Below are 57,671 nucleotides of genomic sequence, written 5' to 3' on the forward strand. Positions count from 1 at the left end.
GCTTCCGCCTACTCCATTCTCCCCAGCATAGCTGGGGGATTAGGCTTTTCATTTACAGCTTGATACAAATATTCAGGTACAGCATCCGCATATTTATCTTCAGGACATCGCAAAGCTTGCCTGCAGCAACGCAAAAGTCCTGAACCGTCTCCGTGTTCTTCCTGTTGCCAGCCTGGATCACATGAAATCCGGTCAGTATGTCATGTCCGCCATGGATCTGATCGATATGATCCAGAAAAAAGAACCTGATCTCAGCATTTCTCATATAGGAGAACCCGATTTCATTCTTACCTACCGCAAAAGCTCTGCATCCGGCACTGTATTTCGCTGGTTCAAAATCTTTTTCGTCTGCCTTGCCACTTTTTTCGGAGCTGCTTTTTCCATCATGACCTTTAATACAGATGTGGATGTTGGCAGGTTATTTCAGCAGGTTTATTTTCAGGTGACGGGAGAAATCTCCAGCGGTTTTACTGTCCTGGAGATTTCCTACTCTATCGGCCTTGCCATCGGAGTTCTGTTCTTCTTTAATCATTTCAGCCGTCTGAATTTTTCGGCCGATCCTACTCCAATGCAGGTACAGATGCGTAAATACGAGGACGATGTCAACGCAACCATCCTCGAGGATCTCAACAGGAAAAATCTCTGCAAAAATCCAAATGAGAAGAAGGCTTCCTGATCTCTCCCTCAACAACAAAGGACAGAACACGGTCTCCCGTTTCTGTCCTCTGTCTGCCGAATGATTTCTTTCCCTGACTGTAAATGATCAGTCCTCAAAACAACTGATCATGTAGCCGTCATTTTCGATGACTACATCTGAAACATTATCTCTGTCCCAGATTGCATCACTGATGATAGATCGTAAGCTCTCATCCATCTGAATATTGAAATTTTCTTCAATAATCTGAAATGGAACATTCTCATGTTCCTGTGCATACTCCATGATGAAATCAAGAATCTTCTCTTCCATGTCTATAAATCTGCCTTTCTATAATTAACATCTGTACCATCTTACCTCAACTTTTGAAATATGTCCATGGAAATTTGTGATTTTATTTTAGTACTTATCTTTTTCGTTTCATCCACTTACAGGATCCTTTTTGTCTTGCATTTCTGTCTCTCCTGTGCTATACTCTCTACCGTCAAAGCCCATAAAAACAAGGTCTTACAGGGTTTGACCGGCGGTCACCGCCGTAAAATGTGCTGAGTGTTCGTGACCTTCCACTCATAAAACAAAACTAAAGGAGAATTGAATAATGAAAAACAAAAACACTATGTTCCTTGTACAGGCAGCTGCCATCGGTGCTATCTATGTAGTTCTGACTCTGCTGTTTGCTCCATTAAGCTATGGTGAAGTTCAGGTCCGCTTCTCTGAGGCACTGACTATTCTGCCATACTTTACACCGGCTGCAATCCCGGGATTATTTGTAGGATGTATTCTTTCCAATCTTCTTGGCGGTGCGATTCCTGTAGATATCATTTTCGGAAGTATTGCAACACTGATCGGTGCAATTTTTACTTACAAGCTGCGCGGTGCCAGCAAATGGCTTGCTCCATTGCCGCCAATCGCCGCCAACACAGTGATCGTACCTTTCGTTCTTTACTACGGATATGGTGTAAATCTTCCGATCCCGCTGATGATGCTGACCGTCGGTGCCGGCGAAGTCATTTCCTGCGGAATCTTCGGAATGATCGTTCTTACCGCACTTTCCAAAGTAAAGGGATCTGTTTTTGGAAAAACAAGTTACAGTAAATAGTGATTTTTTAGGTAGCTGCTGTTTTTTTCAGCAGCTACACTTCTTATAAGACTTATTGTTTATTTCATCCCTTATGCGAATTTCTCAGCTTCTCCAATATCCTCTTCTCCATCCTCGACACCTGTACCTGTGATATTCCCAGAACTTCAGCCACCTGCGTCTGGGTCATATCCCGGAAGTATCTCATATAGATCAGCCTTCGTTCTTCGCTCTTAAGTTCCCCCAGAAGTTCTTCCAGAAATATCCGGTTCAGCAGATTCTCCTGCTCATCTTTTTTCTCTGGGATTTTATCGATCAGTGAAATATCTGTTCCCTCTCCCTGATAAACCGTTTTGTAAATAGATTCTACATTTACAGCGGACTCCAGAGCCATGGCAACTTCTTCCGCCGCAATTCCAAGTGTTTCCGAAAGTTCCTGGATCGTCGGCTCCCGCCCGGATTCTCTCTCAATTTTCTCCCGTGCCTGATAGACTCTGTGTCTACATTCCTTTATAGCCCGGCTTACCTTTATCATCCCGTCATCCCGGAAGAAGCGTTTCATCTCTCCAATGATCATTGGAATCGCATACGTTGAAAACTTTACATCAAATGCCGGATCAAATTTATCCACGGCTTTGAGAAGGCCGATACTGCCAATCTGAAATAAATCTTCCATCTCCACGCCCCTTCCAAGAAATCGCCTGGCAGCACTGTAGATCAGTCCTGTATTTTCTTTAAATAAAGTATCTCTTGCCTCTTTATCTCCCTGGTGTGCACGCCCGATCAGGGCAAGAGTATGCTCCATATCCCCTCCCTATCGACCGATAATTTTTTTCATGCGAACACGTGTTCCTTCTCCAACCTGTGATTCCACCTTAAGGTCGTCCATAAACGCCTCCATAAAAGTGAACCCCATGCCCGAGCGGTCTTTGTCTGCCTTTGTAGTGTACATAGGCTCCATCGCTTTCTCTACATCTTCAATCCCCTTTCCATGGTCCGTGATCTCTACATAGATTTCTTGGCCGGTAAGCAGAAGTTTCATTTCTATCTTATGTACTTCTCCTTCGTACCCATGGATAATGCTGTTAGTCACCGCTTCTGATACTGCGGTTTTCAGATCCGCCACTTCCTCCAGCGTCGGATTCAGCTGTGTGCAGAAGGATGCAGCTGTGATCCTCGCCAATGCTTCATTCACCGGCAGACTGTCAAAAATAAGTGTTATTTCATTCGTCCTTTCCATAATGTCCTCCCTCTTCGATTTTTTTCTGAATTTCCATGTATCTGTGAACTCCTGACAGGTGAAGCAGTTTATCCATATACCTGTCCACATTGACAGCTGCTATACATTTCTGTCCCATCCCAAGGGCACGGTATCTTCCCATGATCAGACCAATACCGGAGCTGTCCATAAATTCTGTATTCTCAAAATCAAATATTATTTTTTTGATATAGGCTCTGCTCATGATCCTGTCGGTTTCTTTTCGGATCCTGTCCGACTGCGGATGATCCAGTTCCTGCGGAAGATGAATAGTCAGAACCGCTTCTTTGAATTCAAATATTTCGCTCATTTTGTCCCCCTTCTCAGATATGTCGAAAGAAAAAAGGAGATGTACTCTATGTACATCCCCTTCTCCGAGGTTTTTCTTATATCGTTTCGCTTATTTCTGTCTTACAGTTATTCATAACTGTTCAGTCCCCTCGCGGGATACTGCCTCCTGAATAGTTACTATTATTGTAACTGTTCAGTATCCTCACAGTTACGAGTCAAAATGCATTCCAAATCACCTTCGGTGATGGCATTTTGCCTTGTATGTCTCGGGATTTTGGCAAAAAACATGCCAAAACGCCTCGCGGGATACTGCCTCCTGAATAGTTACTATTATTCATAATATTCCGAATCGTCGTATTCTCCGCTGTCATCGCTTCCATCATCTGATGATCCGGTGTTTCCGGAATTTACAGCCTGACTGATCGTATTATAGATTGTTTTCTGTGAGTCGGAAAGGACATCCTGCTGCACATTCTGCAGTTCCAGGGCCGCATCATCAAAGCTCTTCTGCTGATAAGCCGCATATGCCTGGAGCAGTGCCTGATAGCTTTTGCTCTTTGTCTGCTCTGATGTAAGCTGCTGGCTTACCTCATCCGCGGATTCTGTAGCTTCTTTTGCATCACTCTGTGCTTTGGTAAGCTCAGCTGCCTGGCTCGCAAGCGACTCACTGTACTGAACAATCTGCTGATTCGCTTCCTTGTAAATGCCCTGGCGGATCGCCGGTGCTGCAAGAAGCCAGAACGCTCCTACCCCTGCTGCAATTCCTGCCATCAGGATAAAAAAGGCTGAGAGTCCTGAACGTTCCTTATAAACCGGCTGCTGCATAACCTGCTCCGATGCAAAAATATCCGTATCCTGTTTCGAAGCCTTATTGGAATGAAAAAGTCCTTTTTTGCTTTTTTCCAGATTGGTCGTTACACCGGTCTGCTCATCCACCTCTCGCAGGAAGCGAAGCGTTGTCGTATTTGTCTTGTCAATGCGTGCAGCTTTTTTGAGGGTTCTTCTCGCCTTGTTCCATTCGTGATTCTTCATCTGGATCAATGCCAGAAGATGATATCCCTTGATCAGTTTCGGATTCTGAGACAGAATCCTGCGAAGCTTGATCGCCGCCATATCTTCATGTCCTTCACGACACAGCATCAGCGCGTTGTTGTATTTCCTGATTGTTTCATTGATCGCATTCAGACGGTTTCTGTTGGCCTGAAGCTTATTGATATATTCTGTTGCAAGATTTCTGGCTGGCTGCAGATTCTTACTGATGACCCATTCACTGAGTGCGGAAACCACTTCTCCCGTCTCAAAATACACAAGTCCAAGAAGGTTTCTCGCTTTGATGTTTCTTTTATCATAGATCAGACTCTGTTTCAGACATGCAATTGCACCGGAAAGATCACGAATACTTGCTTTTTCCAGCCCCTGATTATAAAAACTCTTTGACAGGTAATCCACTTTTTTCTGAATCAGAACATTGTATCCGCAGTTCGGACAGTAGTCCAGATCCATGTCTGTAAGAAATGCCCCACAGTTCACACAATTCATTCAATGTTTCTCCCTTTGTGTATTGATTTGTCTTATTTTACACGTCTATTGCTTTTTGCTTCTCTCAAGACCTCCTGAAGGACATCCAGAATGTCTGTCAGTTCTCTGTCATAAATTGCACCCTCTGCGTCTGTAACATCCAGACAGGGTTCAAATTTCTTCAGTTCCTCTTCATAATCGATCATAATAATTTCTCCTTATTTCCCGATTCCCTTAAGAATGGCGGTTTTAATCTCACCCACCAGATAAAGGGAACCTACACAAAACAGCAGTCCATCGTGTCCTTTTTCCGAGAGTGCTTTCCTGAATGCTTCTTCTGCATCTTCACAGACCTCTGCCGAAGTACATCCATTCTCCTTAAAAATCTCCGCCAGCTGTTCAGCCGGTACTTTACGATAGCCGCCTACCTGAGTGACCACTACATGTCTGAACTGGATCTTGTCCAGGATGGTGCGAATCATATCCGTATAATCCTTATCATCCACAGCAGAAAACAGCAGAGTAAGCGGATAGTCCTTCTGAAAATGTGCTGCCGTTTCTACGAATCGTGCAACTCCATCCTCATTATGGGCACCGTCTACAATGACTCCCGGCAATACGGTTTCCATTCTTCCCTGCCAGCGTGTCTCAATAAGTCCTTTCTTCACAGCTTCTGCCGATACCGGAATCTCCTCCTTAAGAATCTCCATTGTCTTGAGTGCGAGAGAACTGTTCATCACCTGATACAGTGCAATGAACGGAATGGAAAACACTGTGTTACCATAATACTCATTCTTAAATGAAAAATCAATGCCGGAACAGGTATTTCGTATAATTTCCGTATCTTCCCTCGTAACTTCATAGCATGGACTGTTCAGCTCCTGTGCCCGTTCTCTGATGACCTTTGCCGCCTTTTGATCGTTTCCGTCATAGATCACAGGTACGCCTGGAACAATGATCCCTGCTTTCTCTCCCGCAATTTCTTCGATCGTATTGCCGAGATACTGCATATGATCAAAGCTGATCGAAGTGATCACACAGGCTACAGGATTTTCTACCGCTGTTGTTGCATCAAGTCTTCCGCCAAGTCCTGTCTCCAGTACTACATAGTCCACGCCTGCATCTGCAAAGATCACCATTCCCATCAGGAATAAAAACTCAAAATAGGTAGGATGATAGTTTCCTTCCTTTACCAGTTCATCTGCCAGTTCTTTCACCTTGCAGAATGCATCCAGAAACACTTCATCACTGATATTCTTCTCATTGATCTGGAAACGTTCATTGATCACAACCAGATGCGGCGAGGTAAAAAGTCCGCAGGAGTATCCTGCTTCTCTCAAAATGGAAGTCAGGAATGCACAGGTACTTCCCTTACCATTCGTACCGGCCACATGGATCACACGGAATTTATCCTGTGGATTTCCAAGGCGTTTCAGACATTCCTTTGTGTGTTCCATTTTATTTTTGGTCGTAAATTTCGGAGTTTCTTCAATATAAGCAACTGCTTCTTCGTAATTCATAAAAAAATTCACCACTTATCCTATAATGTATTCGCAGCAGCAGGAAAAAATTCCCCTGCTACTACGATATCCATTATATATGAGTGGTGAAAGATGTCCAGTACCAATCGTAATCTTTTATTCGTCAGAATTATGAATCTTCTGACGGAATTTTCCATTTATTCTCATTATACAGCATATAGGCAGAACGGTCATAGCTCTTGCTCAGTGCTTTTCTGGTAGAACTGTTGCTTCTCTGAACAACGGAAAGACGGTCAAAATCGTTGATCTCTGTTCCGGAGATTATCAGCGTCGTCGGATTTACATATACTGTATCATACCAGTCTCCATTCAGTTTAACCTGACTGGATGGCGTAAAGTTTGTTCCTTTGAGGCGATAGGTGTAATCTGCCGTCGAAACCATCTCCATTGAATCCAGTGTCACGTCATAAAGTCCCATACGCATCTTGGTCCTCTGAAACGGATTCTCACCATCATAAGAATATTGTTTTCCGTAAAGCACATCATACTGAAGGGTTTCCAGATCCACCTGATAATTTCTTGTGTTTCTTCTTGCCTGATGATAACGAAAAACAGTACCCTCATGGATTCCTGCACGGTCCATAACCTCTGCCGCCATCTGATATGCTGCCAGGTTCTCGTCCTTTTTCTTAAGCCCAAAATTGTCCCACATAACATACTGTGTCTGGAAAAGATATTTGTTCTTAAGATCTTCTACGGTGAGTCCCATAGTCGGAAGATGATCTCCATACATAACAAGAATCACATCTTCCGGATAGTCAGCAAGCGCATCTGTCAGTTCCTTGACAAACTGGTCCATCTCATGAATCTCATTGCAGTAGTATTCCCACTGGTTATTCTGGTTTTCGGTAGCTGCACCTGTAACGGTGATCTCCGGATCATCCAGCACGGATTCTTCCGGATAACCGCCGTGCCCCTGCACCGAAATTGTATATACATAATCCGGTTCTTCTGTGGAGTCCAGGCATTTGATGATCTCATCTGTCAGAACCTCATCCTTTGTCCAGCCAAGTGGATTTTTGTCCTCTTCCTCCGGCATATATTCCGCAGAGGTAAAGGTGTCAAATCCGAGATTCGGGAAGATACTTCTTCTTCCATAGAAGTTTGCCTCATTGTTATGTACTGCGTGAGTCACATATCCCAGATTCTTAAGTACATATGGTGCACTCTCGCAGGTGGTTTCCTTGAGGATACTCTTGTAAGGATACTCTCCCGGTCCGAAATAGTGAAGGCTCATCCCTGTGATGGACTCAAATTCTGTGTTGGCAGTTCCTGCTCCTACAGAAGGCACCTTATAATATCCTGAACTGTATTCTTTCATCAATTTACGGAAGTTCGGGATTGGATCCTCTGAAATATTAAGATAGTTTACCAGTGTCGGATCAAAAAACGACTCCAACTGCAGAAAGAGAATATTCGGTTTGCTGTCTTCCTTTGTGGCAGGAAGATTATCTTCTGTCTTCTCGATCCGTGTAATCTCCTGTTCTGAGTAATCTCTCGGACAACTGATTCCTGTATCAAAGATCGTAACCGCCAGACAGTATGGGTAGCCATAGTCCTCGTATGCGAATGCAATGTTTCCAAAGTAGTTGGACAATACTCTTTTTTCCAGTGCCAGCTGCGTGGCTCCGGCAAAAAGTGCTGCTCCGACAACGACAAGCAGAAGGTCATAACGAAACTTCACCTTTCGTTTATAGCTCGGTGCTTTAATCAGAAGTACGAGAAGAAGAAGTACAAAAAATCCCAGTATGATCAGTGCCACTACAACTCCCCAGGACGGAAGATATTTATTCAACACTGCCATTCCATCTGTCAGAAGATGAAGGTCCGGTCCGGTAAACGGAGTAACCCTGTTTAACAGAATCACTCCATTGACAATGCCCAGCAAAAGCCACAGAATTGCTATCAGCACACGCCAGAAACATCTCTTGCGAAAAAGATACACCAGCAATGACGTTGTAAAGATCAGTGCGGCATTATATGCAAAGATAAGTGGTTTTGTGGTCATGTATGTCCATGCCGCCGAAAATGAATGACGGCTGATCGCCTCGATCAGAAAATATCCTGCCGTACTGCACAGTGCATGAAGCAGCAGTGAGATCCGGTTACACACTTTATACCATTTCATCCGAATACTCCTTTATTAATTCTCCATCTGTTTAAGCTGTACGTTTACCTTTTCCATCATTTCTTCGTATTTCTGAAGCTTTTCTTTTTCGGCATTTACCTTTGCTTCCGGTGCTTTGTTGACAAAGTTCGGATTATTCAGCATGCCCTGGCATCTTGCGATTTCCTTTGTGAGACGTTCCTGTTCTTTCTTGAGACGTTCCATCTCTTTTTCTCTGTCTACAAGATCTTCCAGAGGCATATATACAACTGCATCAGATACAACAACGGATACTGCATCTTCACCGATTCCGTCTTTGTTCTCCTGTACATGGATTTCTTTTGCAAATGCAAGGTTTACAAAAGATTTCTTGCATGCTTCGTATCTTGCACAGGTTTCTGCATCCTTGCCAACAACGTAGAGATGAGTCTTACGGTTCATCGGTACGTTCATCTCTGTACGTGTATTACGGATTCCGCGGATTGCTTCCTTGAAGCTCTCAACTGCTTTTTCTGCCTCCGGGAATACCCATGCCTCCTGATATACCGGCCAGTCAGAAATCATGATGGACTCTTCTTCCGGAAGAAGTGTACAGTAGATTTCTTCTGTAATAAACGGCATATATGGGTGAAGCAGTTTCAGGCCTTCTGTCAGTGCTGTGCGCAGTGTCCAGAGTGCATCGTTTGCAGCTTTCGGATCCTCATCTGCCTTCCAGAGACGTACTTTTGCCATTTCGATGTACCAGTCACAGAGTTCATCCCACAGGAAATCATAAACCTTCTGAACAGCGATTCCCAGCTCGTATTTGTCCATGTTGTCAGTTACATCACGGATCACTGCATTCAGCTTAGAAAGGATCCATTTGTCCTCAAAGCAGAGCTCGTTCAGATTTTCTGGTTCTGTTACTGTTTTGCCTTCCAGGTTCATCATAATGAAACGGGATGCATTCCAGATCTTGTTTGCAAAGTTACGGCTGGACTCTACACGCTCCCAGTAAAAACGCATGTCGTTTCCAGGTGCATTTCCTGTGATCAGTGTCAGACGAAGTGCGTCTGCACCATATTTATCAATAACCTCCAGTGGATCGATACCATTTCCAAGAGATTTACTCATCTTACGTCCCTGAGAGTCACGTACCAGACCATGGATCAGTACATGATGGAACGGTACTTCTCCTGTCTGCTCCAGAGCAGAGAATACCATACGGATAACCCAGAAAAAGATGATATCATATCCTGTTACAAGAACGTCTGTCGGATAGAAGTATTCCAGCTCCGGTGTTTTGTCCGGCCATCCAAGTGTGGAGAACGGCCACAGGGCTGAGCTGAACCAGGTATCCAGAGTATCCTCATCCTGATGGAAATGTGTACATCCGCATTTCGGGCATTTTTCCGGCATTTCTCTTGCCACGACCACTTCACCACACTCATCACAGTAGTACGCCGGGATTCTGTGTCCCCACCAGAGCTGACGGGAAATACACCAGTCACGGATATTTTCCAGCCAGTGCAGATATGTCTTTCCGAAGCTTGCCGGAACAAATTCCAGTTCTCCTGGTTTCAGAGCATTGATTGCAGCCTTTGCCATTTCATCCATGCGTACAAACCACTGTGGTTTGATCATCGGCTCTACGGTTGTGCCGCAACGGTCATGTGTGCCGACACTGTGGCTGTGCGGAACAACCTTAACGAGAAGTCCCTGTGCCTCAAGGTCTGCTACCATTGCCTTACGTGCCTCGTAGCGGTCCATGCCTGCATATTTACCGCCAAGAGAATTGATGGTTGCATCGTCATTCATGATATTGATTTCTTCAAGGTTGTGGCGCTTGCCTACCTCGAAGTCATTCGGGTCATGTGCCGGTGTGATCTTAACGCATCCTGTTCCGAATTCCTTGTCAACATATTCATCTGCGATAACCGGGATCTCACGGTCAGTCAGCGGCAGTTTCAGCATCTTGCCGATCAGGTCTTTGTATCTTTCATCCTCCGGGTTTACTGCAACTGCAGTATCTCCAAGAAGTGTTTCCGGACGGGTAGTTGCAATCTCTACAAATCTTCCCTCTTCTCCCACGATCGGGTAATTGATGTGCCAGAAAAATCCGTCCTGATCCTCATGCTCTACTTCTGCATCTGAAATAGAAGTCTGGCATACCGGACACCAGTTAATGATTCTGGAACCCTTGTAAATATATCCTTTTTCGTATAAGCGGATGAACACTTCCTGTACAGCCTTTGAACAGCCCTCATCCATGGTAAAGCGTTCTCTTTCCCAGTCAGCGGATGCTCCAAGCTTCTTAAGCTGGTTGATGATCTTTCCGCCATATTCTTCTTTCCATGCCCATGCATGTTTAAGAAATTCCTCACGTCCGATGTCGTGCTTGTCGATGCCTTCTTTTTTGAGCTTGTCGATAACCTTGACCTCAGTTGCGATTGCCGCATGGTCGGTTCCCGGCTGCCACAGTGCTTCATATCCCTGCATTCTCTTGAAACGGATCAGGATATCCTGCATGGTCTCATCGAGTGCATGTCCCATGTGGAGCTGTCCGGTTACGTTCGGCGGCGGCATAACGATTGTAAATGGTTTTTTATCTGGATTTACCTTTGCATGGAAGTATCCGTTATCCATCCATTTCTGATAAAGACGTTCTTCCAGCCCTTTCGGGTCATAAGTCTTTGCAAGTTCTTTGCTCATAATATCCTCCTGATTATATTTATTGAAAAAACAGCCCCTCACACTGCTTGTGTGAAGGGCAGTTTGCCTGACTCTGAAAACTACTATAATTGCATTTTGGAACCTTGTCAAGAAGGATTGATGAAATTTCACAGATATTCTCTTCCATTTTTGACCTCAGATTCCAGGATCTGTCCTATTCTACAGATTTCAGAGATTCTACCATATTTATCTTTTTGAGTTTTTTGTGCATGAACAGATTCACTATAGCTGAGAAAACACAGGTGAGCAGTGCGCAGTATACGAAGCTCACCGGCCGGATATTTCTTCCAAACATAACTGCATCCACTTCAACTGTCACAATGATATACCTATGCAGACCAATACCGAAGACCGCTCCGAAAAGAATCCCGACTGCAGTAAGGATAATGTTTTCTCTCAGCACATACTGCGAAACCTCTTTGTCAAAAAATCCCAGTACTTTAAGCGTTGCCAGTTCCCTCTGCCTCTCTGTGATATTGATATTATTGAGGTTATACAGCACGACAAACGCCAGCATTCCAGCTGATACGATCAGGACCACAACAACGATTCCCAGAGTGCTGAGCATACGGTTTACCATCTCCATTGTGCTGGCTGTATAACTGATACTCAGTACAGCTGGAGACTCCATGATCTTCTGACCGATTTCTTCCGTCTGATCTTTATACTCATCCCTGACCAAGAATACAATATCTTCATAATCGGGTTCTTCTCCAAAGACATCTTCATATACCTTCGGTGTCATATAAACATAATGACCGGCATAGTTCTCTGTGATCACGGCTATTTTTGTCCTATATTCCCTGTCGTCTTTTTTGAGAATCAGTTCGTCTCCTGCCTTAAGATCCAGAAGTGCTGCTGTTTTTTCGCTGACTGCCGCCCCCTCATCTGTCAGTTCGTACTGTTCCTTTGTTATGCGGTTTCGAAGGGTAACATCCTTTTGGAAATTCTTAAGATTCTCCGGAACATAGACATATACACTTAAATTTGCCTTTCCATTCGGTGCAGTGAGCTTGGAAAGCTGGATTTTGGTATAATGATCCAGTTTTGAATTCTGATCCAGTTCCTTTATAAGTGCCTTCTTATCCGTCTCAGCCGCGTCATCATCAGCAATGATCGTTCCATCATAATGCTGCAGATTTTTGTACTGCAGATTCACAATATCTGAGATGGAATCCTGGATCCCATAACCGACCAGCATCAGTGCCATGCTGCCTGCAATGCCGAAAACTGTCATAAAAAGTCGTTTCTTGTAGCGGAAAAGATTTCGAAGCGATGACTTCCAGGTAAAGTTCAGATGCTTCCACAAAATCGGAATGCGTTCCAGAAAAATTCGCTTTCCCTCTTTCGGTGCCGGCGGACGCATCAGAGCCGCCGGTGTTTCTGCCAATGCCTGCCGGCAGGAAATAATGGTTGCTCCCACCGTACAGATCAATGCTGCTATCGAAGCGGTCAGTGCATATTTCCACTCGTAATGAATCTGAAGATTATTGGAAACATTGTGGTACATCATTCCATATGCCTTGATGACTATATATGGAAGCATTTTTTCGCCAATCAGAATTCCTACCACGCTTCCTCCGGCTGTTGCCAGGAATGCATAATTCAGATATTTGGAGGCGATATCCATCTTTTTATATCCGAGTGCCTTCATCGTTCCGATCTGGGTCCTCTGCTCTTCTACCATTCTTGTCATGGTTGTGAGACTGATCAGTGCCGCTACCAGGAAAAAAATGACAGGAAAAACCTCACCAATGCTCTTGATACGGTCTGCATTATCACCATAGTCCGAATATTCCGGAAGGCTGTTCCTGTCTGTAATGATCCATTCAGGCTCTTTGATGTCGTTCAGTTCTTCCTTCGCATCGTTGATCTTCTGTTCTCCGTCACGGATCTCATCCTCTGCTTCTTTCTTGCCATCCTGATACTCTTTCTTTCCATCTTCTAATTCTTTCTCTGCATCCTTAAGTTTCTTCTCAGAATCCTTGAGCTTCTGCTCATTTTCCCGGATCTCTTTTTCACCATCACTAAGCTTCTTCTCATTTGCAGCGATTTCTGCCTCACCGGAAGAAAGTTTCTGTTCATTTGCTGCAATTTCCGCCTGTGCCGCCTCAAGTCTTGCCCGGTTTGCGTCCAGCTCAGCCTGACCGCTCTGAAGCTTTTGAAGGCTTGCATCCAGTTTCTTCCGACTCGCCGTCAGAGTTTTTTCGTTTGACGCAAGTTCCCTCTCTCCTGCTGCAAGCTTTGCCGATTCGCTGTCCAGCTGTATGCGGCTCTGGTCAATGGTACTCTGTCCGGCCTTCAGGCTCTCCAGTGCAGCTGCCAGTTCTGTTTTACTGGACTGAGCCTGTGAAAGCCCACCCTGAGCCGCACTCAGATTGTTCTCAAGCTCTGCCTTCTGGCTGACTGCCTGCTGACAGGCATCCACAGCTGCCTGCGCCTCGTTTAAGGCACTGTCCGCCGCTGACAGTTGTCCCTGTGCCTCATTCAAAGCCTGCTCATAGACTGCAAGTTCTTCTTCCGAAAGTTCTCCTGCTTCAGCTTTTTGCTGTGCTTCGTCATAGGCTGTCTGCGCACTGTTTACATTTTCCTGTGCTGCCTGAACTGCCCCGAAAGCCTGTTCCGTCGCCGCCTGTGCCGCTCCCAACTGTTCTTCGACCCCTGCAAGCTGTTCAAGCCCCGCCTGAATCTGTGCGATCTGCCCTTCCAGCTGTGTGATCTGTGCATCCACCGCTGCCTGCCCGGATGTCACCTGTGCAATTCCATCGGTCAGTTCTTTTTGCTTCTGCTCAAGCCCGGCACGTCCATCTGCGATTTTTTGTTTTCCTGCTTCTATCTGTTGTTTTGCCTTGTCAAATTCAGCCTTGCCTTCCTCATATTGTTTCTTTCCGGCATTGTACTGTAACCATCCGTCATCCAGTTTCTCCTGGGCTGTTTCTAGCTGTGCCTGTCCGTTGGCAGCCTGTTCTCTGGCTGAAGAGATCTGGGTTCTCCCGTCAGCCAGCTGGGCTCTAGCATCCTCCAGCTGTTTTTTGCCATCGGCAAGTTCTTCTTTTGCATCGGCAAGTTTCTTCCTGCCATCTTCTAATTCTTTCTTTCCGTCACGGATTTCTTTCTCACCGTCGGAAAGCTTTTTGCTGGCATCGGCAAGCTCTTTATCTGCTTCCTTTCTTCCATCGGCAAGTTCTTTTTCTGCATCGGCTATCTTATCCTGTGCTTCTGACATTATTTCATTATAACGAAGTTGACAGCGTTCTTTCTCAATTCCTTCAACCCGCTTCTGAAGTCTCTCGACCAGATTATCATAGGCATCCGTGTAACTGATCACCTTATCCGTCCCATGTGACCGGATATAGATCTGGGTAAAAACCTCCTGATCAAAATCTTCCGGAAGAACATATGCAAAGCCATTTACCTCCCCGGAGCCAACCGTTGTATTTCCCCTGTTGAAGGAAATATACAGAGGACTTTTGCCCAGCCCGACGACCGTATAGGTCTCTGTATTCAGAAGCCTGCTGTCTTTATCCTGACGCATCTTTATCGTGCTCCCGATCTCATATCCCTGCCCTGATGCAAAAGCCGAATCCAGAAAACATTCTCCACTCTTTTGAGGAAGCCGTCCCTCTGTCACAGTAAGCTGGTTCACATTCTGATTCACAGATTCTATATGAAGAACCTTCTGCCTTTCCTCGCCGCAGATCACATCTGTACAATAAGCACCTTCTGCACTCTCTACACCGTCAACTGCCCGGACTGCTTCTATATCATCCTCCGTCAGCCCAAGAGTTCCCACGATCTTGAGATCCATAAGCTGTACTTCATTATAATAATCATCTCCTGATAATCTCATATCCGGCGATGATGCCTGGATCCCGGAAAAAAATGCAACTCCCAGTGCCACGATACAGAATATCGAAATAAAACGTGCCCTGCTCTTTCGGATCTCCTGCCAGAAATCTTTGTGCAATGCTTTTTTTCTGCGTTTTCCTACCATTCAATCTCCTCCACCGGTGTCGGATGATCATTCTGTTCCATCGAAGAAACCGTTCCGTTCTTGATATGGATCACCCGGTCTGCCATAGGGGTCAGTGCCGAATTGTGCGTGATGACGATCACTGTCATATTCTTCTCCCTGCACATATCCTGAAGAAGCTTCAGAATCGCCTTACCCGTCTGATAATCCAGTGCACCTGTCGGCTCATCACAGAGAAGAAGCTTCGGATTCTTTGCAAGTGCTCTCGCTATGGAGACGCGCTGCTGTTCCCCACCGGAAAGCTGTGCCGGGAAATTTCCCATCCTCTTCTCAAGTCCGACCTCTCGCAGGACCTCCTTTGCATCCAACGGATTTTTGCAGATCTGCATGGCAAGTTCTACGTTTTCCAGGGCAGTCAGATTTGGCACCAGATTATAAAACTGAAACACAAAACCGATATCATCTCTTCTATATGCGGTAAGCTGTCTGCTGTTGTAGGCTGTGATATTTCTTCCATCCACCTGAACAAGACCTCTGGATGCGGTATCCATACCGCCAAGAATATTGAGGACAGTTGTCTTTCCGGCACCACTCGGTCCTACAATGACCACAAATTCGCCTTTGGCAATTTCAAAGCTGATCTCATCAACTGCACGGATCTCAACCTCACCCATCTTATATATTTTGGAAACTTTATCTAATTTCACATATCCTTCTTTCCTGTTCATTCACATCTCCCTGTCGTTTTCTCTGTTTTTACAGTTTCTTCATATTACAGACAAACCCTTTTATTTCTTAGTATACCACAAAAAGCACTGACCGGAACAGTGTCCGTTCAATGCTTTTGTGAATTTTCTGACTTAGTTTCCAGATACAATATTATTATTTTTTACGTCCCGTCATCAGTCCGCCGATCCTGCCGGTTTCCTTTGCAGAAAGACTTTTCCACCCATTCTCAAGAACTTTGTCGAGAATTCCGAGTTCTTCTGCGATCTCGTACTTGATCCTTTCTTCTTCCGGAAGTTCGCCTCTAAGATAGGCTTCTACCTCTTTCTCCTTATTCATGTCCGTTCACTCCTTTATTATGACTGTCAGTTACGTCTTTTGGAAAGTATGGACAGTTTTGAAGAAATTTATTCATCTGGTATCAGTCTTTTGGGATTACAATTGCCGCAATGATATATGCCCAGATTCCTGCTCCTCCAAAGCAGGTAAAGATGATCCACGCCAGACGTACCAGTGTCGGGTCAATATTAAAATATTCTGCGATGCCTCCACACACACCACACAGCATATAATTTACAGAGGATTTGTAAAGTCGTTTGTTATTCATAGAAATCTGCCTTCTTTCTTAAAATCTTAACTGTTCAGTACCCTCACAGTTGCGAGTCAAAATGCATTCCGAATCACCTCGCGGGATACTACCTTCTGAATAGTTACCTCTTATTCTGTAAATGTAACCGTGATGTTACCCACACCGCAGTTCAGTTCCATATCACCCTTTGCATTCGGGTTTGTAATTTCTTTACTGTGTCCGATACCGCTGTAGGAACTGCCGCCGATCTCTACCTCACCGGCCGCACAGGAAATCTCATAATTATAATCTGTTTCTCTGCCTGAAATATTCAGTTCGATATTTCCCACTCCACAGTCAGCCTCCAGTTCCTTTGTATCCAGTTCTGACAGTTCTACGTTTCCTGCTCCAACTTCAATACTCACTTCTCTGGCTGTAAGCCTGCCTGTATTGGTAAATTCTCCGGCTGCCACGGAAACATCCAGCTCACCGGTGTTAAATCCATCCTTCAGAGTGACAGTTCCTGCGGCGATCTCTATGGATGTCTCATCAAATGTATAACCCTGAGGATAAGATACCAGGATCTTTCTGTCCTGTGTTCTTCCGGTTGTCTCAAGGACCAGACTACCCTCATCCTTACCAACCCTTACCTTATCCTTCTTCGCACCGGATACTTCTATACGGATCCTGTCTCCGTCATAAGGCTGAAAACTGAGTTCTCCTGCACTTAAAGAGAATTCCAGATCAGCAGACGAATCTGTCTCAAAAACTTCTTTGTCCTTATCTGTTTCTGTCGGTTCAAGGCGGGATATTTCATCCCAGTCCTCATCCCAGACATCACTGCCCGTTGTCCAGGCTGACTTTGCAACCTTCTTAATGGTCGTATTAACTCCGTACCTTGAAAGATCAAAGCCTGTGATCGTAGCTCCCATAGCTACACCTCCTATACAAAGACCTATACCGGCAACTCCCAGACCCAACGCTGTTTTTAAAAGAACTCTGGAAATTTTTCTCATAATCCCGCCTCCTTTTTCATATTTCTGTTAACAAGCCGACTACAAAAATCTACAAACTTCCGAAGCAGCATCGGCAGAACCCTGGTAGCCGTCCAAATCAGAAATACCAGACCTACCAGTGCCACTGCAAGAACTATGCAGCCGATTCCGGCTCCCAGAATGCCAAATCCTACGCTGCCGGAAAAGCATGCTCCGATACCGGCACCAAAAGCTGCGATTCCGACTGCAAAAAGCACCAGTACCGCTGCACCGATTCCAAACACAATCAGAAACGGAAGAAGTGCCAGGGTGACAATAACTCCAAGAATTCCGCCAACCGCTCCCTTGATAAGCGGAGAAACAAACACCAGAAGGATCAGTGCCAGGATCACACCTGCATTGCCTCCTTTACGTTCAGCGTGATAGCCACGCTCTGCACGGCCGCCTCTCTTCTGCATCATCTCCGGCTCCGGTCTGACACGCTCATCCTCAAACCCCTTCTCTGTGTATTCTCCGTAATCCTGCGAGCTGTCCTTAAGATCAGCCTTGATGATCGCGGCCACCTTACCCGGACTTCCCAGTTCCCTGATCACATTTGCTTCCTGGTCTTCCCCGGCGTCATCAAAATAACTCTCATAATAGTCAAGAGCCTCCTGGCGTTCCTCCTCCGAGATATCAGAAAGCAGTTTCTTCAGTTGCTCCATAAACTGCGCTCTGTTCATAACTCTATGCCTCCCTCAAACAATTTCGAAATCTTCGTTGAATAATTCTTCCACTCAACTCTGTAAAGATTCAGCTGTGCTGTTCCCTTCTCTGTGATCTTATAGTATCTGCGATTCCTGCCCGCATATGCCATATCATATGTCTCCAGACATTCATCCTTCTGAAGTCTGCGAAGAACCGGATATAGTGTGGACTCAGATACCTCCAGCACGCTCCGCACATCCTGGGTGATCTTGTAACCGTAGGTTCCTTCCTCCTCCTTGGAAACTACCGCCAGTACGATTGCATCCAGAAGTGCTGCACCTGTATTAAATACCATGTTCTCACTTCCTGTTCATATATTCTATAATATTATTGTTATGTATAATATTATTTTGTTACTAATACTATATAATATATAATATAGTTTTGTCAATAGTATTTTCTATTTGGCCGGCCTGATTTATACTTTTATCGTAGTTTGATAGCTATTCAGAAGGTAGTATCCCGCGAGGTGTTTTGACATGTTTAGCTGTAAACAGTTACAATTGTTCCACAGGATACAATCCTTCCGATACTTTAATAAAACAGGAGATTTTTATGTCAGAACAGAATATTACAGAACTTCTTCATCCTGCCTTTCTTGCACGAATGAGAGAAATGCTCGGCGATGAATACGATTCTTTTATCAGAAGCTATGATTTACCAAGAACCTACGGTCTTCGCGTCAACACTTCCAAGATCAGCTGCGAGGAATTTGAAAAACTCGTTCCGTTCCCGGTAACGCCGATTCCCTGGATTCCAAACGGTTATTTTTATCCGGAGGATGTGCACCCGTCTTACTGTCCGTTTTATCAGGCAGGGCTTTATTATCTTCAGGAACCCAGCGCCATGACTCCTGCATCCTGCCTGCCGGTCCTCCCCGGCGAAAATGTGCTGGATCTCTGTGCCGCCCCGGGTGGTAAAACAACAGAGCTTGGCGCACGGCAAAACGGCGAAGGACTTCTGGTCGCCAATGACATCAGTGCTTCTCGTACCCGTGCCCTGCTTCGCAATGTAGAACTTTTTGGCTTCACCAACACCTTTGTCGCCAACGAGACACCTGCCCGCCTCAGGGAACGCTTCCCGGAATTTTTCCATAAAATCCTTCTGGATGCCCCCTGCTCCGGCGAAGGAATGTTCCGCAAGGAAGAAGCTCTTGCCAGAGACTGGTCTCCTGAGAAATCCAGGGAGCTTGCCGGTATACAGCGGGAACTGATCCTTCAGGCTGCCGATATGCTCCGTCCCGGTGGACAGCTTCTTTATTCCACCTGTACCTTCGCGCCGGAGGAGGATGAGGGCGTTGTCTCCTGGCTTCTTGAAAATCGCCCGGAAATGGAACTGATCGAACTCCCATCCCATGAAGGATTCACTCCAGGCGTTCCGGACTGGGGCAACAAAGATCCTCGTCTCAGCCGCTGTGTACACCTTTTTCCACACAAAACGCAGGGAGAGGGACACTTCATGGCACTGTTTCAAAAGGAAGGCCGCACAGATCTGATCGCCTCCCCGTCCTTAGCAAAGCCAAATCCGGAAACTCGGAAATGGCTGGAACTTTTCCTGAAAGAAATCGGCCTTAAGATGCTCGGCGGAAAGCCTTTTGACTGGAACCGGGTGGAGACGCGAAAGGACAAGGTGTATTATCTTCCGCCGCTCACCGGCGATTTCCGCGGACTGACCTTTCTTCGAAACGGACTTTATCTCGGTGATCTCAAGAAGAACCGCTTCGAGCCGTCAGAACCTTTTGCACTGGCTCTGCATAAAGGTGATGCCGAAGCAGTCATTTCCCTCTCCGTGTCGGATGAGCGTCTGACACGTTATCTGAAAGGCGAAACCCTGAATATCGAACCGGAAGAAGCAGCCCATGCAAAGGGGTGGCATCTTCTCTGTGCAGACGGCTATCCCATCGGATTCGGCAAGCTGGTCGGCCAGACCCTCAAAAACAAATATCCCGCAGGCTGGAGAGTTTGATACTCTCCAGACGCGGGATATTTCCATCTCATGCCTTACAGCAGTAATTCCTTACGAAGTGCAAAGGAATAAATATATTTCTGTTTTACTTTTTTGTGGAGCATCCGTTCCAGTGCCGAGGCATAATCCTCCAGCTGTGTCTTATATCGTTCGATCAGCTTATTTTCTTCTCCCCGGGCAATCCGGTCAGTCTTATAGTCCACCAGCACAATGTCCTCACCTTCCAAGAAATACGCATCTATGATTCCCTGTACAAGAACCGTCTCATCGCCGCTCCAGGAAGCGTCCAGTTCCTTCCTGTCTACTTTCATCACAAACGGCTGCTCCCGGTAAAGTTTCTTATCCTGTGCCGCCCGCTTCATTCTCTGTCCCAGTTCTGACTCTGCAAAACCAAGGATATCTCTTCTGTAGATGCATTCGCCCTCCTGCGGTGACATCTTGTGCTCTTCCACCAGGGTTCTGATCTGTCTGTCAATCTCCCGGATTCCATCCAGACGAGTATAATCCAGACATTCCATCACCCGGTGATAGGCTGTTCCACGAGCTGCTCCCTGCGTCACTTCTCTCTCGCCGGAAATAAATCCCGGTACGATCTGAACCATCTCCGACTCCGGATAAAGAGCAGATTCTTTTTCTTCCTCGTCTGCATATTTTCGTTTTTTCAGTTCTGAAACACTTACCTTCACCGGCAGTTCTCTGAGGTATGCATACGGATAACTGAAGTCAAATTTCTCTTTCAGCACCTGCCGGATGTTTTCATCGTAAATTTTTTCACTGTCCCATTCCCTGAAAAACGCTTCCCGAAGCTGTGCATCTGTCTGATCCAGTATCTCTCCCTGTACCAGTTCTCCAAGTGTCACCTTGCTAATCAGAAAATCTGCATTTTCTTCACAGATTTTTTCCGGCTTCCCAAAAATCCCGTACTCCGCCAGAAGTTCTTTCATTGCCGGATGACGGACCAGTGCCGGAAGGATATAGGACCAGTAGCTTCTGGCTTCCGAACGCACGCCCAGTGGAAGCAGGGTTTCTTCACTGTGCATATAACGGGACACGCTTCTTAATGCAGCCTCTATATTCCCCATCGAACCGGTGATAATAAGTTTTTCTTTTGCTCTGGTCAGTGCCACATAGAGAACTCTCAGCTCCTCTCCCAGGCTCTCTCTTTTCAGTTCCCTTCTGATGATCTGCTTCTGCATTGCCGATACGATCAGTCTCTTTTCCGGAAAGATCGCATCCACCCCAAAGCCAAGCTCCGGATGAATCAGAAATTTCGCATTGATGTCCTGGAAATTAAACTGTTTTCCCATCCCTGCCGCAAACACGACCGGGAACTCCAGTCCCTTGCTTTTGTGGATTGTCATGATCTGCACAGCACCGCTGCCTGCATCTGCCAGATTGACTTCACCGAAATCCACCTCATATTTCTGAAGCTTTTCAATATAACGGATAAAGTTAAACAGTCCCCTGTAACTGGTTTTTTCATAATCCATTGCCTTTTCGACCAGCATATGCAGATTTGCCCCTCTCTGTGCACCTCCCGGAATTGCCCTTGCATATCTGCCATATCCCGTGTCTTTGAGAATGTACAGGATAAGCTCATGGATCGGTGTATAAGCCGCCATATCACGAAATTTTGTGAGCTGGCTCAAAAACAGTTTCAACTTCTGCACAAGTCGGAGTTTTTCCACGTTTTCTTCGGATATTTCCTCTGCCTTTTCCACGTAAGCGCAGATACTGTCATATACTCTTCCATCCGGACATTCACTTCGAAGCATCGCAAGCTCCTGTGCCGTACAGCCTACAATCGGAGAATGCAGTACGCCTGTCAGCGGAATATCCTGCAGCGGATTGTCACAGACTCTCAGATAGTTAAGAAGTGTTACCACCTCCTGTGCAGAAAAATATCCTGTTCTCGACGCAGAGTACACCGGAATCCCTCTTGAACTTAAAACCTGGCTGAAGGTTTCTGACCAACCCGTGGCACTTCGCAGAAGAATCACAATATCTCCATACCTTATCTCGCGATATTCTCCAGTTTCTTTATCCAGGATCCTGTCCTTTCCGATCATCCTGTGGATGCGCTGTGCGATTGCCAGGGCTTCCATCTCTCTCGCATTTTTCTGCTCCTGCTCATCCTGTGCTTCCTCGCCGTCTTTTTCTACAATGAGAACCTCTGTGCGGACAAACTCCGGATCTTCTCCTTCCAGAAAGGATGCTCCCGGATACAGAGCATTATCGTCATCATAAGTGATTCCTCCAAGATCCTCTCCCATGATCTGACGGAATATATAGTTGACAGAATTCAGTACCTCTGCACGGCTTCGGAAATTTTTGTGCAGGTCGATTCTCTGTTCCTCGCTGTCTTCCAGAGAATAACTATGATATTTCTCCATAAAAAGCTCCGGCCTTGCCAGACGAAAACGGTAGATGCTCTGCTTGACATCACCTACCATAAAAATATTTTTGCGCTTTGACACCCAGCCGGATACCATCGTTGTGATAAGCTCCTGCACAAAGTTACTGTCCTGATATTCATCCACCATGACCTCTTCATACTTTTCGGATAATTCACGGGCCGCCTGTGTGGGTATCAGTTCTTCATCCACTTTTTCGACAAGTATCCGAAGTGCAAAGTGCTCCATATCCGTAAAATCCAAAAGATTTTTTTCTCTTTTCTTCCTGGAAAAAGCCTCCTTAAACTGACGTGTAAGCTCTGTCAGTCCTTCCAGCGGCTCTCTTGCACAGGCGATCAGTTCCAGAAGGATTTCTTCCTTCTGATTAAAAAACTTCGTCGAAAGCTCTTTACAGATTTCTTTTTCTTCATCCCGAAGTTCCTTCGCCTGCTCTTTTTTGAACGGATCTATGGAACTGTCCCTCTTTGCTGAAAGTTTCGCAAACGTATGACCTGCGAGAGTCTCTGCCACCTTGTCATAATCTCTGGTATCCTTAAGCCGTCTTATCTCTCTCCAGAAATTCAGATCGTCTGCCAGTGCTTCCTCATAGATATAGGGACCGTCCGGCTCTTCACACAGTCTTCTGGCACTCTCTGCCAGTGCTTCTGCCTGTATGACCTTTTCATCCAGCGTTTCCCAGAGAAGACGGATCCAGTTTGTTTTGCGGAGATCTTCTATGTTTTCCACCTGATAGACATTCAGACATTCTTCCAGCCACTCTTCCGGAAAAGGATGACTCATCGCCGCATTATAAAGCTTATAAACCATCTCTCTGATCTCATCATCGGATTTTCCTGATGCATAGCACTCAACCAGACTCAGAAATTTCGGATCTGCTTTCTCATATGCCTCTTCCAGAAGATCCTTCATGACATCTTCCTTGAGAAGCTTCAGTTCTCCCTCTTCTGCAGTACGATATCCCGGATCAAGATCCACCATATGAAAGTAATTCCGGATGATATAGGAACAAAATCCATCGATCGTCGTGATCTGGGCATTATGGATCAGTGTTGCCTGCTTCTGCAGATGTTCATTGTCCGGATTTTCGTACAATGCCTGATCGATCGCATTGGAGATTCTCTCTTTCATTTCTCCTGCCGCCGCTCTTGTAAATGTCATGATCAGAAGCCGGTCGATATCCACCGGCCTTTTTGGATCCATGATCTTACTTAAGATCCTCTGTACCAGGACGGCTGTCTTTCCGGAGCCGGCTGCCGCACTAACCAGAATATTTCTGTCACGCAGAGTGATAACCTTCCTCTGCTCCTCGGTCCACTTCATTCCCATCTCACTCTGCCTCCTGTTCAAAATTCTTCCAGACTTCCTCGTCTGCAAACTGCTTCAGTCTCCGGAATTCATAGCCCGGGATCTTACGGTCAAATCCACAGCTGCCCTGGTATGCACAGTAGGTACAGGCATTTTTGTTTCCTATCTCATATGGAGAGGCATCTGCCTTTCCTGTCAGGATAGAATCCTGTACTTCTGTAATCTTTTTCTTCACATAGGCATTCAAAAGCCGGAATCTCTGAGGACTTGCCACAGAAGAACCCTTACGCAGTGCCCCCTTTGTCGTATAGGACAGAGGAAGGGAGGCAACCGATGCATCCAGCTTCTGGATCACATCCGGATCAGAGGATACCAGCCCATTCATCTTCAGTTTTTTCATAATCTCCGGATCCAGTTCATCCAGATCTTCCTGAAGCGTTTTCTGTATCATAGGATCCTTGACATTGTAATAAAAAATTCCTGCCGGCTCTACTTCACACTCCGGGTAGAGCCTCTTTTCTGCCTGCATGGCCGCATCCATATAGACCACCAGCTGCAGCTGCAGTCCATAATAAATACTCACCAGGTCAAAAGAAGTGTTTCCTGTCTTATAGTCAATGATCTTCACATAAACCCGGTTGTCCTCTTTCAGAGTATCCAGTCGGTCGATCCTTCCTCCACCTATGGAAACCTCAAATCCTTCCGGCTTAAACTTACCGTTTTTGAGCTGCTCCTGCAGTGCCCATACCGTCCTTCTCAAGATTCTTCTGGTACGTTCGATCATATAGTGGTTTCTGAAACTGCTCTGAAGGATCGTATTTCCATAATCTGCCGCAACCTTGTCCAGACACTCATCCGCGATCTCATCCCTCACTTTATCATCCAGACTGCTCCAGTCCAGTTTCTTCCTTCTCAACTCCACTGCAAAATTTTCCAGGGCCTGATGAATGACATTTCCCATATCCATCGCCTTGAATTCATATTCCACTCGTTCTGTCACGGCAAGTCCATATTTCAGGAAATGTGCAAATGCACATGCCGAAAAACGTTCCAGCCTTGTCGCCCCGTGCGGAGAAACTTCCCCATACAGTGCCTTCGCCACACTCTCGCTGATTTTATCCTCCGGTTTTCGCAAAAACACTGCATCCGTCAGTTTTTCAGCCAGTGGTCTGTACTTTGGACTTCTCAGATACCAGCTGTACAGTTCCTGAAAAACAGGACTCAGTTCATCTGTATTTTCCTCTGTAAGTCCTTCCAGAAGATATTCTATCGAGGTTTCCGGTGTCTCCAGAAGCTCCATCTGACTCTCCGGCTGATCTGCCCGCACTTCGTTAAGCTTCGGGAACATTCTTTTGATCGTATGGATCAGAAAAGCCGGACTGCTGGCTTCTCCTCTTCCATTCGACTGACTGTAGGAAAGACACAGCTGTTCCTTTGGCTTTGTCAGGTTCAGATACAGATAAAACCGCTGCATGTTCATAAGCTCTTTTGGTCCCGGTGCAAGCTCCATACCCTGATCCTTAAAGAACTCTCTGTCCATCTCTGTCAGGATTCCTCCTGTCTGTGTGTTTTTTGGAATATTTCCCTCATTCACTCCGACAAAAAACAGGGCTCTTACATCCTTCAGTCGTGTACGCTCCATATCACCAACCAGAACCTGATCCATGCTTGGAGGAATCAGTGCAACCTTTGCCTGTGTCATTCCCGTTTCCAGAATCTGCAGAAACTCCTCCGGAGAAACCATCTCATCACCAAGAATCTCTGCCATCTTATCCAGAAGTTCCATCATGATCCCAAAAATCTGGGCATATTCCTTCTCCATCGACTTGTTTCCAAGCTCACCAAAGTAAAGCTCCTGTGTCTGAAGTTTTTCCTGTATCTTGCTCTGTACGATAAATTCATACAGACACCGGCAATATTCTTCCACCGTTTTCTTTCTTCCGGAAAAACCTTCAGCAAGAAGTCCCACTTCTTCTGCAAATTTCTCACGGATCTCATTGATCTCTTCCATCTGTTCCGGATCCATGCCCCGATAGACACGCACCCATTTCTCCTGCCACTTCCGGATTCCCCGGATTCCAAGTGCGATCACATAATTCTCCAGCATATCTGCTTCTTTGCGGGAAATATCAGACATTCCACAGCGCAGATAACGGAATACACTCTCATAGCTGAACCCCTGAACCACCATCTCCAGTGCCGCCCTGAGATATTCTACAAATGGATTCATAAGAATGGAATGTTTTTCATCAATAAAATATGGAATTCCGGCATCCTCAAAGACCTGCCCTGCCACACTTCCATATTCCTCAAGATTTCCGGTGATCACTGCGATCTGACCATAATGATAATCCTTCTCTCTGACCAGCCGCAGAATTCTTCTGGCTGTTTCTTCCATTTCCTTCTCCGGATCCCGTGCAGAAAAAATCTGAATCTCCTGCTGCTCTTTCTCATAGACACTCCTGTGATAACGGAACAGATGCTGCTCCAGAAAATCCAGGGCCGGAGAATCTGCAAATCGAGACTGTTTTCCCGGTGCGATCCAGACAGGTTCTTCCATATCTTTTGTGAGTTCTGCAAGAGACCGGATCATCTTATGACTCATATAAAACAGTTCATGCGGCTTTCCCATCGCCAGAAACTGTTCTCTGACATCCATGGTCACTGTCACAGAAACCTTTGCACAGACTGCCAGAAGTTCCCGGAGAACTTCCATCTGGACCGGCGTGAATCCTGTATAACCATCCAGCAGAACGACACTTCCCTTCAGTTTCTCGGAAAACGGGATTTCTTTTGCCAGAACCTCCAGCACTTCCTCCGCCGTCATAAAATGCCCGGAAAGATATTCCCGGAAAGCCTGATACAAAACCTTTACATCCTTGAGTTTCATCTGGAGAAGCGTTTTGTCCTCACTCTCACGTATCATCTCATCCAGTTCTTCTTCCCTGATCTCATACTGCATAAACTCTGAGATCAAAGATTTTATTTCATCCAGATAACCTGTTTTTTTCATCTGGTTCTTCAGATATCCCAGTTCCTTCTGATTCATCTGCACCAGCTTCTGAAGTACCATATTTTTGCCGGTTTCCTCCATAAGCCTGCGTGTATCACCGCCTACCTCTTCAAACACGCGATAGGCAAGGCGGTCAAAGCTCAGGATATCAATGTTCAGAATGCCGCCGTCCGGGTGCATTTCCACCAGCGTCTTCTGCGTCTGCATGGTGAACTGCTCCGGAACGATCACATAATAAAGCCTGTCCGGATTCATCCTGGCATCCCGGATAATATTTCTATATGCGGTGCTGGATTTTCCCGCACCGGAATTTCCTATAATAAACTGCAGGGACATATTTTCCACCCTTTCCTGTTGACAAAAGTAACATAAATTCAGACAGAGCCTAATAGGATATATAAAAAGCATCCCTCAATGTGCTCTGCAGATTTAGCTATACCGGGGTACCGCAGCCGCGAATCAGGAGGCGCAGACTATGAGTTCCAAAACAAAAATCATCGTCTTACATATGAAAGAGGTCATCTACACCTGTATCTTTCTTCTTCTCCTCATTATCCTGGGTGTACTGGTATTTTTTATGTTCGGTCCCGGAAAAGCAGCGAACACTTCAAAAAAGACCGATTCCAGATATACCCCCGGCATTTATCGTACTTCCATACAGTTAAATAATAACTCCTTTGATCTGGAAGTAGCTGTGGATGCTGACCGCATCCGTTCCATTCATCTGGCAAATTTAAGTGAAAGCACCTCCGCTATGTTTCCTCTTGTAGAACCGGTTCTGGATTCTCTTGCCAGCCAGATCTATTCTACACAGTCACTGGAGAATCTTGATTATGCCAGTGACCAGAAATACACCGCGCAGATGCTTATCCATGCGATCGAAGAGACTGTCCAGAAGGCAGCTTCTTCCTGAAAAATACATTGAGGTGTGATAAATCACACCTCAAGTTCCTCAATCTGTTTCATCCAGAGTTTTGCACATGCATCACTCGGCATTCTTAAGTCTCCCCTCGGAGAAACTGCTACACTTCCTACTTTCGGGCCATCCGGAAGACAGGAACGCTTGAACTGCTGCATAAAAAATCTCCGATAGAAGGTTTTCAGCCATTTCAGGATCACAGCATCATCATATTCTCCCTCAAATGCAATCTTTGCCATACGGAAGATCTTCTTCGGTGGAAATGTCCAGCGAAGCATATAATAGAGAAAGAAATCATGAAGTTCATACGGTCCCACGAGATCCTCTGTTTTCTGTGAAATCACACCATCCTTTGGCGGAAGGAGCTCCGGACTCACCGGAGTATCCAGAATGTCCAGAAGAATCTCTGCAAGCTTTGCATCCTCACAGGTATCTGCATAATATCTTACCAGATGACGGACCAGGGTCTTTGGTACGGATGCGTTCACTGCATACATGGACATGTGGTCTCCGTTATAGGTCGCCCATCCAAGAGCAAGCTCGGAGAGGTCTCCTGTTCCGATCACAATACCGCCGGACTGGTTTGCAATGTCCATCAGAATCTGTGTACGTTCGCGTGCCTGTCCGTTCTCATAGGTGACATCATGTACCTCAGGATCATGTCCGATATCGCGGAAATGAAGATTTACCGCCTCACGGATATTTACCTCCTTAAGCGATGCTCCAAGGCATTTACTTAACTGGCAGGCATTGTTATATGTCCGGTCTGTGGTTCCAAAGCACGGCATGGTTACTGCCGTGATCTTCTCTCTTGACATTCCAAGCATGTCAAATGCACGGACAGTCACCAGAAGTGCCAGAGTAGAATCCAGTCCGCCGGAGAGACCGATCACTGCATTCTGGCAGTGGATATGTGCAAGACGTTTCTTAAGTCCCATCGCCTGAATGTTCAGGATCTCATCGCAGCGACGTTCTCTTTCTTCTCTGACTCCCGGTACGAATGGTCTGGAATCAAATTTCCGTGTAAGTTCTGTGGTTCCTCTGCTGATATTAAAATAAACTTCATTATAGAATACATCCTGCCCTTCCGGAGCCAAATCCGATACAAAACGACAGGTTGTCATTCTTCTTCTCTCATTCTCCAGTCTGTGGATATCCAGATCTGCATAGAGTGCACCGTTTACAAAACGTCTGCTCTCTGCAAGGATTGTGCCATTTTCTGCAATCAGATTATGTCCTCCATAGACAACATCCTGTGTGGATTCTCCCTCACCTGCAGTCGCATAGATGTAGCCGCAGAGGAGTCTTGCAGACTGTGCACTTACCAAACTTCTGCGGTAGGAATCCTTACCGACAACCTCATCGCTTGCAGACAGATTTACGATCAGGTTTGCTCCATGATAGGCGTGTGCCACACTTGGCGGATTCAAAACCCAGAGATCTTCGCATATTTCTGCTGCAATCCTGAGCTTTGGCATATCCGGACAGGTAAACAGTATGTTGGATGAAATCGGGATATCCTGTTCCATCAGTTCTTCTTCATCTTCATCAATATAATCCGGGTCGTCCTCAACCTCTTCCAGTTCCTCGAATTCCGCTTCCTCCAGTGCTTCGATCTCTGCCTCAAGATCAAATTCCACATCGTCATTATCGTCAAGTTCATCCATATGGCAGAATCCATAATCTTCTGTGTGGACAGTCACTGTTCCGTCCACATTCTCTCCGGAAGTAAAATATCTTGCCTCATAGAATTCATTATAGTTCGGAATATGGATCTTCGGTACGAAACCGAGCACCTCTCCATGATTCAGACCAGCTGCCACATTATAAAGCTTGCCCTTGTATTCCAGCGGAAGTCCTACGAAAATCAGTGCCTCTACATCTTTTGTCTCTTCTGCAATGCGGAATAACTGTTTCTTTGCTTCCTCCAGAAGGTTTTCCTGCCAGAAAAGATCCCCGCAGGTATACGCTGTGATGCATAATTCCGGGAACACCATGACCTTTGCTCCCTCTGCTTCCATCTCATGAACCATCTTGATGATTTCCGATGCATTGAATTCACAGTCTGCCACCTGTACATCCGGTGTTCCTGCTGCTACCTTGATAAAACCGTCCTTCATGTCCCTGTTCCTCCTTTATGTGAACAATTACCCTTTATTTACATTTTCTGAGGATTTCTTTAAGTTCTTCTACGCTGAATTCATAATTTGTGTTGCAGAAATGACAGTTCAGTTCTATACTCTTACCTTCCTGGATCATCTCATTTAAATCTTTTCTTCCAATGCTGATCAGTGCTTTTTCCACACGCTCTTTGCTGCAGTTGCAGTAGAATTCTGTCGGGATTCTGTCGTTGATTTCAATATCGAAGCCCTCAAGCACCTGCTCCAGAAGACTCTCCGGAGTATGTCCCTGCTCCAGAAGTGTTGTGACAGACTGAATCTTCTGTACGTTTTCTTCCAGCTTTGCAATGGTGGCTTCCTCTGCAAAAGGCATGACCTGAACGATAAATCCTCCTGCCTGACGTACCGTATTATCTTTATTCATCAGAACACCAAGTCCCACCGCAGACGGAACCTGCTCACTTGCTGCGAAATAGTAGGTCAGATCCTCTGCGATTTCTCCGGTCTGAAGTCCTACCTGTCCAACATATGGTTCTTTGAGTCCCATATCCTTTATGACCTGAAGGAATCCGTTTCCGACTGCTCCTGATACATCCAGTTTACCGTTGGCATTTGCCGGAATGATCACATCCGGATTTCCCACATATCCTTTTACTCTTCCTTTGGAATCTGCTGTTACTGTAATTCCCTCGATCGGACCGTCACCCTTTACCTGAAGAGTCAGGATATCCTTGTCACCCTTCATCATAATTCCCATCATGGCCCCGCCTGTCAGAAGACGGCCAAGTGCTGCTGTTGCAACCGGGCTGGTGTTATGATCCTTTCTTGCTGTCTCTACTGTCTCTGTTGTAACCGCCGCAAACGCACGTATCTGACTGTCTGCCGCAATTGCTCTTACTATATAATCACTCATGAATCTTACCTCGTTTCTTATTTTGCTTTTCCTTTTTCTCTTGCGATAAAGAATAATCTCTCACTGTCGTCGGCTGCCGGTCTGCCTGTATATGCATCGTACACCTCCAGAAGTTCCATTCCCGCCTCACGGATCAGTTCTTCTATCTCCTCCTGTGCGTAAGCCTTCTGGCAGTGAACCTCCTCTGCCTTCTCATAAAGGCCGTCCTCTCTCGGAAGAAAGACTGCCAGTTCATAGATATTCAGTCCATTTTCCGGGTCATAGCTGTTGTCCCAGATAAAGCTCCCTTCATCCCGATTCTCCGCAATGGTGGTATCTCCAAGAATATCTCTGTATTTATGTATTGTGTTCATATCAAACAGAAAAAGTCCCTCCGGATCCAGATAATTATTGACCAGACGGAAAACCTGAAGAAGTTCCTCTCTCTCCGTAATGTAATTCAGACTGTCACAGACACTGACTATGGCACGGACAGTTCCATACAGTTCAAACTCCTGCATATCCTGCTGAAGATACAGAATATCCTGTCCGGACTCCATTCGTTTCTCCATAGCCTCTGCAAGCATCTCTCCGGAATTGTCCACTCCAATCATATCATACCCCCTGTCTGCAAGCAATCCCGTCATCGTTCCGGTGCCGCAGCCAAGTTCCAGTACCAGACCATCCTCGATGCCATATTTCTTAAGATGATCTGTAATATAGTCTGCCCATTCTTCGTAATCGATATTGTCCATGAACAGATCGTAAACCTGTGCAAATTTCTCGTATGCGCCCATAGTCGTCTCCCCTGCTTTTATTTTATGAGGAAAAAGGCAGATGATCGCTCACCTGCCTTTTTGTTCTCAGCTACTGAAGCGGCAGCTGATTCTGTTCTCTTTGTGAATTATTGCGGAACAGGCATATAATATACGTCTGCACCCTCACCGTGCCAGTAATAGCTTGTGCCGTTCTCATCATATGCATCTTCATCACTGGTGAAATTATAAGTATTTCCATCAAAGTCAACCCAGCTTCCGTTTCCATCCGGTGTGATTACAAGCGGATGTCCGTCAGAGTTACGATAGATGGTTCTTGTCTCATCTGTGTTGGAAAGCTGTTCATCTGTAAATCCTGCAGAATTGGAGATTGTTGAACCGGAATCACCGGAGCCATCGTCATAGCTTTCGGATCCGTCACTGCTTCCATCAGTACTTCCTGTAGTATCCGCTGCACTGCTGTCAGCTGCGGCTGCAGAAGTATCTGCTCCGGCTGCATTGCTGTCAGTTCCTGCAGCTGCATTTGCATCAGAAGAAGCTTTCGCATTATCTGTCTTGGTCTGAGCTGCTGCCTGCTTCGGTGCAGCTTCTTTCAGAGAAGAATCTCCAAGGATCTGGAAAGAATCTACAGCTGCTTTCACTTCGGAAAGAACATCTTCCTTCTTAACAGATGCCTCGATGCTGTAGTATTCTGTGTCATTTGCAATGACTTTATGGAGTACATACAGACTTCCATTGCTCTTCTCAGTATTCAACATCTTGGTTGTATAGGTGTAAACACCAATGCCGTTGACATCCTTGGAATTATACTCCTGGATCTCAAAGTCAGTTCCCTCTGTCTTGTCTCCGTCTGCCTGCTCAAGAGAAGTGGCCATATCCTGTGAACTCGGGATCACAGTTGCCGCCATTGTATCCTCTCCCTGTCCGTGGAGGATCAGGATGTTGCCTTCGTCCGGAGATTCAAAGCTGAGTGTATTCGTCTCATCTGTCTTATTTGCCCAGGTTGCATTCGGCAGATTGATCGCTACGGATTTGTCTGCTGATGTATAGGTAGTAGCCTGTACATTCGGAGCGATCGTCGGTGTCGGTGCCGGTGTCTCGGTTGCAACCGGTGTAGGTGTTACACTTACTGCAACAGATTCATCCGGATCTGCTCCGCCAAAGCCGCAGGCAGCCATGAAAACAGATGCTGATATGGCAATTGCTGAAATCGCAAGTATTCTTTTGTTTCTCATAATACCCTCCTTATGTCGGTTATGATTATAGTTCTTTTTAAGACCTTTGTGCTATATTTTACAGTTTTATTACAGACATGTCAATAAATTTTCCCTGGTGGATTATGAATTTCCTATAAATTAATGTGAATTTTCTGTGTCGCTTTCTGTTTTTTCTATAACTTTCCTACTGTGTTTTTTGCTGAAAATATGCAAATCTTACTGTCCCTGATATTCATACATATGAAGCTCATGCAGTGCCCTTGTTGCTGCAATATACTTTGCCTGTCTGATAAGTCCGTCATCTGCATTTTCCGCAAAAACGCCAAATACCTGGTCAAATTCCAGACCCTTTGCAAGATAAAAGGTGGTGACTGTCAGACCCTTTTTGAAACTCTGGCTGTCACGATTCATATAATTCAGCTGATATTCTCCGTCCGGATCCAGACTTTTCAGTTTTTCTTCTATATACAGATACGCCCGCTCTGCCTCCTTCTCTGTAAAAAGAATCAGTACTTCGGTTTCATAATCTGCCTTCTTCGCCTCCCACTGTCGGATCACTTCATCCAGGGCTTCTTTCTGCTGCGCAAACATCCTCTCTTCAACCGGAGCTCCGTGACGCTCAAACAGTTCCATATCCTGAATACCGGTGAGTTTATTTGCATACTCTGCAATCTCCATCGTATTCCGGTAACTTCTGTTCATGATGATCTTACGGATATCTCTGCCAAAAATCTTCGGAAGGAATTTCAGAACATCCTGCTGCTGTTCTTCCATCGTCTGCGCCTTGTCTCCGAGGATCGTCATTCTGCACGGAAACAGTTTCTTAAGAAGTACATACTGGATCCAGGAATAATCCTGCATCTCATCCACTACAACATGCTTGATGCCGTGGTGATTTTTGCAGCGGAAAAGAGAGTACTTCAGATAAAGGATTGGATACACATCCTCAAACTTCAGTTTTCTTTTTTCCAGAGGAACTCTCGGAAGAGGATCATATCCCTCCTGCTCAAGGAAACGACTGTACAGTATATAGCAGTCCCTGGTTTCGTACATGCGGTTAAACCGTCCAAGGAGTTCTTCCTTTTCTTCGTCCACAAGGTCTCTGTCCCTCAGTGTCTCCACCTGATCAATAAAATATTCTGCCACTGCTTCCATTCTTGAGAGAAGCGGGATATCCAGAAATTTAAAGTAAAACAGATCAATGATCTCTTTCTCAGAAAGTGTACTGCCCCTGTATTCTATATCCCGGAAATTCATCAGCTCGTCTTCCAGACCAAGCATATATCCATCCAGCCTTCCAGCAAACTCTGCGGACTGCTTTTCTCTGCACAGTTCCTGGGACTTTGGCAGCAGAACTGCTCTTTCGATCTGATCGTATCTGTCCTCACAGTCCGAAACAATTCCCTTCAGTTCCCGATAGGCAAACAGATCAAAGCTCATCTCCCGGATGTTCTCCTCACCCAGTTCCGGAAGAATATGTGAAATATAATCTGCAAACACACCATTTGGTGAAAGTACCAGGATATTTGAGGACTTGAGATTCTCCCTGTCATGATAAAGAAGATATGCGATCCTGTGCAGTGCAACCGAGGTCTTGCCGCTTCCTGCCGCTCCCTGGATTACCATGATTTTATCACTTGTGTTTCGAATGATTGTATTCTGCTCTTTCTGGATCGTGCGGACAATGTTCTTGAGCTGAACCTCTCCCTTACTTCCAAGCTCCGCACCAAGGATCTCATCATCGATTTTGACATCGCTCTCAAACTCATAGAGCATCTGACCATTGCGGATCTTGTACTGCCATTTGGATGTGATCTCTCCTTCAAATATACCGGAGGGTGCTTCATAAGCTGCAGGTCCTTTGTCATAATCATAAAAAAGTCCGCTGACCGGTGCTCTCCAGTCATAGACCAGAGGGCGGCTTCCTGCTGTCTCGGAAAGATTTCCGATTCCTATATAAAAAAGTTCCGGCTCCTCATCTCCGTCATACTGAAAATCCACTCTTCCAAAAAACGGAGAATCCATCATTTTCCTGAATCGTTTACGCAAAAGAAACTGCTCTTCATTTGCATTCATCTGACGGAACAGTGCCTGCTGGTTATCATAATTTTCATAACCATACTCGTCCATCTCTGTATAGTTTTCCCAGTAATATTCATGCATATCCTCGATTTCTTTCTCTCCTTCAAGGATTGCCGTATCGGTCTGGGCAAGACGTTTCTTCAGACATTCCATCACATACTGCAGGTACTCTCTGCCACTTTCTATACTGCCGTTCATCATAATACCTCCCTTTCCTGCCAGACTTAATAATAGTTGTAACTGTTCAGTACCCTCACAGTTACTTAATTTTTTCATTATACTCAAAAAGACAGCAGTTGACAAGAGTTGTCTCCTGTCAGGAGCTGTCTTTTCAGGACGGTTGTTACTGTTTGTTTCATTCGCAGTAACTCTGGTCGTCAGACGGATATTTGCTATCCGCTATATTGGGATTTTTCTTTTTTATGAGCAAAGTTCAGAGGATTCATTGTCAAACTGGCTGTTATAAAGATCTGCATAGAAGCCTTTCGCTGCCAGCAGTTCTTCGTGGCTGCCCTGCTCGATGATATCTCCATCTTTCATGACAAGAATCAGATCTGCATCCTTGATCGTAGAAAGTCTGTGGGCGATAACGAAGCTTGTTCTTCCCTTCATCAGATTGTCCATCGCTTTCTGGATCTGCATCTCTGTTCTGGTATCTACAGAAGAGGTTGCCTCATCAAGGATCAGAATCTTATTGTCTGCAAGGATAGCTCTTGCGATCGTGAGAAGCTGTTTCTGACCCTGAGAGATATTGCTTGTTTCCTCATCCAGTACCATCTGGTATCCGCCCGGCTGCTGCATGATAAAGTTGTGGATATGTGCGGCTTTTGCTGCTGCAATAACCTCCTCATCTGTTGCATCCAAGCGTCCGTAACGGATGTTTTCCATAATTGTTCCGGAAAACAGCCAGGTATCCTGAAGCACCATTCCAAACATCTCATGAAGTTCGCTTCTGTTAAAGTTCTTAACATCATGACCGTCTACCTTGATTGCACCCTTGTTTACATCATAGAAGCGCATCAGAAGTTTTACCATGGTGGTCTTACCTGCTCCGGTCGGACCTACAATGGCAATTTTCTGTCCGTCCTGTACATCTGCAGAAAAATCATGGATAATGATCTTATCCGGGTTATAGCCAAACTCTACATGTTCGAACTGAACATTTCCATTTAGTCCTTCGATGGAATCCGGATTCTCCGGCTGCTGTACTTCTTCCTCTTCATCGAGGAATTCAAAGACTCTCTCAGATGCAGCTGCGGAAGACTGCAGCAGGTTTGTAACCTGTGCGATCTGCTGGATCGGCTGAGTAAAGTTACGGATATACTGGAAGAAGGACTGAATATCACCGACCTCGATGGAACCTTTGATAACAAAAATACCGCCGAGAAGTGCAACCATAACATATCCAAGGTTTCCTACAAACTGCATGATCGGCATCATCATTCCTGAGAAGAACTGTGATTTCCATGCAGATTCGTAGAGATGCCTGTTGTCTTTTTCAAATTCTTCCAGAACATCGTTTTCTTTATTGAATACTCTTACTACATCGTGACCACCGAAGTTCTCCTCGATCTGTCCATTGACTGCACCGAGATATTTCTGCTGTGCCTGGAAATATTTCTGGGAGTGCTTCATCACTGCCTGAATGATGAACATAGAAACCGGCAGGATCAGAAGAGCAGCCAGTGTCATCCATACATTAATGGACAGCATCATGATAAATACACCGATCAGGGTTGTCACAGATGTGATGAGCTGTGTCAGGCTCTGGTTGAGGCTCATCTGCAGTGTATCCACATCGTTCGTTACTCTGGAAAGGATTTCGCCGTTGGTTCTGCTCTCAAAGTAGTTGAGTGGAAGTCTGTTGATTTTCTTTGAAATATCTTTTCTTAAATTATAGGTTACATCATTGGAGATTCCTGTCATGATCCATCCCTGAATGAAGGAAAAGCAGGCACTTGCCAGATACAGGCCCAGTGTCCACAGAAGGATCATCCCAATCTTCCCGAAATTGATGCCTCCTGTTCCGTTTACTTTTGCAACAAGACCTGTATAAAGTTCTGTCGTTGCTTTACCAAGGATCTTCGGTCCTGCGATGTTAAAAACGGTTCCTGCGACTGCAAATATAAATACCATTACAAAGCGAAGTTTATAACGGCTCATATAACTGAAAAGCTTTCCCATTGAACCTCTGAAGTCTTTTGCTTTTTCTGTCGGGCGCATTCCCGGTCCATGACCGCCCATCGGTCCACGTCGTTTCTGTTCACTCATGCCAATTCCTCCTCTGACAGCTGGCTCATTGCAATCTGACGGTAAACCTCGCAGTTCTCCATCAGTTCTTTATGAGAGCCGATTCCTGCCATATGTCCGTCATCCAGAACAATGATCTTATCTGCATTCAGGATTGTGCTGATACGCTGTGCAACAATGATCGTTGTTGCATCTTTTGTATGTGTTTTCAGTGCCTTACGCAGGGTACTGTCTGTCTTGAAGTCCAGAGCTGAAAAGCTGTCGTCAAAAATAAATATCTCAGGTTTTTTGGCAATTGCTCTTGCAATAGAAAGTCTCTGTTTCTGTCCGCCGGAAACGTTGGTACCTCCCTGTGCGATCGGAGAGGCGTATCTTTCTGGTTTTGTCTCAATAAATTCTGCTGCCTGAGCAACCTCTGCGGCTTCTTTTACTTTCTCTTCAGAAATATCGGTCTTGCCGTATCGGATGTTGGAATCGATCGTACCTGAGAAAAGGACTCCTTTCTGTGGTACATATCCCAGTCTGTCTCTGACATCTTTCTGTGTCATATCACGGACATCTACACCATCTACAAGAACACGTCCCTCTGTCACATCATAGAAACGTGGAATCAGATTGACCAGGGTACTCTTACCGCTTCCGGTACTTCCGATCACAGCGATCGTCTCGCCTTTTTCAGCCTTGAAGGAAATATCTGTCAGGACATTTTCTCCTGCTTCCGGATAAGCAAAGCTTACATGATCAAATTCAACAGTTCCTTTGACATCTTTTGCCGGCTGAACTGGATTTTCCGGATCTGTGACGCTTACTTTTGTCTTAAGTACATCATTGATACGAAGTGCTGCCACATTTGCTCTCGGGAGCATGATGGACATGGCTGTGATCATCAGGAAGGACATGATGATCTGCATTGCGTACTGGATAAATGCCATAACGTTTCCGACCTGCATGGTTCCATTGTCTACGGCATAGGCTCCGCTGTAGATGATCAGTACGGAAATTCCATTCATGATCAGCATCATGGTAGGCATCATAAAGGTCATGCATCTGTTGACAAAGAGGTTTGTTTTTGTCAGTCTTGCATTTGCCTCTTCGAAACGTTCTTCTTCATGTTTCTCGCGGCTGAATGCACGGATGACTGGAATACCTGTCAGAATTTCTCGTGTTACCAGGTTCAGTTTATCAACTAATGTCTGTAATACTGTGAATTTTGGCATAGCCACCTGAAACAGAACAATGATCACAACAAGAATCAGTCCTACTGCAAGACCAAGAATCCATGTCATGGAAGAATCTGTCTGTAATACACGGAGCACACCGCCGATACCAAGGATCGGGGCGTAGAGTACGATACGGAAAAGCATTGCCATTACCTGCTGTACCTGCTGAATATCATTCGTGCATCGTGTGATCAGGGATGCTGTGGAAAACTTATGGTATTCGCGGCTTGAGAAGGTGATAACCTTACGGTACACTGCATTTCTCAGATCATGGCCGAGTGCTGCTGCCACTCTGGAGGAAAGGAACACTACGCAGATTGCACAGAGCATGGTGATAAGTGCCATACCGAGCATCTTGACACCTGACATCTTGATATAATGCATCTGGATCGCATCTACATCTTCCCCTATTGCTTCATATTCACTCTTTACATAAGATACACCAGCCTGGGTGATGATAGAATCCTGCATACTGTCGATCTTCTCGCTGATTTTCTCCGTCATCGCATCAAGTGCTTCTTTTGGCATCATAGTGATTGCCTGCATCGGATCTGTTCCTTCCGGAACTCCCATCTGGGAGAGCATGGCTGTAACTTCATCACTTCCGGATAAAAAGCTTGCGGCGATCATCATCGGTTTTGCCAGAATATCATTTAGTTTATCACGTTCTTCAGATGTCACATCATTTTTCAGTACGAGATTATCTCCGTCTTCCTCATAAAAGGAATCTACGGTTTCTTTATCATTTTCATCCATAAACAGCTTAAGACTGTCCATTGAGGTCTTTCTGATTTTTTCGGGTACACTGTCTTCGATACCGCTCTGCTGGATTCCTACATTGACAATTTTGGATGTGTAATCCGGAAGAGAGAGGTCGCAGTATGCCTGAAGAAACAGAAGTGCTATGATCAGAATTACATAGCCGGCTGATTTTTTGAGATATTTCATCAGTTTGATCACTTTTGCTGTCCTTCTTTCTCTGTATTATTTTTTCCAGAGGATACTGGTATTTTTTCGATATTTTCTGTAATCTGTTCCAGGAATCTTCTCAGGAGACAAAGTTCAGTATCGTTGAAACCGTCCAGAAGAATTTTTTCGTTTTCTTCTACTTTTTTCATACCGTTTTCTTTTGCCTGTCGTCCCTTTTCAGTGAGGTAGATTCTGGATATTCTCTGATCTTTTTCATCTGCTTTTCTGCACAGGAATCCTGCTTTTTCCAGTCGTTGAACAGTTACATTGACCGTTGGCGGTTTGATTCTCAATTTTTCTGCGATCTCGCGCTGGCTGAGTCCATCCTTATATGCCAGAAGTCCAAGTACCGGAATCTGTCCTGGATAAATGCCCAGTTCCTGCATCTGTCCAAAGCACTTGCCCATAAAGCGGCGGTTGATTCTCATCAGCATGGACAGATAGCTTGTCTTATGCTCTGCAGAGCAAAACTCTGGTTCTCCTTCTGTAAACAATTCTTCACCTCCGTATAGTCTTTTTTCGTTAGTTGGCTATTCATTAGCTGACTAATTATTTATTATATGTATTTGCACAAAAAATGCAACTGTTTTTTGTGGATTTCACATAATTTTTATATTTTATTCCCAATAAACATTTGCCCGGCTAATCATATATTCCACGCCATATATAGAAACTCCTGAATTGGAAACGACTTCAGAGTTTGGTGCTGATATTATATATCCCACGCCATATATAAAAGCTCCTGAATTGGAAACGGCTTCAGAGTTCAGAAATACTAAGAATATACCCTGTCTGCTAAGATCATGGATAGAAAGTGCATAACTCGCTTACGCTCAGACAATGCACTTTTTATCCATAACACAGCCAGGGTATCTTCAAGTATTTCTATGAACTCTTGCAGATGTTTCCTGCTCAGGAGTTTTTATATATTGGCTGTTAATCTATATGTTATCAGCTCACGGTGGGGACCACACCCCCGAACACGCTAACGGGTATAAAGTACGGTGATAGGAAAGAAAAAAAGACTTCTGTCCGGGACGCACGTGATTATCTTCTGCTTTTGTTTCGCCTGAAGAACTTCGTTTAGATACCGGATCATACAGGTTTTTGCGTTAATTCAGAAAATGCTGCTGTCTGAGCATCTATGATGCGAGTTCAGCATTTTCTGAATTGTATTTAGCAAAATTCTGTATATCCTGGTATCTCAGAAGTTCTGAAACGAAACACACACAGAAGATAATTCACAGGGTGTCCACTAAACAGAGTCTTTCTTAAATTTCCCATCACCGGGAATTCTTTATACAAACTGATTGAGTTCCGCATCGTACTCATAATCGATCGACGCGAGTTTCTTTATCAGGCTCTCTCCTGACAATTCCTTATCCTTAAGGAAATCATCAAGCGAGTCATAATAATCTCTGAGCTGTGTATTAACGTAACTCAACAGCATCACCGGATCCTTTGGTATCATAGCTGCCTCCTGCAATTTTCCTGTGACTGTCAGTTACATCCACAGTCACATCTATTTTGTATTGATCACAAACTCACCGTCTTTGACATCCAGCACAAGCGTATCGCCCTGATGTACATCACCGGAAAGAATCTTCTTGGCTGCAAGTGTTTCCACATAGTTCTGCAGATAACGTTTCAGCGGACGTGCTCCATATACCGGATCATATCCATTTTCAATTACCTGAGTTCTTGCCGCATCAGTCAGTTCCAGGGAAAGCTCCTGATCTGCCAGACGGTCGCTGAGTTCTTTGACCATAAGGTCGACTATGCCACCAATGTTCTCTTTTGTCAATGGTTTGAACATAATAATTTCATCCAGACGGTTCAGGAATTCCGGACGGAAATGTCCACGCAGGTCATTCATAACCTGCTCCTGAGCCTCCGGTTTGATCTCACCCTTCTCATCAATACCATCAAGAAGATATGGAGAACCAATATTGGAAGTCATGATCAGAATCGTGTTCTTGAAGTCTACAGTTCTGCCCTGAGAATCTGTGATACGTCCGTCATCCAGCACCTGAAGAAGTACGTTAAATACATCCGGATGTGCCTTCTCAATCTCATCAAACAGGACAACGCTGTATGGTTTACGACGAACAGCCTCTGTAAGCTGACCGCCTTCTTCGTATCCTACATATCCCGGAGGCGCTCCGATCAGACGAGATACAGAATATTTCTCCATGTACTCACTCATATCGATTCGTACCATATTCTGCTCATCATCAAACAGAGTGGCTGCCAGTGTCTTGGCAAGTTCTGTCTTACCAACACCGGTAGGTCCAAGGAACAGGAAAGATCCAATCGGTTTGGACGGGTCTTTGATTCCTGCTTTGGAACGAAGGATTGCATCTGTAACAAGACGTACACCTTCATCCTGTCCGATCACACGTTTATGCAGTTCATCCTCCAGACCAAGAAGTTTCGTTCTCTCGCCTTCAGTCAGTTTCGTTACCGGAATACCTGTCCAACGGGAGATAATCCTTGCAATCTCATCATCTGTGACAGCTTCATGTACCAGACTGCGGTCACTTTCTTTGACCTGTCTTTCCTCTATCTCCAGCTGTTTCTGGAGTTTCGGCAGCTCACCATACTGCAGCTCAGCTGCTTTTTCCAGATCGTAGTTCTGTTTTGCTTTCTGGATCTGTTTATTGATATCCTCGATCTGCTCACGTAATTTCTGGAGCTTCTCTACAGAATGTTTCTCATTGTCCCACTGTGCCTTCTGAGTATTAAAGGTATCACGCATCTCTGCAAGCTCTTTCTGCAGATCTGCAAGACGCTCCTTGCTCAGATTGTCTGTTTCTTTCTTAAGGGCAGATTCCTCGATCTCAAGCTGCATGATCTTACGTCTCTGCTCATCCAGTTCGGTCGGCATGGAATCCAGTTCGGTCTTGATCAGGGCACAGGCCTCATCTACCAGGTCGATTGCCTTATCTGGCAGGAACCTGTCTGTGATATATCTGTGTGAAAGTGTAGCTGCTGCCACCAGTGCGCTGTCTGTAATCTTGACACCATGGAAGACTTCATATCTTTCCTTCAGTCCACGAAGGATGGAAATGGTATCTTCTACGGTCGGCTCATCGACCATAACCGGCTGGAAACGACGTGCCAGTGCGGCATCTTTCTCGATGTACTGACGGTACTCGTCCAGTGTGGTGGCACCAATACAATGCAGTTCACCTCTGGCAAGCATAGGTTTCAGCATATTACCTGCATCCATCGCACCGTCTGTCTTACCGGCTCCGACGATCAGGTGAAGTTCATCGATGAAGAGGATGATCTCGCCCTCACTTTTCTTCACTTCTTCGAGGACTGCTTTGAGACGTTCCTCAAATTCACCACGATACTTGGCACCTGCAACCAGTGCTCCCATATCCAACGCAAAAATTTTCTTATTCTTAAGGCCTTCCGGAACATCGCCGGCAACGATTCGCTGTGCCAGTCCTTCGATGGCTGCTGTCTTACCGACACCAGGCTCACCGATCAGCACCGGGTTATTCTTGGTCTTACGGGAAAGAATACGGATGATATTGCGAATTTCTGCATCACGTCCGATGACCGGATCCAGTTTCTGGTTTCTCGCCTTCTCGACAAGATCCTCACCATATTTGTTCAAAGTATCATAGGTTGCTTCCGGGTTATCACTGACAACTCTCTGGTTGCCTCTCACGGTAGAAAGTGCCTGGAGAAATCTTTCTCTGGTGATACCGAATTCATTAAAGATCTTCTTCATACTCGGACTCGGCTGTGTCAGAAGAGACAGAAACAGATGCTCAACAGAAACATATTCATCTCCCATTGCCTTCGCTTCGTTCTCTGCATTTACAAGAGATTTGTTCAGATACTGTCCAAATCTCAGATCACCGCCGGATACTTTTACCTTGGCATCCAAGGCTTTCTTTACTACGTTGATAAAATATTCTTTATTGATATCCATCTTCTCAATCAGTTTGAGAATCAGGCTGTCCTCCTGTGTTAACAGTGCATACAAAAGATGCTCCTGCTCTACTTCCTGATTGCCATACTCATAAGCAACCTTCTCAAGATCCTGAACAGCCTGTACAGATTTCTGAGTAAATTTACTGATATTCATAGGCTCTCCTCCTCTATATCGTAGGAAAAGGATACCGAAATTTCTTTCCGTACCCTTTGGGTTATCTTTGTTATGCTTGTACTATAACACACATTGTTAGCACTGTAAAGAGGTGAGTGCTAATTATTTGTGAACATTTTGTGAACACAAAAACAGAGCCGACAATCCCTAACAGACTGTCAGCCCTGCTTTCATCTACGCATATTCACATTAACTATTACCTTATTTCGTCAGAATCCTGTAATTCTCTTCCTTGTCATAATCCTTATGGATTCCGTCATCTTCATACAGAGTATAGCTGCTGCCTTCGTATCCAAGCATCTTAAGGTGCTCTGTATCAATATCCTTCACGCACTCTGCCACTTCTGCGATTGGGATGCATTTGCCGCTTCGGATGAAGAGCGGTACTTCGTTGAGTGCCACGTCTACATAGTGAACTCCTTTTGCGAGGATTTCTTCGGAAATGGTTCCGTCTGGCAGGAACTTGATGAATTTCATTTCTTCCGGCAGGTAAACGTAGCGTCCTCTTGCATTCTGCTCGTAGACCGGTGCGATCATGATCTCGTTTCCGAGGATGAGCTGGTCTTCTACGCGAATCGCCATCTTGTCATCCGGATAAACGAAGCCGAGCGGTTTGAAGTACATGTCATCGTTCAGTGCAGCTTTCATGTACTCGCTGTACAGATACGGTACGAGACGGTATCTGGTATTAATGACATTTCGGAAATCCTCGATGTTTTCGAACTGGTAGCATTCCTGCTCTCTGGTTCCTTCTGCCGCATGATTACGCATTAACGGGGTGAATACACCCAAAGCAAGGAAACGGAGCACCAGATCTCTGGTTGTATCTGCGCCAAATCCGCCAAGGTCGGCACCTGTGTACATGAATCCACACATATTCAGAGATGGCATCATCTTCAGATTAAGAAGGATGTGTGACCACCAGGATTTATTGTCACCGGTCCAGATTCCACCGTAACGGTGCATTCCGATATAGGAAGATCTGGAGAACATCAGGAAACGTTTTTCCGGATCAATACGCTCAAAGGCTTCCCCTGCTGCTCTTGTCATGTTGTAGCCAAAAAGGTTATGCACTTTGTCGTGACGGATTTTTTTGCCATCCACATTGTGGTAAAATCTTCTGTAATCCTCCGGATTGTTTGCAATGCCCTTCATCTTTGCCTGCATATCCCACGGATGGACCCTGCCTTCTGTGTCTTTTGCAAACTCTCCGGCAAGTTCTTTTGCTTCTTTAAGTCCTTCAGAGGAATAAAAGATTGCCGGCTCGTTCATATCGTTCCAGAAGCCTTCAATTCCCTGTTCAATAAGGAAACGATATTTGTCTCCGAACCACTTTCTGGCATCCTTATTCAGCATATCCGGGAAGTGGGTATCTCCCGGCCACACGGCTGCAACGAAATCACTTCCGTCCTCTCTCTTGCAGAAATAGTTGTTTCTGACGCCTTCCTCGTAAACATCGTATCCCGGTTCGACCTTGACTCCGGCATCGATGATTGGAATCAGACGAAGATCCTGGTCCTTCATTTCCTGTACAAATTCCGGAAAATCCGGGAAGTTTTCTTCGCTCAGTGTGAAATCCTTAAAAGACTGCATATAATCAATATCCATATAGATCATATCGATCGGGATGTGATTCTCGCGATATCCTTTTGCAACAGTGCGGAAATCTTCCTTTGTGGTGTAACCCCAGCGGCTCTGTCCGAAACCAAAAGCAAACTTCGGCGGGATGTAGCTGCGCCCGATCACATGACGGAACTGTTTTACGATATCATAAGCATTTTCGCCCTCGATCACGTAAATATCCAGATCTGCATTTTCGCAGGATACTTTAAGGGTATCCATTCTGGTATATCCGATGTCAAAGGTCAGTTTTGACGGATAGTCAAAAAATAATCCAAACGTCGTCTTGCCGCTCACGATAATGAAGTTGTGAGCTCCGTACAGAGAACGCTTGTCCTCTGTATGCTCCGGATCATCTGTGCAGTTGCTGATGTAGCAGTAGCCTCTTTTGTTGATTCCGCGGTTGGATTCACCCAGGCCATAGACGATATCATCTTCGTCCATGATATAAGTAAAAGCAAATCCCTCTTCCTGACTGATTTCTCCATATGGAAAAACGCCCTCAGTTGTTTCAATTTTTTCGGTCAGTGCCTCCGTGTCAAACGGAGTTCCATATCTGTATTTTCTGATCATCTCTGTGTTACCTCTTATTTATATAATACAAATGCCTCATATGGTTTCAAAACAATTTTACCTTCAAATACAGTTCTGTCAAGATTTGTGATCAGGCATTCTGCACCTTTGAATTCTTCCGGAATCTCCATCTCTGCATTTCTTTCACTGAAATTGCAGACTGTCAGAAGTTTTTCCTGATCCAGTTTTCTTGTGTAAACAAAAATCTGCTCGTCGTCACGGTAGAGCGGTTCAAACTCACCATAAACGATGATGTCTTTTTCTTTACGCAGGCTGATCAGTTTCTGATAGTAATGGAAAATAGAGTTCGGATCTTTGAGCTGCTGCACCGCATTGATCTCTTTATAGTTCGGGTTCACTTTGATCCAGGACTCGCCATCTGTAAATCCGGCCTGTTCTGAATCATCCCACTGCATCGGGGTTCTCGCATTGTCACGGCTTCTCAGCATCAGACATTTCATCATGTATTCCGGAGTCATAAGTCCTGATTCCGTAAGTTCTGTAAAGAAATTGATACTCTCAATATCACGATAGTCTTCCAGTTTATCGAAGTAGACATTTGTCATACCAAGCTCTTCACCCTGATATACGTACGGCGTTCCCTGCATCATATGAAGACAGGTTGCCAGCATTTTTGCGGAAGTCTCTCTGTATGCCGGATTGTCATTTCCAAATCGGCTGACACTTCTCGGCTGATCATGATTTCCAAGAAACAGGCTGTTCCATGCTTTGCCCTGAAGTTCTTCCTGCCATTTGATCATGATGCGCTTGAACTCTTTGAAATCATATTTCTCAGTTGTCCACTTTCCGTAATCACCGCTTCCATTATCCACATGCTCAAACTGAAATACCATATTCAGTTCTTTTCCGGCTTCTCCCGCATATTTCTGTGCCTCTTCGATAGTAACTCCTGAAGTTTCACCAACTGTCATGATATCATATCTGGAAAGTACTTCTCTGTTCATTTCCTGAAGAAATTCATGAACCCTCGGACCATGTACGCAATATGGTCCAAAATCGCCATAGAGGCTATTGTTCATTTCTCCGTCCGGAAATGCCTGATCTTTGGAAATCATACTGATAACATCCATACGGAAGCCATCGATTCCTTTTTCACACCAGAATGTCATCATATCATAAACTTCCTGACGTACTTTCTCGTTTTCCCAGTTGAGATCCGGCTGTTTCTTTGAGAACAGATGCAGGTAATACATCTGGGTCTGCGCATCATATTCCCATGCAGAACCGCCAAATGCACCGCCCCAGTTGTTTGGTTCTTTTCCATTGACAGGATCTTTCCAGATATAATAATCACGGTACGGATTGTCTTTGGACTTGCGGCTCTCAATGAACCAGTTGTGTTCATCAGAAGTGTGGTTGACTACGAGATCCATCAGGATCTTGATGCCACGTTTATGTGCCTCGGCAAGCAGTTCTTCGTAATCCTCCATTGTTCCGTAGTCTTTATAAATCTTCTGATAATCTGAAATATCGTAACCATTGTCATCCTGTGGAGACTCAAGCATAGGAGAAATCCACAGCACATTTACGCCAAGTTCTTTCAGATAATCAAGTTTCTGTATGATTCCTCTGATATCTCCAATGCCATCTCCATTGCTGTCATTAAAACTTTTCGGATATATTTGATATACGACGCTTTCTTTCCACCATTTTTTCTCCATGCTATTTGAGCCTCCTGTTTCTTATGATTTTATTCACCAATATTTTAGAATTACTTCGCTGTGGCACAAATCCTGTAACTCTGAACATTTACTCCTTACATCATCATTTGACTGCTCCGGCAACAACACCGTTCATGATCCATTTCTGACAGAAAAGATATACAAGCAGTATAGGAATAAATACCAGCAGGTAAGACGCGAACGCCATGTTGAAACACTACCCTGGACACGTCTGTCCTGTTCCCTTTTGGTGACTTTATCATAACTCCAGTATCACTGGAAAATCAACAGGTTTCTCGAGAAACTTAAATTTTATCCAAAGTTTACGAGGCGTTTTTATGCATTTTACACAAAGCTTTCCTCTTTACTTTCCATCTATGAGTGCAAAAAAAGAACGATCCTGTCATTCCCTGACAGAATCCCTCTTTACCAGATAAACCGGACTTTTTATATTTAATTCTTCCAGCCTTTCTCCCTTGATCAGTTTCATCAGACATTTCAACGCCACATGTGCTTTTTGCCGGACATCCTGATGAACTGTCGTCAGTTTCGGACGAACCATACTCGCATATATACTGTCATCGTAACCTGTAATGGATATCTGATCCGGAATCCTGATTCCTTTGTCAAAAAAGAAATTCATCGCCTCAATTGCACCATAATCTGAAGAAAAAGCCAGTGCTCCGGCTTCAAGAAATCGCGGAAGAAATTCCCCGTATTTCCTGAGACGTAAATGTTTCTCACCCGGAACAACTATATATCGGGAACGACTGCAGAATTTTCCCCTCTTTTCCATCGCCTGTTTGAATCCCATCCATCGATAGTAGTCACTGTCCTGCTCTGTCTCCGCAACAAACAGAGCCTTCTTATATCCGCAGGAATAGAGATATTCTCCTATCTGATATCCTCCCGAGTAATCATCTACACCGACATTCGGGAAGGTATAGGCACCTTCGGGGTAAGTATCGATCAGAATCATCTTTTTATTCAGCTTCCGGGAAAGCCTGCGGTACTGTTCTTCATTATATCCAAGGATGATCAGCCCCTCGACATTCCATTTTGAAGCAATGTCCACTACGTTCTGGATATTTTCGCCGCCGATGAGCATAACGTAATAGCCCTTTTCTTCAGTTTCCATCTGAATGGTTCCAACGAGTTCGCCCACAAACGGATCCTGAAGGGACTGTATGCCATGTGCATAATGAAATCCAAGTACTACACCTATGATTCTGGAGCCATGACCGGAAAGCATCACGGAACCCATATGAGGAACATAGTTCTGTTCTTTAAGGATTGCCGTGATTTTATCAATCGTTTCCTGGGAAACTCTCTTGGTATTGCCGTTTATCACATTTGATACGGTGGTGCGGCTGACGCCTGCCATTTCTGCGATATCCTGAAGACGAATCATCTGTTGTTCCAACTCCTTTTATATCTTATATATACTACGATATTATCAGTTTAGGATCCCGATGGAATGCGTACGATCAACTTCTGCCCATCTTTTTCTGCCGGCACCAGCACCGGGATATGCTTTTTACGCAGTGCATGTACAATTGGATATGCTGCGAACAGATTTTCTCCGACAAAAACGGCTTCTGGTTTGTATTTCAGAATCTGTTTTACCTGCTCCTTGATTCTGGATTTCCACTCCTGTTTTTCCATGGCTACCTCAACGTAAATTCCCTGGATTTCAAGTTCAGGAATATCCGGGAAATCTATGCAAATAATTTCTGCTGCCTGCAATTTAGGGAGCTGATGGAGAAGTTCATCATATTCGATATCTCCGCCAAAGCTTACGATCACTGGTTTCTCGCAAAACTGTTCCATACTGATCTTACATGCCTGTACTGCATCTGCAAGTTCACCGGTTGTCATAAGAAATCCGCCTTTGTGGCAGAAATTTGCTGTTTTAAGACCGGTCACTGCTTTGAGTTCTTCGTTTTCGAGACCAAGCCATTCTGATGGGAAACTGCATTTATAATTCATGGCGTATTCTTTTTTCTGTGGCTGGATGCAGTAACCGCCTCTGTTGGACGGGAATACCACAAATGCAATTGGTGTCTCAGATAAGAATTTCTGGCAGGGAACAAACTCTGGAAGAATCAGAATTCGTGCATCCTCGCAGTGTTTTTCTCTGTCATGAAATGCCTGCATATGTCTTTCGTAGATTTCTTCTACTCGTTTGTCTGCACGCTCGTTTCCTCTATAACGGTCGAATTTGTTTTCCAGGATCATTCCGGCAACACTGACTGCCTGGAAAAAGGCTTCGTCGTTGCTTCCTTCGGCATCCCAGGTTGGATTAAAGTTCCCAATCAGTGAAGCTAGCTCGTTTTTCTCACCGGTGTTATCGTTGTTATCCAATGGCTGTACAAAGGATTCATCGAATTTCTGCGCCAGTTCTTCTCCGAGAATTTCTGTGCCAAGTTCCTCCCAGAGAAGCCCAAATGCCGCATACGGTACGCTGTTCTCACGGACTCTGCTGTCTTTCTGGTGATGGTCGTATCTGCCTCTGCCGATATCAAATACGATACCGTCAAAATCTTCTGGCACGCGGTTGCCGCGTATGATCGTGATCTCCGGGTTTAAATATAATAATAACGCAGCAGAAAACACATCATCTGCGTGGAATTTACCGCTGTGGGTAAAAGCAGTGGCGTTTTGCTGATGGATTTTATCTAGTAAGTTGTTCATGTAAGTACTCCTTTAATACATCCAATATCTATTTTTAAGCTGCCAATGCATTGGCTGTGAACTGTTCTTTTCCCACAGGGCTTTCCATTACAAATCCCCGTGAAACTTCATTTTGAACAGTATAGCACGATAAGGTAAACATGTCATGAATTTTTCTGCCCACCTCCCCCATTTGACAGCCCACCCGTATTGTGCTTTAATAGAATTATCAAAAAAATCCGGAGGTGTTGCATATGGGACTTATTATGATGAGCTACATGATGGTATTAGGCGGTATCTATCTGATCTTTGCACTTGCCTGGTGGATATTGCAGATCATAGCAAACTGGAATATTTTTACCAAGGCCGGGGAGGCCGGATGGAAAAGCATTATTCCGATCTACGGTGATTATGTTTCTTACAAGATCGCATGGCAGACATCTTATTTCTGGCTGAGCTTTATCCTTGGGATTGTGGTTTCCTGTATATCAGAAGCCGATCCAGCTGGAGATAATATGCTTCTTATGCTGATTGTTGCACTGCTCAGAATTATAATCGCCGTTATCAGCATCATGTATTGTGTAAAACTGTCAAGAGCCTTTGGCCGCGGGATTGGTTTTGCAATTGGTCTTATTTTTTTACAGCCGATTTTTTTACTGATTCTTGGCTTCGGTGCTGACCAGTACTACGGTGCTGATAAATAACTCATATAAATGAATGAAGACATCTGCGATTTCTCCCCGATGTCTTCATTTTTTATTTGCTCAGAATTCGCTCTGCTTTTATCGTCCAGCACATCTTGGTCAATCTGGCACGTCCGTTCTGGGCACATTCCTGTGCAGATGGACGTACGACATCTCTGGCATAAAGGAATTATCATCATGGCAAACAATGCGACTTTCTATAATGTACGCGAAGTTTTTGCCGTTCTGGACGGAACTCTTGCCAGACTCGGCGTTCCGCTTAAAGCAAGTATGGAAAAAATCTTCTGTGAGAACATGAGATAATAATTTCCGTAAATTCTATTTTCTTTTCCAGTTTGTAAAAATATCTGAGGATTCTTTCAGGAAATCATAGGAAATCTGTATTTCATCCTCTGCCACGGTTTTGTCATCATCCATGATCGGGGATGGGTTGCAGCCTCCTGCTGTCTGTCCGACCTGATCCATCGTAAAGGAATTACCGCAGTTCTGGCAGACCAGCGTATCGCCTTCCTGCTTGTAATAGCCATTGCCGGAATCATAACAGATCTGGCAGGTATTGAATGCGGTACGGATGTTCCCCTCTGAATCCTTTACCGCGATCACTTCCATCTCTGTTCCATCTACTTCAATTGGATAAAACGCTGCATCTTCGGAAAGATCATCTGTTTTAATGACCAGACTGTCACCTTTTTCTATTTTTGCTGTTTCTTCTTTGTCTTCTTTATCCCCTGTTGTTTTTGTTGTCTTTTTCTCTGCTTTCTTTGTGGTACTGGAAGCTGCTGCCATTACATTTACTACGCTTCCATATTCTGCTGCTGTTGTTATTAACATAACTGCCATTACTGCTGTTATCATAAATTTTTTCATCGTTTTTTCCTCAACTTTCTACATAAATCTTTCCTGTGATCATTCCCATCCAGCAGGTGTAGGTGTAAGTTCCTGCTTTTTCCGGTGTAAATTCGATTACATTTTCGCCCTCGTCAAAAGCATACTGGATTCCCAGATCCTGCTGTATGATCATGTAATTGCATCCGTTGACACTTCCATCCGGAGCATCGACCGTCCATTTTACAGGCTCTCCTGCTTTAACCGTGATGTCCGGATAACTTCTACCCGGCTGTAAGGTACTGGTGACGTACTGCATTTCGTCTGTATTTGCGGATGCGTCTTCTGATGCTGTAGTTGTATCTGCTGCAGTTGTCGTCTCAGTTGTCTGATCTGGGTTCACAGTTGCTTCACTTGTTGTGGTATCTGCATCTGTATTCGTATTTTCTGCTATAAGTGTACCTGTAACTTTACCGTTCAGACCTGATAAGTTACCGCCCTGCACCATCATAGATAGTCCCATAACTACCACCAGAATCGCACCGACTTTCAGAACCTGCCTTGTGAACCGTTTTCCAAGTATGGATACTGCTGAACCGAATCCAAGCATCAGCGGGACAGTTCCCAGGCTGAAACAGAACATAGACAAAGCTCCTGCCATCGGATTTCCGGATGCCAGCGCAACGACCTGCATGGACTGCAGCGGGCCGCATGGCATGAAACCATTGCAAATCCCAATGAAAAATGGAGTTCTAGGCTTTCTGCCTGGTTTTTGTTTTGTGTTTTTATTGAAATTCGGGATGTGTATCGTCAGCTTTCTAAGCCCTGGAAAAATCCCGAGCATATTTATGCCCATCACTACCATGATAATTCCTGCAAATAATTTGAGCATTCCCTGAAAAAATGTGGATGTCTGTAAGCTGCTTCCAATCCCGGCCAATGCCCCGATTTCTCCCAGCACACCACCGATTACTGTATACGCGATCACACGCCCGGTGTTATATTCCAGGGTATTTCGGAACATGGCTCTTGAAATTTCTGTCGACGTATCTTTCCGTAATGTCTGAGACAAGTTGATTCCGCCGCACATGGCAATGCAATGGATGGAAGTGATTAGTCCGATCACAAACAGCATCCCATATCCCATCTCACTGTCCGCAAGAGAATCCGGCACAAGCCGGTTCAAAATCCCGAATCTCTGCAGCAGTAAAAACAGCACCGCAATAATTGCAATTTCCCGCACAGTATTCAGTATGACTTTCTTTTTTGAAATGTTCTGTGCCGATGCTTCGTAACCGAGATTTCCTATGATTTCTATGATCTGCTCCAGAGAAATCTTCGACGGGTCATAGGAAAATTCTGCCGTATCGGTTTCGTAACTGACGGAAATTTCTGTAATTCCACTTCGAGCATTCAATGCTGATGCTATTCTGGTCTGGCAGTTGGTACAGGTCATTCCGCTGACATATAGTTTCTCATGTTTCATGATTTGTTTCCTTTCTGTAGCAGTATTACTGCTACCTTCAGTTACAACGCGTGAATTTGAATGAACTCCATAGCAGCAAAACAAAAGACTGTCACAATAAATTTTAGTTCTACTGTAACAGTCTCATTCAACATACTTTTATGATAGGTTAATTGTAATAATTATTCTCTTCGCTGTCAATACTTTTAAAAAGCATTTCACAGAATCTTCATTTTTTATGTATAGAAAACTATTCTGCTTTCACTGCCCAGCGCATCTTGGTCGATCTGGCACGTCCGTTCTGGGCGCATTCCTGTGCGGATGGACGTACGACATCTCTGGCATAATCAGAATAGATTCCTGCCTTGTATCCGGCCTTGAGGGCTTTTTTGACCAGTTTATCCTCTCCGGAGTGAAATGTCAGGATTGCAACACGTCCGCCCGGCTTAAGGGCATCCGGAAGTTTTTCCATAAATTCATAGAGCACTTCAAATTCACGGTTTACATCGATACGAAGTGCCTGGAAAACACGCTGGCAGGTCTTGCGGACGGTATCCTTCTTTTCTTTTTCCGGAAGGAAAAAAAGCGTCTTCTCTATGATCTCACGCAGTTTCGTAGTCGTATCTACACGATTCCCCTTGCGTATCTCATCTGTGATTGCTTTGGCGATTTCCTCACAGTATGGCTCATCGGAATTCTCATACAGCATTCCGGCAAGCTCTTCCCTACTGATCTTGTCCAGCCGCTCCGCTGCACTGATTCCCTTTTCCTGATTCAGACGAAGATCCAGCGGTCCATCTGCACGGAATGAAAAACCTCTCTTTGGATTGTCGATCTGCATGGAAGACACGCCAAGGTCCGCGAGTATAAAATCAAAACCGCCTGCTTCTTTCGCAATCTCATCAATCGTGCAAAAATTCTGAAGCTTCACGGTCAGGATATCCTCCCCAAATCCCTGCTCCGCCAGACGCTTGCGGGTTTTGGCTGATTCTTCCGGATCTACATCCGTCGCATACATATGTCCCTCTCCATGCAGGCACTCCATCATTGCCTTCGTATGTCCGCCATATCCGAGAGTTGCATCAAATCCTGTCTCTCCAGGCTGGATTTTGAGGAAGTCCAGAATTTCCTGTACCATAATGGAAATGTGCATTCCGGCCGGTGTATTTCCCTTACTGATGACATGCTCAATGGTATCCTTATATTTCTCCGGATTCAGTTCTTTGTATTTTTCCTCAAATTTGCGTGGATATTTTCCTTTATATCGTACTCTTCGTTTGTGTGTGGTCTGTGTTTCCTGTTCCATTAAAAATCATTCTCCTTATCTCTACAACTCCTGTTTATCATACCATGCAGCCTGAACCATCACAACCTGAAAATCTGTTTCCTCTGCATGGATATTGCTGTGATTTAAACTGTCCCCTTATTTTTTATCAAAACTGCCTCTTTATTCATGTACAGTTCTGTTGTAAAGTATACCCATCAAAAACATAGTTAAACGGGAGGTTTTATATCTGTTTCATAAAACAGATTCAAACTCTTACCTTCCAGGAAAGGAATTATCATCATGGCAAACACAAATGTACAGACAGCAGCAGGTGAACGGGAATTTTCTTCTTCCGTTCAGTTTCTTACCGTAACAGCAGTCTTCGTAGCACTGACTTACATCTTTACGGCATTCATCAACGTCCGCCTTCCGATTGCAGCAAACGGCGGACTGATCCACCTCGGAAACGTTCCCCTTTTCATTGGTGCGATCATCTTCGGTAAAAAGACCGGTGCGATTGCAGGTGGTGTCGGAATGGGACTTTTTGATCTGCTCTCCGGCTGGACTTTATGGGCTCCATTTACCCTTGTTATCGTCGGACTGATGGGATTTACTGTAGGTAAGCTTACCGAAGATGAAAAACATCAGAATTTCAAATGGTATGTGATCGCAATCGCAGCTGCATGTGTGATCAAGGTTGTTGGTTACTACATCGCAGAAGTTGTTATTTACGGGAACCCACTCTCACCGGTTGCTTCTATTCCGGGTAACCTGGTACAGATCGGTGTTGCAGCCGTAATTACACTCATCGTAATCGCACCACTGAATGTTGCAGCCAAAAAATCTGGTTTAAAAAAATAAAAATTTAAAAAGGATCTGATCTCATGTATAAAATTATGACCCCCGGGCCGACACAGGTTGCCGAAAATGTGCGCCTGGCCCGCAGCAAAGAATGCACCAATCCTGATCTTGATACAGATTTTGTAGAATTTTATAAGGAAACCTGTGAAGAGATCAGCCGTCTTCTTCACACAGAAAACGAAACCCTCATCCTTGGCGGAGAGGGGATTCTCGGACTGGAAGCCGCCTGTGCTTCCATGACCGAACCTGGTGACCGCGTCCTTGTACTGGATAATGGTATTTATGGCAGAGGATTTGCCGATTTTGTTTCCATGTACGGCGGCAAACCGGAACTCTATTCCAGAGATTACCGCGAGAGTCTCGATGTGCAGGAACTGGAAAACTTCCTTAAGGATCATCATAATTACAAATATGCAACGGTTGTGCATGGAGATACACCAAGCGGTATGCTCAATGATATTTCCGCTATCTGCCCATTGCTCAAAAAATATGGCATTATGACAGTGGTAGATTCTGTTTCTGCTTCCTTTGGAGAGCCAATGCGGATTTCTGACTGGAAGGTTGACATTATGTGCGGCGGTTCCCAGAAGGTCGTTTCTGCCCCTCCGGGACTTACCTTCGTAGTCATCAGTGATGATGCCAAAAAAGCTATGGCAGAACGTAAGACACCAATTGCTTCTTTCTATGCAAACCTGACTACTTTTGCACATTATTATGAAGAAAAATGGTTCCCGTACACCATGCCGATCAGTGACATCTACGGACTGCGTGCAGCAATTGACAATATTGCCGCCGACCCGGATATTCTGGATCGTCATGAAAAAATTGCCATGGCAGCACGCAAAGCAGTCACCGGTGCAGGTCTGAAGCTTTACCTCAAGAGTGGATTTTCCAGCACGGTAACTGTATTCGAGGTTCCAGCACAAACGACTGCCGATGCGATCCTGGATGGTGTCAAAAAGGACTATAACATCATGCTTGCCGGCTCTTTTGATGTTCTGGCGGGTAAGGTCATCCGCATCGGCCATATGGGAAACAATGCGACTTTCTATAATGTACGCGAAGTTTTTGCCGCTCTGGATGGAACTCTTGCCAAGCTCGGCGTTCCGCTCAAAGCAAGTATGGAAAAAATCTTCTGCGAGAACATGAGATAAATTATTTAAAGAAAAGAGAAAAATAGCCTAACCCAAAAAAGGATTTCAATTCTGAAAATCTGGAATTGAAATCCTTTTTCTATTATGATCAGATAAAATACTCGATAACTTCCTCCGGTACTGTCTTTGTCTTCTCATTGAAGATAAGGACTGCTTCCCTCTCTTCTACCGGTCCGAGAGAGTAAATTTCCTCGTTTTCCTGATTAAAGTATTTAAACGGAACCACCCGATTGTAACTTCTCGGGTGATTCCAGTCCATCAGGATATCCTTCTGTTCATACGGTTTATCCCAGTAATAGGGATCAAAGAGAAGAATATTTCCATTCTCCACTCCAGTCATCAAAACATAGTGCTCCTCCTCAAGATACAGACGCACAACAGCCGCCCCACCATGATTCAGTGCATGGTTGATGCGGCTTTCTTTATTTATGTAGACACTTCGCCCCGACAGATATTCACTGCTCACAGACATAATCCCCAGTTCACCGTATTCATTGAGCCAGTTACTCAGAAACATCATAGCTGCCCTGGAAGTTCCCCGCTTACCCGGGATACCCTCTTTGCTGTGGCAGTCCAGACAGTAGAGCATCATATTTCGAATCGCTTCCGGCGGGATTTCCTCCCGTTCAAAAAGATATGCCAGTGCATTCATCATAGATGTCGGTCCACAATCATATTCTGATAATTGGTAGTGTAATGGATTTTTCATCGCAAAATCTCTCTCTTCGGTAAAAATTACGGAAACTTCGTCAGAAGGCCTGTTCCCGTTTCTGTATTGCTGTTCGAATTTCTTCTTTGCTTTGTGCACTGAGAAGACCCTTGAGAATCTCTTCATCTCTGAGCACATTCAAAATCTGCAGCAGACGGTCAATCTGCTTTCCGGATCCTGCTACTGTGAACATGATTACAATCTTAACGGAAATCATACTCTTTTGCTCGCCCATTGCTCCAAACTCCACCGGATCCTTCAAAATCGAGATCGCAATGCCCTCTTTTTTGACATGATCTGCATCTGCATGCGGAATCGCTACTCCGATCCCGTCAATATCCAGTCCCGTCGGATAGTCCTTTTCTCTCTCCAGTACGGCTTCTGTAAAACCTTCTTCCCCATATCCTGCCTGAATCATGGCATCTCCCATGCTCTGCAGGACCTCTTTATAATCCACCGCCTGCAGATCATAAAAAATCAGATCATCTCTCAGTTCTTCCCATATCATGTTGAACCCCTCCTATATAGTTTCTGTTATTTTCATTTCCCATATTTTTCTATGTACGCAAGTATCTCTCCCGGATCATCCATAAACTCACAGAGCTTCAGATTGGATTCATCCATAAATTTCTCATCTGCTGTGTGCTGGAGCAGTGCCTTCATCCCATCATAATATCCGTTGATATTGTACAATACGATCG

Annotated in this window: 45 protein-coding genes and 2 pseudogenes (1 of these 47 running past the window's edge); 8 read left to right on the plus strand and 39 right to left on the minus strand. The window is 44.9% G+C overall.

Translation table 11 applies throughout. The features are described 5' to 3' along the window. Positions 1 to 64: 64 nt before the first annotated feature. Positions 65 to 676, plus strand: a pseudogene (locus LIR34_RS05505) (stage V sporulation protein AA); the annotation flags it as partial. An 87-nt stretch (positions 677 to 763) separates the two neighbouring features. On the opposite strand, the gene LIR34_RS05510 reads toward LIR34_RS05505, so the two are convergent. Next, a complete protein-coding gene (locus LIR34_RS05510) occupies positions 764 to 967 on the minus strand; it encodes a hypothetical protein (RefSeq protein ID WP_161283903.1) in 204 nt (67 codons plus the stop codon). Positions 968 to 1,253: 286 nt separating this feature from the next. On the opposite strand from LIR34_RS05510, the gene LIR34_RS05515 reads away from it, so the two are divergent. Next, positions 1,254 to 1,754: a QueT transporter family protein gene (locus LIR34_RS05515; RefSeq protein WP_161283902.1), complete on the plus strand. Its 501-nt coding sequence runs from the start codon at positions 1,254 to 1,256 to the stop codon at positions 1,752 to 1,754. Positions 1,755 to 1,818: 64 nt separating this feature from the next. Here LIR34_RS05515 and LIR34_RS05520 read toward each other — a convergent pair whose 3' ends face one another. The 15 genes from LIR34_RS05520 to LIR34_RS05590 form a co-directional block, all read right to left on the minus strand. After that, complete coding sequence (locus LIR34_RS05520) at positions 1,819 to 2,538, minus strand: SigF/SigG family RNA polymerase sporulation sigma factor (protein ID WP_173902215.1); 720 nt, start codon at positions 2,536 to 2,538, stop codon at positions 1,819 to 1,821. Positions 2,539 to 2,547: 9 nt separating this feature from the next. Next, the gene (gene spoIIAB, locus LIR34_RS05525; RefSeq protein WP_161283900.1) at positions 2,548 to 2,973 is read right to left on the minus strand and encodes an anti-sigma F factor; all 426 of its coding nucleotides are present in this window, start codon (positions 2,971 to 2,973) and stop codon (positions 2,548 to 2,550) included. Beyond that, positions 2,957 to 3,301, minus strand: a complete 345-nt coding sequence (locus LIR34_RS05530; RefSeq protein ID WP_161283899.1) for an anti-sigma factor antagonist — start codon at positions 3,299 to 3,301, stop codon at positions 2,957 to 2,959. Before LIR34_RS05530 ends, spoIIAB begins: the two co-directional genes overlap by 17 nt. A 311-nt stretch (positions 3,302 to 3,612) precedes the next feature. Further along, positions 3,613 to 4,821, minus strand: a complete 1,209-nt coding sequence (locus LIR34_RS05535; protein ID WP_173902216.1) for a hypothetical protein — start codon at positions 4,819 to 4,821, stop codon at positions 3,613 to 3,615. Between the two features lie 32 nt (positions 4,822 to 4,853). After that, positions 4,854 to 5,006 carry a hypothetical protein gene (locus tag LIR34_RS05540; protein WP_005424949.1) on the minus strand — a complete coding sequence of 51 codons (153 nt, stop codon included), beginning with the start codon at positions 5,004 to 5,006 and terminating at the stop codon, positions 4,854 to 4,856. A gap of 12 nt (positions 5,007 to 5,018) precedes the next feature. Beyond that, on the minus strand, positions 5,019 to 6,320 hold the full coding sequence (locus LIR34_RS05545) for a bifunctional folylpolyglutamate synthase/dihydrofolate synthase (protein ID WP_173902217.1): 1,302 nt from the start codon (positions 6,318 to 6,320) through the stop codon (positions 5,019 to 5,021). A 130-nt stretch (positions 6,321 to 6,450) separates the two neighbouring features. Further along, on the minus strand, positions 6,451 to 8,469 hold the full coding sequence (locus LIR34_RS05550; protein ID WP_161283896.1) for an LTA synthase family protein: 2,019 nt from the start codon (positions 8,467 to 8,469) through the stop codon (positions 6,451 to 6,453). A gap of 15 nt (positions 8,470 to 8,484) precedes the next feature. Further along, on the minus strand, positions 8,485 to 11,139 hold the full coding sequence (locus LIR34_RS05555) for a valine--tRNA ligase (RefSeq protein WP_161283895.1): 2,655 nt from the start codon (positions 11,137 to 11,139) through the stop codon (positions 8,485 to 8,487). 175 nt (positions 11,140 to 11,314) lie between these two features. Next, positions 11,315 to 15,154: an FtsX-like permease family protein gene (locus tag LIR34_RS05560; protein ID WP_173902218.1), complete on the minus strand. Its 3,840-nt coding sequence runs from the start codon at positions 15,152 to 15,154 to the stop codon at positions 11,315 to 11,317. Beyond that, positions 15,148 to 15,861 carry an ABC transporter ATP-binding protein gene (locus LIR34_RS05565; protein ID WP_173902219.1) on the minus strand — a complete coding sequence of 238 codons (714 nt, stop codon included), beginning with the start codon at positions 15,859 to 15,861 and terminating at the stop codon, positions 15,148 to 15,150. The genes LIR34_RS05560 and LIR34_RS05565 overlap by 7 nt, the downstream gene beginning before the upstream one ends. Positions 15,862 to 16,015: 154 nt before the next feature. Further along, complete coding sequence (locus LIR34_RS05570; RefSeq protein ID WP_161283892.1) at positions 16,016 to 16,198, minus strand: small, acid-soluble spore protein, alpha/beta type; 183 nt, start codon at positions 16,196 to 16,198, stop codon at positions 16,016 to 16,018. Between the two features lie 82 nt (positions 16,199 to 16,280). Continuing rightward, the gene (locus LIR34_RS05575) at positions 16,281 to 16,466 is read right to left on the minus strand and encodes a PspC domain-containing protein (RefSeq protein ID WP_161283891.1); all 186 of its coding nucleotides are present in this window, start codon (positions 16,464 to 16,466) and stop codon (positions 16,281 to 16,283) included. Between the two features lie 110 nt (positions 16,467 to 16,576). Further along, positions 16,577 to 17,443, minus strand: a complete 867-nt coding sequence (locus LIR34_RS05580; RefSeq protein ID WP_173902220.1) for a DUF4097 family beta strand repeat-containing protein — start codon at positions 17,441 to 17,443, stop codon at positions 16,577 to 16,579. After that, on the minus strand, positions 17,440 to 18,144 hold the full coding sequence (locus tag LIR34_RS05585) for a DUF1700 domain-containing protein (RefSeq protein WP_173902221.1): 705 nt from the start codon (positions 18,142 to 18,144) through the stop codon (positions 17,440 to 17,442). The genes LIR34_RS05580 and LIR34_RS05585 overlap by 4 nt, the downstream gene beginning before the upstream one ends. Further along, a complete protein-coding gene (locus LIR34_RS05590) occupies positions 18,141 to 18,464 on the minus strand; it encodes a PadR family transcriptional regulator (protein ID WP_161283888.1) in 324 nt (107 codons plus the stop codon). The genes LIR34_RS05585 and LIR34_RS05590 overlap by 4 nt, the downstream gene beginning before the upstream one ends. A gap of 260 nt (positions 18,465 to 18,724) precedes the next feature. Between LIR34_RS05590 and LIR34_RS05595 the strand changes: the two genes are divergently transcribed. Beyond that, a complete protein-coding gene (locus tag LIR34_RS05595; protein WP_173902222.1) occupies positions 18,725 to 20,134 on the plus strand; it encodes an RsmF rRNA methyltransferase first C-terminal domain-containing protein in 1,410 nt (469 codons plus the stop codon). Between the two features lie 35 nt (positions 20,135 to 20,169). On the opposite strand, the gene addA is transcribed toward LIR34_RS05595, so the two are convergent. Beyond that, on the minus strand, positions 20,170 to 23,874 hold the full coding sequence (gene addA, locus LIR34_RS05600) for a helicase-exonuclease AddAB subunit AddA (RefSeq protein ID WP_173902223.1): 3,705 nt from the start codon (positions 23,872 to 23,874) through the stop codon (positions 20,170 to 20,172). Between the two features lies 1 nt (position 23,875). After that, positions 23,876 to 27,202 (minus strand): helicase-exonuclease AddAB subunit AddB, encoded by a 3,327-nt coding sequence (addB, locus tag LIR34_RS05605; protein WP_173902224.1) that lies wholly within the window; start codon positions 27,200 to 27,202, stop codon positions 23,876 to 23,878. A gap of 139 nt (positions 27,203 to 27,341) precedes the next feature. Here addB and LIR34_RS05610 point away from each other — a divergent pair, with 139 nt between their 5' ends. Then, entirely contained in the window at positions 27,342 to 27,779 is a 438-nt protein-coding gene (locus LIR34_RS05610; RefSeq protein WP_161283885.1) for a hypothetical protein, read from the plus strand. A gap of 23 nt (positions 27,780 to 27,802) precedes the next feature. Here the strand turns inward: LIR34_RS05610 and LIR34_RS05615 are convergent, their stop codons facing one another. From LIR34_RS05615 to LIR34_RS05685, 15 genes and pseudogenes are all read right to left on the minus strand, one after another. Continuing rightward, positions 27,803 to 29,905: an NAD(+) synthase gene (locus LIR34_RS05615; RefSeq protein ID WP_173902225.1), complete on the minus strand. Its 2,103-nt coding sequence runs from the start codon at positions 29,903 to 29,905 to the stop codon at positions 27,803 to 27,805. Between the two features lie 34 nt (positions 29,906 to 29,939). Further along, positions 29,940 to 30,818 (minus strand): Hsp33 family molecular chaperone HslO, encoded by an 879-nt coding sequence (gene hslO, locus LIR34_RS05620; protein WP_161283883.1) that lies wholly within the window; start codon positions 30,816 to 30,818, stop codon positions 29,940 to 29,942. 17 nt (positions 30,819 to 30,835) lie between these two features. Further along, complete coding sequence (locus tag LIR34_RS05625) at positions 30,836 to 31,594, minus strand: class I SAM-dependent DNA methyltransferase (RefSeq protein ID WP_173902226.1); 759 nt, start codon at positions 31,592 to 31,594, stop codon at positions 30,836 to 30,838. A 107-nt stretch (positions 31,595 to 31,701) separates the two neighbouring features. Beyond that, positions 31,702 to 32,808 carry a PsbP-related protein gene (locus LIR34_RS05630; protein WP_173902227.1) on the minus strand — a complete coding sequence of 369 codons (1,107 nt, stop codon included), beginning with the start codon at positions 32,806 to 32,808 and terminating at the stop codon, positions 31,702 to 31,704. Positions 32,809 to 33,006: 198 nt separating this feature from the next. Then, complete coding sequence (locus tag LIR34_RS05635) at positions 33,007 to 35,070, minus strand: HelD family protein (RefSeq protein WP_173902265.1); 2,064 nt, start codon at positions 35,068 to 35,070, stop codon at positions 33,007 to 33,009. Positions 35,071 to 35,292: 222 nt separating this feature from the next. Next, positions 35,293 to 37,143, minus strand: a complete 1,851-nt coding sequence (locus LIR34_RS05640) for an ABC transporter ATP-binding protein (RefSeq protein WP_173902228.1) — start codon at positions 37,141 to 37,143, stop codon at positions 35,293 to 35,295. Continuing rightward, positions 37,140 to 39,302, minus strand: coding sequence for an ABC transporter ATP-binding protein (locus tag LIR34_RS05645; RefSeq protein ID WP_173902229.1), 2,163 nt, complete (start codon positions 39,300 to 39,302; stop codon positions 37,140 to 37,142). Before LIR34_RS05645 ends, LIR34_RS05640 begins: the two co-directional genes overlap by 4 nt. Beyond that, complete coding sequence (locus tag LIR34_RS05650; protein ID WP_244092222.1) at positions 39,299 to 39,805, minus strand: MarR family winged helix-turn-helix transcriptional regulator; 507 nt, start codon at positions 39,803 to 39,805, stop codon at positions 39,299 to 39,301. The genes LIR34_RS05645 and LIR34_RS05650 overlap by 4 nt, the downstream gene beginning before the upstream one ends. Before the next feature lie 803 nt (positions 39,806 to 40,608). Beyond that, the gene (locus LIR34_RS05655) at positions 40,609 to 40,782 is read right to left on the minus strand and encodes a DUF4250 domain-containing protein (RefSeq protein WP_161283878.1); all 174 of its coding nucleotides are present in this window, start codon (positions 40,780 to 40,782) and stop codon (positions 40,609 to 40,611) included. Positions 40,783 to 40,833: 51 nt separating this feature from the next. Further along, entirely contained in the window at positions 40,834 to 43,416 is a 2,583-nt protein-coding gene (clpB, locus tag LIR34_RS05660; protein ID WP_161283877.1) for an ATP-dependent chaperone ClpB, read from the minus strand. 222 nt (positions 43,417 to 43,638) lie between these two features. After that, on the minus strand, positions 43,639 to 45,630 hold the full coding sequence (locus LIR34_RS05665; RefSeq protein ID WP_173902230.1) for a glycoside hydrolase family 31 protein: 1,992 nt from the start codon (positions 45,628 to 45,630) through the stop codon (positions 43,639 to 43,641). A 14-nt stretch (positions 45,631 to 45,644) separates the two neighbouring features. Continuing rightward, a complete protein-coding gene (locus tag LIR34_RS05670; RefSeq protein WP_173902231.1) occupies positions 45,645 to 47,312 on the minus strand; it encodes a glycoside hydrolase family 13 protein in 1,668 nt (555 codons plus the stop codon). A 103-nt stretch (positions 47,313 to 47,415) separates the two neighbouring features. Then, positions 47,416 to 47,526: pseudogene (locus LIR34_RS17945) on the minus strand (carbohydrate ABC transporter permease); the annotation flags it as partial. Between the two features lie 189 nt (positions 47,527 to 47,715). Continuing rightward, positions 47,716 to 48,723, minus strand: a complete 1,008-nt coding sequence (locus tag LIR34_RS05680; protein WP_173902232.1) for a LacI family DNA-binding transcriptional regulator — start codon at positions 48,721 to 48,723, stop codon at positions 47,716 to 47,718. Between the two features lie 50 nt (positions 48,724 to 48,773). Continuing rightward, complete coding sequence (locus tag LIR34_RS05685; RefSeq protein ID WP_173902233.1) at positions 48,774 to 50,006, minus strand: MYG1 family protein; 1,233 nt, start codon at positions 50,004 to 50,006, stop codon at positions 48,774 to 48,776. 233 nt (positions 50,007 to 50,239) lie between these two features. On the opposite strand from LIR34_RS05685, the gene LIR34_RS05690 reads away from it, so the two are divergent. Beyond that, positions 50,240 to 50,689, plus strand: a complete 450-nt coding sequence (locus LIR34_RS05690) for a DUF5684 domain-containing protein (protein ID WP_161283873.1) — start codon at positions 50,240 to 50,242, stop codon at positions 50,687 to 50,689. Positions 50,690 to 50,866: 177 nt separating this feature from the next. Then, positions 50,867 to 50,992 (plus strand): hypothetical protein, encoded by a 126-nt coding sequence (locus LIR34_RS05695; protein WP_264475281.1) that lies wholly within the window; start codon positions 50,867 to 50,869, stop codon positions 50,990 to 50,992. Positions 50,993 to 51,007: 15 nt separating this feature from the next. Here LIR34_RS05695 and LIR34_RS05700 read toward each other — a convergent pair whose 3' ends face one another. The 3 genes from LIR34_RS05700 to rsmH all read right to left on the minus strand — a co-directional run bounded on the left by LIR34_RS05700 (position 51,008) and on the right by rsmH (position 54,285). Further along, positions 51,008 to 51,556 (minus strand): DUF2318 domain-containing protein, encoded by a 549-nt coding sequence (locus LIR34_RS05700; protein WP_173902234.1) that lies wholly within the window; start codon positions 51,554 to 51,556, stop codon positions 51,008 to 51,010. Positions 51,557 to 51,566: 10 nt separating this feature from the next. Next, positions 51,567 to 53,000: an urease accessory protein UreH domain-containing protein gene (locus LIR34_RS05705; RefSeq protein WP_161283871.1), complete on the minus strand. Its 1,434-nt coding sequence runs from the start codon at positions 52,998 to 53,000 to the stop codon at positions 51,567 to 51,569. Between the two features lie 229 nt (positions 53,001 to 53,229). Then, a complete protein-coding gene (rsmH, locus tag LIR34_RS05710; protein ID WP_173902235.1) occupies positions 53,230 to 54,285 on the minus strand; it encodes a 16S rRNA (cytosine(1402)-N(4))-methyltransferase RsmH in 1,056 nt (351 codons plus the stop codon). 261 nt (positions 54,286 to 54,546) lie between these two features. Between rsmH and LIR34_RS05715 the strand changes: the two genes are divergently transcribed. Next, entirely contained in the window at positions 54,547 to 55,107 is a 561-nt protein-coding gene (locus tag LIR34_RS05715) for an ECF transporter S component (protein WP_161283869.1), read from the plus strand. A 23-nt stretch (positions 55,108 to 55,130) separates the two neighbouring features. Continuing rightward, complete coding sequence (locus LIR34_RS05720) at positions 55,131 to 56,261, plus strand: pyridoxal-phosphate-dependent aminotransferase family protein (protein WP_173902236.1); 1,131 nt, start codon at positions 55,131 to 55,133, stop codon at positions 56,259 to 56,261. A gap of 88 nt (positions 56,262 to 56,349) precedes the next feature. Here LIR34_RS05720 and LIR34_RS05725 read toward each other — a convergent pair whose 3' ends face one another. The 3 genes in view from LIR34_RS05725 to LIR34_RS05735 are tightly spaced (at most 40 nt apart) and all read right to left on the minus strand, a layout consistent with a single transcriptional unit that may run on beyond the window. Further along, positions 56,350 to 56,970 (minus strand): C39 family peptidase, encoded by a 621-nt coding sequence (locus LIR34_RS05725; protein ID WP_173902237.1) that lies wholly within the window; start codon positions 56,968 to 56,970, stop codon positions 56,350 to 56,352. 40 nt (positions 56,971 to 57,010) lie between these two features. Next, positions 57,011 to 57,478: a PTS sugar transporter subunit IIA gene (locus LIR34_RS05730; protein WP_161283866.1), complete on the minus strand. Its 468-nt coding sequence runs from the start codon at positions 57,476 to 57,478 to the stop codon at positions 57,011 to 57,013. Positions 57,479 to 57,510: 32 nt separating this feature from the next. Beyond that, on the minus strand, positions 57,511 to 57,671 hold the final stretch of the coding sequence (locus LIR34_RS05735; RefSeq protein WP_161283865.1) for a TIGR00730 family Rossman fold protein. It continues 382 nt past the right edge of the window; the window shows 161 of its 543 coding nt (coding positions 383-543); the start codon falls outside the window, past its right edge — the gene reads right to left on this strand; the stop codon is at positions 57,511 to 57,513.

Source organism: Blautia sp. MSK17_66 (genome assembly GCF_020538025.1).
Classification (GTDB): Bacteria; Bacillota; Clostridia; order Lachnospirales; family Lachnospiraceae; genus Blautia_A.

Bases quoted from the DNA above. Each gene is read 5' to 3' on its own strand.
- LIR34_RS05510 (WP_161283903.1), bottom strand. From the start codon at position 967: ATGGAAGAGAAGATTCTTGATTTCATCATGGAGTATGCACAGGAACAT.
- LIR34_RS05515 (WP_161283902.1), top strand. From the start codon at position 1,254: ATGAAAAACAAAAACACTATGTTCCTTGTACAGGCAGCTGCCATCGGT.
- LIR34_RS05520 (WP_173902215.1), bottom strand. From the start codon at position 2,538: ATGGAGCATACTCTTGCCCTGATCGGGCGTGCACACCAGGGAGATAAA.
- spoIIAB (WP_161283900.1), bottom strand. From the start codon at position 2,973: ATGGAAAGGACGAATGAAATAACACTTATTTTTGACAGTCTGCCGGTG.
- LIR34_RS05530 (WP_161283899.1), bottom strand. From the start codon at position 3,301: ATGAGCGAAATATTTGAATTCAAAGAAGCGGTTCTGACTATTCATCTT.
- LIR34_RS05535 (WP_173902216.1), bottom strand. From the start codon at position 4,821: ATGAATTGTGTGAACTGTGGGGCATTTCTTACAGACATGGATCTGGAC.
- LIR34_RS05540 (WP_005424949.1), bottom strand. From the start codon at position 5,006: ATGATCGATTATGAAGAGGAACTGAAGAAATTTGAACCCTGTCTGGAT.
- LIR34_RS05545 (WP_173902217.1), bottom strand. From the start codon at position 6,320: ATGAATTACGAAGAAGCAGTTGCTTATATTGAAGAAACTCCGAAATTT.
- LIR34_RS05550 (WP_161283896.1), bottom strand. From the start codon at position 8,469: ATGAAATGGTATAAAGTGTGTAACCGGATCTCACTGCTGCTTCATGCA.
- LIR34_RS05555 (WP_161283895.1), bottom strand. From the start codon at position 11,139: ATGAGCAAAGAACTTGCAAAGACTTATGACCCGAAAGGGCTGGAAGAA.
- LIR34_RS05560 (WP_173902218.1), bottom strand. From the start codon at position 15,154: ATGGTAGGAAAACGCAGAAAAAAAGCATTGCACAAAGATTTCTGGCAG.
- LIR34_RS05565 (WP_173902219.1), bottom strand. From the start codon at position 15,861: ATGAACAGGAAAGAAGGATATGTGAAATTAGATAAAGTTTCCAAAATA.
- LIR34_RS05570 (WP_161283892.1), bottom strand. From the start codon at position 16,198: ATGAATAAGGAGAAAGAGGTAGAAGCCTATCTTAGAGGCGAACTTCCG.
- LIR34_RS05575 (WP_161283891.1), bottom strand. From the start codon at position 16,466: ATGAATAACAAACGACTTTACAAATCCTCTGTAAATTATATGCTGTGT.
- LIR34_RS05580 (WP_173902220.1), bottom strand. From the start codon at position 17,443: ATGAGAAAAATTTCCAGAGTTCTTTTAAAAACAGCGTTGGGTCTGGGA.
- LIR34_RS05585 (WP_173902221.1), bottom strand. From the start codon at position 18,144: ATGAACAGAGCGCAGTTTATGGAGCAACTGAAGAAACTGCTTTCTGAT.
- LIR34_RS05590 (WP_161283888.1), bottom strand. From the start codon at position 18,464: ATGGTATTTAATACAGGTGCAGCACTTCTGGATGCAATCGTACTGGCG.
- LIR34_RS05595 (WP_173902222.1), top strand. From the start codon at position 18,725: ATGTCAGAACAGAATATTACAGAACTTCTTCATCCTGCCTTTCTTGCA.
- addA (WP_173902223.1), bottom strand. From the start codon at position 23,874: ATGGGAATGAAGTGGACCGAGGAGCAGAGGAAGGTTATCACTCTGCGT.
- addB (WP_173902224.1), bottom strand. From the start codon at position 27,202: ATGTCCCTGCAGTTTATTATAGGAAATTCCGGTGCGGGAAAATCCAGC.
- LIR34_RS05610 (WP_161283885.1), top strand. From the start codon at position 27,342: ATGAGTTCCAAAACAAAAATCATCGTCTTACATATGAAAGAGGTCATC.
- LIR34_RS05615 (WP_173902225.1), bottom strand. From the start codon at position 29,905: ATGAAGGACGGTTTTATCAAGGTAGCAGCAGGAACACCGGATGTACAG.
- hslO (WP_161283883.1), bottom strand. From the start codon at position 30,818: ATGAGTGATTATATAGTAAGAGCAATTGCGGCAGACAGTCAGATACGT.
- LIR34_RS05625 (WP_173902226.1), bottom strand. From the start codon at position 31,594: ATGGGCGCATACGAGAAATTTGCACAGGTTTACGATCTGTTCATGGAC.
- LIR34_RS05630 (WP_173902227.1), bottom strand. From the start codon at position 32,808: ATGAGAAACAAAAGAATACTTGCGATTTCAGCAATTGCCATATCAGCA.
- LIR34_RS05635 (WP_173902265.1), bottom strand. From the start codon at position 35,070: ATGAACGGCAGTATAGAAAGTGGCAGAGAGTACCTGCAGTATGTGATG.
- LIR34_RS05640 (WP_173902228.1), bottom strand. From the start codon at position 37,143: ATGAGTGAACAGAAACGACGTGGACCGATGGGCGGTCATGGACCGGGA.
- LIR34_RS05655 (WP_161283878.1), bottom strand. From the start codon at position 40,782: ATGATACCAAAGGATCCGGTGATGCTGTTGAGTTACGTTAATACACAG.
- clpB (WP_161283877.1), bottom strand. From the start codon at position 43,416: ATGAATATCAGTAAATTTACTCAGAAATCTGTACAGGCTGTTCAGGAT.
- LIR34_RS05665 (WP_173902230.1), bottom strand. From the start codon at position 45,630: ATGATCAGAAAATACAGATATGGAACTCCGTTTGACACGGAGGCACTG.
- LIR34_RS05670 (WP_173902231.1), bottom strand. From the start codon at position 47,312: ATGGAGAAAAAATGGTGGAAAGAAAGCGTCGTATATCAAATATATCCG.
- LIR34_RS05680 (WP_173902232.1), bottom strand. From the start codon at position 48,723: ATGATTCGTCTTCAGGATATCGCAGAAATGGCAGGCGTCAGCCGCACC.
- LIR34_RS05685 (WP_173902233.1), bottom strand. From the start codon at position 50,006: ATGAACAACTTACTAGATAAAATCCATCAGCAAAACGCCACTGCTTTT.
- LIR34_RS05690 (WP_161283873.1), top strand. From the start codon at position 50,240: ATGGGACTTATTATGATGAGCTACATGATGGTATTAGGCGGTATCTAT.
- LIR34_RS05695 (WP_264475281.1), top strand. From the start codon at position 50,867: ATGGCAAACAATGCGACTTTCTATAATGTACGCGAAGTTTTTGCCGTT.
- LIR34_RS05700 (WP_173902234.1), bottom strand. From the start codon at position 51,556: ATGAAAAAATTTATGATAACAGCAGTAATGGCAGTTATGTTAATAACA.
- LIR34_RS05705 (WP_161283871.1), bottom strand. From the start codon at position 53,000: ATGAAACATGAGAAACTATATGTCAGCGGAATGACCTGTACCAACTGC.
- rsmH (WP_173902235.1), bottom strand. From the start codon at position 54,285: ATGGAACAGGAAACACAGACCACACACAAACGAAGAGTACGATATAAA.
- LIR34_RS05715 (WP_161283869.1), top strand. From the start codon at position 54,547: ATGGCAAACACAAATGTACAGACAGCAGCAGGTGAACGGGAATTTTCT.
- LIR34_RS05720 (WP_173902236.1), top strand. From the start codon at position 55,131: ATGTATAAAATTATGACCCCCGGGCCGACACAGGTTGCCGAAAATGTG.
- LIR34_RS05725 (WP_173902237.1), bottom strand. From the start codon at position 56,970: ATGAAAAATCCATTACACTACCAATTATCAGAATATGATTGTGGACCG.
- LIR34_RS05730 (WP_161283866.1), bottom strand. From the start codon at position 57,478: ATGATATGGGAAGAACTGAGAGATGATCTGATTTTTTATGATCTGCAG.